Annotated in this window: 50 protein-coding genes and 1 pseudogene (2 of these 51 running past the window's edge); 35 read left to right on the top strand and 16 right to left on the bottom strand. The window is 70.7% G+C overall.

Annotated elements, in window-relative coordinates; genetic code table 11:
• Both ACVCAG_RS16360 and ACVCAG_RS16355 read left to right on the top strand, forming a co-directional pair.
• Positions 1-2,605: the 3' portion of a phosphoenolpyruvate carboxylase gene (locus tag ACVCAG_RS16360; RefSeq protein WP_440084184.1), read on the top strand. It extends 32 nt beyond the left edge of the window; 2,605 of the gene's 2,637 nt are visible here — the last part of the coding sequence; its start codon lies beyond the left edge, outside the window; the stop codon is at positions 2,603-2,605.
• Entirely contained in the window at positions 2,602-3,075 is a 474-nt protein-coding gene (locus ACVCAG_RS16355; RefSeq protein WP_447189986.1) for a GNAT family N-acetyltransferase, read from the top strand. Before ACVCAG_RS16360 ends, ACVCAG_RS16355 begins: the two co-directional genes overlap by 4 nt.
• 165 nt (positions 3,076-3,240) lie before the next feature.
• On the opposite strand, the gene fdhD is transcribed toward ACVCAG_RS16355, so the two are convergent.
• Positions 3,241-4,173 (bottom strand): formate dehydrogenase accessory sulfurtransferase FdhD, encoded by a 933-nt coding sequence (gene fdhD, locus ACVCAG_RS16350; RefSeq protein WP_447189985.1) that lies wholly within the window; start codon positions 4,171-4,173, stop codon positions 3,241-3,243.
• 148 nt (positions 4,174-4,321) lie between these two features.
• Between fdhD and ACVCAG_RS16345 the strand changes: the two are divergent.
• From ACVCAG_RS16345 to ACVCAG_RS16300, 10 genes and pseudogenes are all read left to right on the top strand, one after another.
• A pseudogene (locus tag ACVCAG_RS16345) lies at positions 4,322-5,514 on the top strand (RNA-guided endonuclease InsQ/TnpB family protein); the annotation flags it as partial.
• A 183-nt stretch (positions 5,515-5,697) separates the two neighbouring features.
• Positions 5,698-6,522 (top strand): biotin--[acetyl-CoA-carboxylase] ligase, encoded by an 825-nt coding sequence (locus ACVCAG_RS16340; protein WP_440084181.1) that lies wholly within the window; start codon positions 5,698-5,700, stop codon positions 6,520-6,522.
• Between the two features lie 33 nt (positions 6,523-6,555).
• Positions 6,556-7,074: a PH domain-containing protein gene (locus tag ACVCAG_RS16335; protein WP_440084180.1), complete on the top strand. Its 519-nt coding sequence runs from the start codon at positions 6,556-6,558 to the stop codon at positions 7,072-7,074.
• Between the two features lie 3 nt (positions 7,075-7,077).
• Complete coding sequence (locus ACVCAG_RS16330; protein WP_440084179.1) at positions 7,078-8,115, top strand: adenylate/guanylate cyclase domain-containing protein; 1,038 nt, start codon at positions 7,078-7,080, stop codon at positions 8,113-8,115.
• 76 nt (positions 8,116-8,191) lie between these two features.
• Positions 8,192-9,277 (top strand): S-(hydroxymethyl)mycothiol dehydrogenase, encoded by a 1,086-nt coding sequence (locus ACVCAG_RS16325; RefSeq protein ID WP_440084216.1) that lies wholly within the window; start codon positions 8,192-8,194, stop codon positions 9,275-9,277.
• A complete protein-coding gene (locus ACVCAG_RS16320) occupies positions 9,274-9,891 on the top strand; it encodes an MBL fold metallo-hydrolase (protein WP_440084178.1) in 618 nt (205 codons plus the stop codon). Before ACVCAG_RS16325 ends, ACVCAG_RS16320 begins: the two co-directional genes overlap by 4 nt.
• Positions 9,892-10,159: 268 nt before the next feature.
• On the top strand, positions 10,160-10,381 hold the full coding sequence (locus tag ACVCAG_RS16315; RefSeq protein ID WP_440084177.1) for a (2Fe-2S)-binding protein: 222 nt from the start codon (positions 10,160-10,162) through the stop codon (positions 10,379-10,381).
• 15 nt (positions 10,382-10,396) lie between these two features.
• The gene (gene bfr, locus ACVCAG_RS16310) at positions 10,397-10,879 is read left to right on the top strand and encodes a bacterioferritin (protein WP_362679010.1); all 483 of its coding nucleotides are present in this window, start codon (positions 10,397-10,399) and stop codon (positions 10,877-10,879) included.
• Positions 10,880-11,130: 251 nt separating this feature from the next.
• Positions 11,131-11,799, top strand: a complete 669-nt coding sequence (locus tag ACVCAG_RS16305) for a response regulator transcription factor (RefSeq protein WP_012888073.1) — start codon at positions 11,131-11,133, stop codon at positions 11,797-11,799.
• A gap of 3 nt (positions 11,800-11,802) precedes the next feature.
• Positions 11,803-13,080, top strand: a complete 1,278-nt coding sequence (locus ACVCAG_RS16300; RefSeq protein ID WP_440084176.1) for an ATP-binding protein — start codon at positions 11,803-11,805, stop codon at positions 13,078-13,080.
• Positions 13,081-13,198: 118 nt separating this feature from the next.
• Here the strand turns inward: ACVCAG_RS16300 and ACVCAG_RS16295 are convergent, their stop codons facing one another.
• Positions 13,199-13,768: a GtrA family protein gene (locus ACVCAG_RS16295; protein ID WP_447189984.1), complete on the bottom strand. Its 570-nt coding sequence runs from the start codon at positions 13,766-13,768 to the stop codon at positions 13,199-13,201.
• 295 nt (positions 13,769-14,063) lie between these two features.
• Between ACVCAG_RS16295 and ACVCAG_RS16290 the strand changes: the two genes are divergently transcribed.
• From ACVCAG_RS16290 to ACVCAG_RS16270, 5 genes are all read left to right on the top strand, one after another.
• Complete coding sequence (locus ACVCAG_RS16290; protein WP_447189983.1) at positions 14,064-15,008, top strand: hypothetical protein; 945 nt, start codon at positions 14,064-14,066, stop codon at positions 15,006-15,008.
• A 286-nt stretch (positions 15,009-15,294) separates the two neighbouring features.
• Positions 15,295-16,380: a 5-(carboxyamino)imidazole ribonucleotide synthase gene (locus ACVCAG_RS16285; protein WP_440084215.1), complete on the top strand. Its 1,086-nt coding sequence runs from the start codon at positions 15,295-15,297 to the stop codon at positions 16,378-16,380.
• A 131-nt stretch (positions 16,381-16,511) separates the two neighbouring features.
• The gene (purE, locus tag ACVCAG_RS16280; protein WP_440084173.1) at positions 16,512-17,015 is read left to right on the top strand and encodes a 5-(carboxyamino)imidazole ribonucleotide mutase; all 504 of its coding nucleotides are present in this window, start codon (positions 16,512-16,514) and stop codon (positions 17,013-17,015) included.
• Between the two features lie 96 nt (positions 17,016-17,111).
• Entirely contained in the window at positions 17,112-17,237 is a 126-nt protein-coding gene (locus ACVCAG_RS16275) for a hypothetical protein (RefSeq protein WP_447189982.1), read from the top strand.
• 403 nt (positions 17,238-17,640) lie between these two features.
• On the top strand, positions 17,641-17,877 hold the full coding sequence (locus tag ACVCAG_RS16270; protein WP_447189981.1) for a DUF397 domain-containing protein: 237 nt from the start codon (positions 17,641-17,643) through the stop codon (positions 17,875-17,877).
• 666 nt (positions 17,878-18,543) lie between these two features.
• Here ACVCAG_RS16270 and ACVCAG_RS16265 read toward each other — a convergent pair.
• Entirely contained in the window at positions 18,544-19,845 is a 1,302-nt protein-coding gene (locus ACVCAG_RS16265; protein WP_440084214.1) for a nucleotide sugar dehydrogenase, read from the bottom strand.
• 163 nt (positions 19,846-20,008) lie between these two features.
• Between ACVCAG_RS16265 and ACVCAG_RS16260 the strand changes: the two genes are divergently transcribed.
• A complete protein-coding gene (locus ACVCAG_RS16260; protein ID WP_440084171.1) occupies positions 20,009-21,172 on the top strand; it encodes an acyl-CoA dehydrogenase family protein in 1,164 nt (387 codons plus the stop codon).
• Here ACVCAG_RS16260 and ACVCAG_RS16255 read toward each other — a convergent pair.
• A complete protein-coding gene (locus ACVCAG_RS16255; protein WP_440084170.1) occupies positions 21,115-21,405 on the bottom strand; it encodes a hypothetical protein in 291 nt (96 codons plus the stop codon). The genes ACVCAG_RS16260 and ACVCAG_RS16255 overlap by 58 nt on opposite strands.
• A 163-nt stretch (positions 21,406-21,568) precedes the next feature.
• On the opposite strand from ACVCAG_RS16255, the gene ACVCAG_RS16250 reads away from it, so the two are divergent.
• Positions 21,569-22,090, top strand: coding sequence for an ATP-binding protein (locus ACVCAG_RS16250; RefSeq protein ID WP_447189980.1), 522 nt, complete (start codon positions 21,569-21,571; stop codon positions 22,088-22,090).
• Positions 22,091-22,496: 406 nt separating this feature from the next.
• On the opposite strand, the gene ACVCAG_RS16245 is transcribed toward ACVCAG_RS16250, so the two are convergent.
• Both ACVCAG_RS16245 and ACVCAG_RS16240 read right to left on the bottom strand, forming a co-directional pair.
• Positions 22,497-23,975 carry a multicopper oxidase family protein gene (locus ACVCAG_RS16245; RefSeq protein ID WP_440084168.1) on the bottom strand — a complete coding sequence of 493 codons (1,479 nt, stop codon included), beginning with the start codon at positions 23,973-23,975 and terminating at the stop codon, positions 22,497-22,499.
• Position 23,976: 1 nt separating this feature from the next.
• Complete coding sequence (locus ACVCAG_RS16240; RefSeq protein WP_440084167.1) at positions 23,977-24,456, bottom strand: hypothetical protein; 480 nt, start codon at positions 24,454-24,456, stop codon at positions 23,977-23,979.
• 530 nt (positions 24,457-24,986) lie between these two features.
• Between ACVCAG_RS16240 and ACVCAG_RS16235 the strand changes: the two genes are divergently transcribed.
• From ACVCAG_RS16235 to ACVCAG_RS16215, 5 genes are all read left to right on the top strand, one after another.
• On the top strand, positions 24,987-25,331 hold the full coding sequence (locus ACVCAG_RS16235; RefSeq protein ID WP_440084166.1) for a hypothetical protein: 345 nt from the start codon (positions 24,987-24,989) through the stop codon (positions 25,329-25,331).
• Positions 25,332-25,476: 145 nt separating this feature from the next.
• Positions 25,477-25,956, top strand: coding sequence for a TIGR00725 family protein (locus ACVCAG_RS16230; protein ID WP_440084165.1), 480 nt, complete (start codon positions 25,477-25,479; stop codon positions 25,954-25,956).
• Between the two features lie 369 nt (positions 25,957-26,325).
• Positions 26,326-26,889, top strand: coding sequence for a hypothetical protein (locus tag ACVCAG_RS16225; RefSeq protein ID WP_440084164.1), 564 nt, complete (start codon positions 26,326-26,328; stop codon positions 26,887-26,889).
• Between the two features lie 192 nt (positions 26,890-27,081).
• Positions 27,082-27,495 carry a YchJ family protein gene (locus ACVCAG_RS16220; protein ID WP_440084163.1) on the top strand — a complete coding sequence of 138 codons (414 nt, stop codon included), beginning with the start codon at positions 27,082-27,084 and terminating at the stop codon, positions 27,493-27,495.
• 330 nt (positions 27,496-27,825) lie between these two features.
• Positions 27,826-29,052 carry a nucleotide disphospho-sugar-binding domain-containing protein gene (locus ACVCAG_RS16215; protein WP_440084162.1) on the top strand — a complete coding sequence of 409 codons (1,227 nt, stop codon included), beginning with the start codon at positions 27,826-27,828 and terminating at the stop codon, positions 29,050-29,052.
• A 218-nt stretch (positions 29,053-29,270) separates the two neighbouring features.
• Here the strand turns inward: ACVCAG_RS16215 and ACVCAG_RS16210 are convergent, their stop codons facing one another.
• Positions 29,271-32,270, bottom strand: a complete 3,000-nt coding sequence (locus ACVCAG_RS16210) for a discoidin domain-containing protein (RefSeq protein ID WP_440084161.1) — start codon at positions 32,268-32,270, stop codon at positions 29,271-29,273.
• A 366-nt stretch (positions 32,271-32,636) separates the two neighbouring features.
• Here ACVCAG_RS16210 and ACVCAG_RS16205 point away from each other — a divergent pair, with 366 nt between their 5' ends.
• The 3 genes from ACVCAG_RS16205 (at position 32,637) to ACVCAG_RS16195 (ending at position 37,783) form a co-directional block, all read left to right on the top strand.
• On the top strand, positions 32,637-33,986 hold the full coding sequence (locus tag ACVCAG_RS16205) for a DUF1996 domain-containing protein (RefSeq protein WP_440084160.1): 1,350 nt from the start codon (positions 32,637-32,639) through the stop codon (positions 33,984-33,986).
• Positions 33,987-34,218: 232 nt separating this feature from the next.
• Entirely contained in the window at positions 34,219-36,726 is a 2,508-nt protein-coding gene (locus ACVCAG_RS16200; protein ID WP_440084159.1) for a glycoside hydrolase family 3 C-terminal domain-containing protein, read from the top strand.
• Positions 36,727-36,733: 7 nt separating this feature from the next.
• Entirely contained in the window at positions 36,734-37,783 is a 1,050-nt protein-coding gene (locus ACVCAG_RS16195) for a substrate-binding domain-containing protein (protein WP_440084158.1), read from the top strand.
• A gap of 249 nt (positions 37,784-38,032) precedes the next feature.
• Here the strand turns inward: ACVCAG_RS16195 and ACVCAG_RS16190 are convergent, their stop codons facing one another.
• The 3 genes from ACVCAG_RS16190 to ACVCAG_RS16180 all read right to left on the bottom strand — a co-directional run bounded on the left by ACVCAG_RS16190 (position 38,033) and on the right by ACVCAG_RS16180 (position 40,667).
• Positions 38,033-38,428 (bottom strand): anti-sigma factor antagonist, encoded by a 396-nt coding sequence (locus ACVCAG_RS16190; RefSeq protein WP_440084157.1) that lies wholly within the window; start codon positions 38,426-38,428, stop codon positions 38,033-38,035.
• Between the two features lie 343 nt (positions 38,429-38,771).
• Positions 38,772-39,140: an anti-sigma factor antagonist gene (locus ACVCAG_RS16185; RefSeq protein WP_440084156.1), complete on the bottom strand. Its 369-nt coding sequence runs from the start codon at positions 39,138-39,140 to the stop codon at positions 38,772-38,774.
• Between the two features lie 57 nt (positions 39,141-39,197).
• Positions 39,198-40,667, bottom strand: a complete 1,470-nt coding sequence (locus tag ACVCAG_RS16180; protein WP_440084155.1) for an LCP family glycopolymer transferase — start codon at positions 40,665-40,667, stop codon at positions 39,198-39,200.
• Positions 40,668-40,760: 93 nt separating this feature from the next.
• On the opposite strand from ACVCAG_RS16180, the gene ACVCAG_RS16175 reads away from it, so the two are divergent.
• Complete coding sequence (locus ACVCAG_RS16175; RefSeq protein WP_440084213.1) at positions 40,761-41,792, top strand: glycosyltransferase; 1,032 nt, start codon at positions 40,761-40,763, stop codon at positions 41,790-41,792.
• 20 nt (positions 41,793-41,812) lie between these two features.
• Here the strand turns inward: ACVCAG_RS16175 and ACVCAG_RS16170 are convergent, their stop codons facing one another.
• Entirely contained in the window at positions 41,813-43,201 is a 1,389-nt protein-coding gene (locus ACVCAG_RS16170; RefSeq protein WP_440084154.1) for an SDR family NAD(P)-dependent oxidoreductase, read from the bottom strand.
• A gap of 155 nt (positions 43,202-43,356) precedes the next feature.
• Between ACVCAG_RS16170 and ACVCAG_RS16165 the strand changes: the two genes are divergently transcribed.
• The 7 genes from ACVCAG_RS16165 to ACVCAG_RS16135 all read left to right on the top strand — a co-directional run bounded on the left by ACVCAG_RS16165 (position 43,357) and on the right by ACVCAG_RS16135 (position 50,274).
• Positions 43,357-44,958 carry a CDP-alcohol phosphatidyltransferase family protein gene (locus ACVCAG_RS16165; protein WP_440084153.1) on the top strand — a complete coding sequence of 534 codons (1,602 nt, stop codon included), beginning with the start codon at positions 43,357-43,359 and terminating at the stop codon, positions 44,956-44,958.
• 70 nt (positions 44,959-45,028) lie between these two features.
• Complete coding sequence (locus tag ACVCAG_RS16160) at positions 45,029-45,676, top strand: DUF5941 domain-containing protein (RefSeq protein WP_440084152.1); 648 nt, start codon at positions 45,029-45,031, stop codon at positions 45,674-45,676.
• Between the two features lie 106 nt (positions 45,677-45,782).
• Positions 45,783-46,517 (top strand): sugar phosphate nucleotidyltransferase, encoded by a 735-nt coding sequence (locus ACVCAG_RS16155; RefSeq protein ID WP_440084151.1) that lies wholly within the window; start codon positions 45,783-45,785, stop codon positions 46,515-46,517.
• Between the two features lie 5 nt (positions 46,518-46,522).
• The gene (locus ACVCAG_RS16150; RefSeq protein WP_440084150.1) at positions 46,523-47,563 is read left to right on the top strand and encodes an iron-containing alcohol dehydrogenase; all 1,041 of its coding nucleotides are present in this window, start codon (positions 46,523-46,525) and stop codon (positions 47,561-47,563) included.
• The gene (locus ACVCAG_RS16145; RefSeq protein ID WP_440067511.1) at positions 47,541-48,308 is read left to right on the top strand and encodes a CDP-alcohol phosphatidyltransferase family protein; all 768 of its coding nucleotides are present in this window, start codon (positions 47,541-47,543) and stop codon (positions 48,306-48,308) included. Before ACVCAG_RS16150 ends, ACVCAG_RS16145 begins: the two co-directional genes overlap by 23 nt.
• A 195-nt stretch (positions 48,309-48,503) precedes the next feature.
• A complete protein-coding gene (locus tag ACVCAG_RS16140; protein ID WP_440084212.1) occupies positions 48,504-49,385 on the top strand; it encodes a glycosyltransferase in 882 nt (293 codons plus the stop codon).
• A gap of 13 nt (positions 49,386-49,398) precedes the next feature.
• Positions 49,399-50,274, top strand: coding sequence for a sugar kinase (locus ACVCAG_RS16135; RefSeq protein WP_362839252.1), 876 nt, complete (start codon positions 49,399-49,401; stop codon positions 50,272-50,274).
• A gap of 36 nt (positions 50,275-50,310) precedes the next feature.
• Here the strand turns inward: ACVCAG_RS16135 and ACVCAG_RS16130 are convergent, their stop codons facing one another.
• From ACVCAG_RS16130 to ACVCAG_RS16110, 5 genes are all read right to left on the bottom strand, one after another.
• Positions 50,311-51,048: an acetoacetate decarboxylase family protein gene (locus ACVCAG_RS16130; RefSeq protein ID WP_440084149.1), complete on the bottom strand. Its 738-nt coding sequence runs from the start codon at positions 51,046-51,048 to the stop codon at positions 50,311-50,313.
• Complete coding sequence (locus ACVCAG_RS16125) at positions 51,033-52,118, bottom strand: glycosyltransferase (protein WP_440084148.1); 1,086 nt, start codon at positions 52,116-52,118, stop codon at positions 51,033-51,035. The genes ACVCAG_RS16130 and ACVCAG_RS16125 overlap by 16 nt, the downstream gene beginning before the upstream one ends.
• 100 nt (positions 52,119-52,218) lie before the next feature.
• Positions 52,219-54,288, bottom strand: a complete 2,070-nt coding sequence (locus ACVCAG_RS16120; RefSeq protein ID WP_440084147.1) for an acyltransferase family protein — start codon at positions 54,286-54,288, stop codon at positions 52,219-52,221.
• 465 nt (positions 54,289-54,753) lie between these two features.
• Positions 54,754-56,373, bottom strand: coding sequence for an LCP family glycopolymer transferase (locus ACVCAG_RS16115; RefSeq protein WP_440084146.1), 1,620 nt, complete (start codon positions 56,371-56,373; stop codon positions 54,754-54,756).
• Positions 56,374-56,530: 157 nt separating this feature from the next.
• Positions 56,531-57,385, bottom strand: partial view of a hypothetical protein gene (locus tag ACVCAG_RS16110; RefSeq protein WP_440084145.1) — the 3' portion only. Its footprint extends 603 nt past the window's final position; the window shows 855 of its 1,458 coding nt (coding positions 604-1,458); the start codon falls outside the window, past its right edge — the gene reads right to left on this strand; its stop codon occupies positions 56,531-56,533.

Here is a 57,385-nt window from a genome sequence, read left to right as displayed (position 1 = left end):
TTCCTCCGCTGTCACCGAGATGCCCGACGAGCTGCGCGCGGACGTGCGACTGCTCGGTGAGCTCCTGGGGCAGGTCATCGCCGAGCATGGCGGCGATGACCTGCTCGCCGATGTCGAACGGCTGCGCAAGGCCGTCATCGGGGCCCGCAGAAAGCAGGTGTCGGTCGACGAGATCACCGCGATGGTGGCCGAGTGGCCGATCGACCGCGCGGTGCAGATCGCCCGCGCGTTCACCTGCTACTTCCACCTGGCGAACCTGGCCGAGGAACACTTCAGGATCCGCATCCTCCGGGTCCGCGACACCGGCGAGGAGCCGCTGCCCGAGTCCCTGGCCCAGGCCGTCCAGGAACTCGGCGACGGGAAGGTCGCCGACCTGGTCGAGGGACTGCGCCTGCACCCGGTGCTGACCGCGCACCCCACCGAGGCCCGCAGGCGCGCCGTGGTCACCGCGATCCAGCGCATCAGCGGCCAGCTCGCCGCGTACAACAGCTCCGACAGGGGCGCGGCGGAGCGGGCGGAGACCCGGCGGCGGCTGCTGGAGGAGATCGACCTGCTGTGGCGGACCGCCCAGCTCAGGTCCACCAAGCTCGACCCGCTGGACGAGGTGCGCACCGCGATGGCGGCCTTCGACGAGACCCTCTTCCGGGTGGTCCCGCAGGTCTACCGCGCCCTGGACGCCGCGCTCGGCGGAGGGGCCGGCACCGGCAAGCCCCGGGCCCGCGCCTTCATCAGATACGGCAGCTGGATCGGCGGCGACCGCGACGGCAACCCGAACGTCACCTCCAAGGTGACCAGGGACGCCGTGCTCATCCAGGCCGAGCACGTGCTGATCGCCCTGGAGAACGCCACGCTCAGGATCGGCCGCTCCCTCACCCTCACCGCCGACTACACCCCCGCCTCCGCCGGGCTGCGGGCCGCGCTGTCGAGCGCGGTGAACGACCACCCCGACGTGGTCTCGGAGATGGCCACCCGCTCCCCGAGGGAGCCGCACCGGCAGTGGCTGATGTTCGTCGCCGCCCGCATCGCGGCCACCCGCCAGCGCGGCCTCGACCTGGCCTACCGCTCGCCGGAGCAGCTCCTGGCCGACCTGCGGACGGCCCAGGACTCGCTGGTCGAGGCCGGGGCGAACCGGCAGGCGTACGGGGAGCTGCAGCACCTCATCTGGCAGGTGGAGACGTTCGGCTTCCACCTGGCCGAGCTGGAGGTCCGCCAGCACTCGCAGGTCCACGCCGCCGCGCTGGAGGAGATCGCCGCCGGGCGCACCTCTGAGCGGACCGAGGAGGTCCTGGCCACGATCCGCACGATCGCCTGGATCCAGGAGCGGTTCGGGGTGACCGCCTGCTCCCGCTACGTCGTCTCCTTCACCCGCTCGGCCGACGACATCGCCGCCGTCCACGCGCTGGCCGCTCACGCGATGGGCGACCGGGCGCCGCTGCTCGACGTGGTCCCGCTGTTCGAGTCGGGCGCCGACCTGGCCGCCGCCCCCGCGGTCCTGTCGGGGATGCTGGAGATCCCGGCCGTGCAGGCCAGGCTCGCCGCCGACCGGCGCCTGGAGGTCATGCTCGGCTACTCCGACTCCGCCAAGGAGCTCGGCCCGGCCGCCGCGACCCTGAAGCTGTACGAGGCCCAGGAGGCGCTGGCCGCATGGTCGGCCGAGCACGATGTGCCGCTGACGCTGTTCCACGGCCGGGGCGGCGCCCTGGGCCGGGGCGGCGGCCCGGCCAACCGGGCCGTGCTCGCGCAGGCCCCCGGATCGGTCGGCGGCAGGTTCAAGGTCACCGAGCAGGGCGAGGTCATCTTCGCCCGCTACGGTCACGACGCCATCGCCCGCCGCCACATGGAGCAGGTCACCTCGGCGGTGCTGCTCGCCTCCACCCCGTCCATCGAGGCCCGTACGGCCGACGCGGCGGGGCGCTTCCGCGGCGTGGCCGGACGGGTCGCCTCCGCCTCGGAGAAGGCCTACCGGCGGCTGACCGAGGCGCCCGGCTTCCCCGAGTGGTTCTCCCTGGTCAGCCCGCTGGAGGAGATCGGCTCGCTCCGCCTGGGCTCCCGCCCCGCCCGGCGCGGCCTCGGCGCGCCCCGGTCCCTGGACGACCTGCGGGCCATCCCGTGGGTGTTCGCCTGGGCCCAGACCCGGGTCAACCTGCCGGGCTGGTACGGCCTGGGCAGCGGCCTGGAGGCGGTGATCTCCGAGGCGGGCCTGGACGAGCTGCGCGCCGCCTACCGCGAGTGGCCGCTGTTCGCCTCGCTGCTGGACAACGTGGAGATGTCGCTGGCCAAGACCGACCGCGACATCGCCGCCCGCTACCTCGCGCTCGGCGCCAGGGACGACTTCGTCGAGCAGGTCCTGACCGAGTACGACCTCACGCGCCGGCTGGTCCTGGAGATCACCGGCCACACCCGCCTGCTGGAGGACCGCAGGGTCCTGTCCCGCGCGGTGCAGCTCCGCGACCCGTACGTGGACGCGCTCTCCCACCTGCAGTTGCGCGCCCTGTCCAGGCTCCGCGCGGACGAGGGGCTGTCGGAGGACGAGCGCGAGCGGCTGTCCACGCTGCTGCTCCTGTCGGTCAACGGCGTCGCCGCGGGCCTGCAGAACACCGGATGATCCGCGAGGCGGGGCCCGGGGACCTCCCGGCCGTGGAGAGCCTGGTCGAGGCGGCCTACCGGCCGTGGGCGGACCTCATCGGGGTCCGCCCGCGGCCGATGGACGACGACTACGCCGCCCACGTGGCGGCCGGTCGCCTGCACGTGCTGGACCTTCCGGGCGGGCTTCCCGGAGAGGGCGGGCACGCCGGGATCGCCGGGCTGATCGTGCTGGTCCCCGAAGAGGGCGTGCTGCTGGTGGACAACGTGGCGGTGGCTCCCGGCCTGCACGGCCGGGGGTTCGGCAGGCGCCTGCTCTCCTTCGCCGAGGAACGGGCCCGCGCCGCGGGCCTCGACGCCCTGCGCCTGTACACCCACGCCCGCATGGAGTCGAACATCGCCCTCTACCGGCGCCTCGGGTACGAGATCACCGAGCGCCGGGAGTCCGGCCCGCGCGATGTCGTCTTCATGGCCAAACGGCTCCCCGGCTGACGGAGACGGCTCCCCAGGATCCAATATGGGTGATTCTGGATGGAAGTGGACTAAAAGGTGCCGAGGTGGACGTTCGGGGGCCGGAGCGGGCGGCTCAGGGGCCGCTACGGGGTCTCTCGGGCGGGGCGGCCGGGACGGGGTCGTTCGAGAAGCGGTGCGGGCGGCTCAGCGGCCGATGCGGTGCGCCCCCGCGTAGACGTTGAATCGCTCCTCGCGCAGGAACCCGACCAGCGTCATCCCGAACTCCCTGGCGAGGTCGACGGCGAGGGACGACGGCGCGGAGACCGCGCAGACGACCGGCAGGCCCGCGGCGAGGGCCTTCTGCATGATCTCGTAACTGGTCCGCCCGCTGACCATGAGCACGTGCCCGCCCAGCGGCAGCCTCCCGGTCATCATCGCCCAGCCGACCAGCTTGTCCAGCGCGTTGTGCCGCCCCACGTCCTCGCGGACCGCGAGGGTCTCACCCCCGGCGGTGAACAGGCCGGCCGCGTGCAGCCCGCCGGTCTTGCCGAAGATCCCCTGGGCGCTTCTCAGTCTGCCGGGAAGGCCGTACAGGACCTCGGGGGAGACGGGCACGTCCTCCTGGCCGGGCAGCGGAGAGCAGCGGCCGCGCAGGGCGTCGAGGCTGGCGGTACCGCAGACGCCGCACGCGCTCGACGTCATGAAGTGCCGGTCGAGCGAGGGCAGGTTGGGCAGCCCGCCGCCGCGCAGCCGCACGGTCACCGTGTTGTAGCGCGCCTCCGGCGGCACATCCTCGTCGGTGCAGTAGGCGATGGAGGCGATGTCCGCCGGTGCCGCGACGCCCTCGCCGTACAGGAATCCGGCGGCCAGCTCGAAGTCGTGGCCGGGGGTGCGCATGGTGATCGCGACCGTGCGGCGTTCCTCGCCCGCCTGGACGCGGATCTCCAGCGGCTCCTCGGTGGCCAGGTCGTCCCTGCGCTCATGGATCGTCCCCGCCCGCATCTGCCCGACCCGCGCCCGGGTGGTGGGCCCCGGCCTCCGCACGACCTCCACCGCCTCGAAGCCCGGATTCACCTCTGAGCCCGGAGCGTCTTCCGCGTCGGCGTCGTTCCGGGCGGGGATATGTCTGCTCATCATCAGTTACCTCCAAGGAAACCCCCGCCTTTTAGGCGGGGAGGAACCGGACCCCTGCGGAGCAGGACCTGGGCAGGCGATTCGCCGCCAGGCAACCGCCGTATCGAACATACGCACGATTCTTAGCCAATCATGCGGTAGAATGTAAGAAATGGCGCAGACAGTTAAGCGAGCCTACAAGTTCCGCTTCCACCCGACCCCCGAGCAGGCCGAAGAGCTTGCCCGGACGTTCGGCTGCGTCCGCCTGGTCTACAACAAGGCCCTCGAAGAGCGCACCCGCGCCTACACCCTGCAAGGCCGTCGCGTTTCCTATGTGGAGTCGTCGGCCAAGCTGACCGAGTGGAAGCGCGGCGGCGACTACGACTTCCTGTCCGAGGTGTCGTCGGTCCCGTTGCAGCAGGCACTGCGGCACCTTCAGACGGCGTTCGCGAGCTTCTTCGCCAAGCGTGCGAAGTACCCGACGTTCAAGTCCCGCAAGAAGTCGCGGTTGAGCGCTGAGTACACCCGGTCGGCATTCCGCTGGCGCGACGGCCGGTTGACGCTGGCGAAGATGGATCAGCCGCTTGCGATCGTGTGGTCGCGCCCGCTGCCCGAGGGGGCGGAGCCGTCCACGGTCACCGTGTCGAAGGACGCGGCGGGCCGCTGGTTCGCCTCCATGCTGGTGGAGGAGAAGATCAACCCTCTCCCGCCCGTGACGCGGAACGTGGGCGTGGACGTGGGCATCACCGCGCTGGCCACGCTCTCCACCGGAGAGAAGATCGTCAACCCGCGTCATGAACGCCGCGACCGGCGCAAGCTGGCCAAGACTCAGCGCGACCTCGCCCGCAAAGAGAAGGGTTCGGCGAACCGGCAGAAGGCCAAACTCGCGGTCGCCCGCGTTCACGCCCGCATCGCCGATCGCCGCCGCGATCATCTGCATAAGGTCACCACACGGCTTGTTCGCGAGAACCAAGTGATCGCCGTGGAAGACCTGACCGTCCGTAACATGGTAAAGAATCGGAGTCTGGCACGGGCAATCTCGGACGCCTCCTGGCGGGAGATGCGCTCCATGCTGGAGTACAAGGCCCAGTGGTACGGGCGCACCGTGGTGGCCGTGGACCGCTGGTTCCCGTCGAGCAAGCTGTGCTCGGCCTGCGGAACGCTGCAGGAGAAGATGCCGCTGAACGTCCGGGAGTGGACATGTGCCTGCGGCGCGGTCCACGACCGTGATGTGAACGCTGCGAAGAACGTGCTCGCCGCCGGGCTGGCGGAGAGCTGAAACGCCTGTGGAGCTGGTGTAAGACCTCAAGGAGAGTCCTCTTTGGCGGGCGACCGGCAATGAAGCAGGAACCCTCGCGGGCGACCGTGGGGACCCCCCTCGTGCACGAGGGGGAGGATGTCAACATCTCTTTTCGCCGCCGCCTGAACGGGTTCTCACCCCGACCGAAAGCCGGACCTTGCCCGCCGCCCCAGACTTCGACAACAGTATTCCCTGGTCATTGGATTAATTCGGTAACAGGGGGTCGTTAGTGGAGGCAAGATGGCTAAGTGCTCGACTCGCCCTTCACTGATCTCGACCGCCCGCCGCTCTCCCAGGCGGCGCTCACCCGCGCGCTGGTCCGTCCCGGTGGACTCTGGTCCGGCATCTCCGTGGTCGAAAGGACCGGATCGACCAACGCCGACCTCGCGCACGCCGTCCGCGACGGCGCGCGGCAGGGCGCCGTCGTCGTCGCCGAGTCCCAGTTCGCCGGACGTGGCAGGCTCGGCCGCGTCTGGAGCGCCCCGCCACGTTCCGGCCTGACGTTCTCGATCCTCCTGCGTCCCGACCCGCCCATGTCCGAGCAGGGGTGGCTGCCCCTGCTCGTCGGCCTGGCGGTCGCGTCGGCCGTGCGGAAGGTCGCCGAGGTCGACGTACGGCTCAAGTGGCCCAACGACCTGCTGATCGGCGAGCGCAAGCTCGCCGGGGTGCTCGCCGAGCGGATCGACAGCGCGGTGATCGTGGGCGTCGGGCTCAACGTGAGCGTGCGCCCCGAGGAACTGCCGGTGGAGACCGCCACCTCCCTGGCCATCGAGGAGGCCGCCTGCGTCGACCGCGATCCGATCCTGCGCGCGATGCTGCGGGAGATCGAGACCCACTACCGCGAGTGGTCGGAGGCGAACGGCGACGTCGAGGCCTGCGGCCTGCGGGCCGCCTACCTCGCGATCAGTGCCACGGTCGGGCGGGAGGTCAGGGTGGAGCTGCCCGGCGAGCGGGTGCTCACCGGCACCGCCACCGGTGTCGACCGCGCCGGGCGCCTGCTCGTCGGCTCCAAGGGGGAGGAGCACGCGCTCAGCGCGGGCGACGTCGTGCATGTTCGACCTCACAGCTCATGACGTGGGGCATGAAGGCGTGCCACGATTTGCCCCATGGGTCTACCCGATCATCACATGACGGAGGGGGAGCGACGGATCAGGTCGTTCCACCCTCACTGGAAGCGACTTATCGGCCCGTTCCTCGCGTTGATCCTGATCATCGTGGGGTCCGGCGCCGCTCTTTTCTTCATGCCCGACTTCGAGTACCGGTTTCAGGCGCTCGTCGCGGTGGCCGTAGTCGCCGTCGGCCTGCTGACCGTGTGGTCGTTCATCCCGTACCTGCGCTGGAAGAACACCTCGTACGTCCTCACCTCGCACCGGTTCACCATCGGCACGGGGGTGCTGAACACGTCCGTCGACGACATCCCGATGACCAAGGTGAACACGGTCAGTGCCGACCAGACCCTCCTGGAGAGGCTCTTCGGCTGCGGCACGCTGGTCGTCGAGTCGGCGGGCGACCACGGCCGGATCACGCTGCGGGACATTCCCCGGATCCAGGAGGTGCGGGCCGAGCTGTTCCGCGCGATCGACGACGCGGCGGACGGGGAGCCCTCGGAACCCGGCGGGCGGTGACCCATGGGGCCTGACCTCCTGGGCCTGGGGGAGGGCGGGGACGAGACGGAGGTTCCCGCCGGACGCCCGACGGCCGAGCAGATCAAGCGCCTCTTCGTCGGCGCCCCGCCGCGCCACACGCGGATCCAGGTGGCGAGCCTGGCCCGGTTGCCGCAGGAGCTCACCGAGCGGATCTGGCGCGCGCTGGGGTTCGCCACGCTCCCCGACGACACCGTGGCCTTCACCGACGCGGACGTGGCCGTGCTGGAACGGGTCCGGGTGATGATGGAGGGCGGCCTGCTGGACGACCAGACCGTCATCCGGATGGCGAGGGCACTCGGCCAGACGACGGCGAGGCTCGCCCAGTGGCAGGCCGAGATCATGATCGGCGCCATGATCGACCCCGGCCGCCGGCCCACCGACGAGGACCTGACGGCGGTCATGGAGACCTCGCGTCGGCTGCTCCCCGACTTCGAGCAGATGCTGGTGCACGTCTGGCGCGCCCAGCTCGCCGCCGCCGGGACCCGCCTGCTGACGCTCGCCGACATCACCGACGAGATCGTGCCGGCCCGGCTCACCCTCGCGGTGGGCTTCGCCGACCTGGTCTCCTTCACCCGGGTCTCCCGCGAGCTGGACGAGCGGGGCCTGGCCGAGCTGGTCGAGGGCTTCGAGTCGCGGGCCTCCGACGTCGTCGCCGAGCACGGCGGGCGGATGGTCAAGACACTCGGTGACGAGGTGTTCTTCACCGCCGCCGACCCGCGGACGGCCGCGGTGATCGCCCTGGACCTGGTCGGCGCGATCCGCAAGTACGGACCCGACGTGCGGATCGGGCTGGCGTACGGCCCGGTGCTGCCGATCATGGGCGACGTCTTCGGCACGACGGTGAACCTGGCGGCCAGGCTCACGGCCATCGCCCGCCCCGGCAGCGTCATCGCCGACGACAGGCTGGCCGAGGCGCTGAAGGACACGCCCGGCGTCGAGGTCGGCCGGATCCGCCGGCGGCCGGCCCGCGGCCTGGGGGTCGTGCAGCCGTACGTGTTGCGCCGGGCTGGTAATCATTGAGGCTGGGCGCCCCAGGACCGTTCAATCGGTAAGCGGGCCCGCGAGGGTCGAAACCATGACAGATGAGGTGCAGGACATGCCGTACACCGTGCAAGGCGTGGTCGCGCGTGGCAAGTGCGAGCCCGTCTCGCTAGAGACCGTTATCGTGCCCGATCCGGGCCCCGGCGAGGCCGTGGTGACGGTCCAGGCCTGTGGCGTCTGCCATACGGACCTGCACTACCGCGAGGGCGGCATCAACGACGAGTTCCCCTTCCTGCTCGGTCACGAGGCGGCCGGGGTGGTCGAGGCGGTCGGCGAGGGCGTCACCGAGGTCGCCCCCGGTGACTTCGTGATCCTGAACTGGCGGGCCGTGTGCGGCGACTGCCGGGCGTGCCTGCGGGGCCGCCCCTGGTACTGCTTCAACACCCACAACGCCACCCAGAAGATGACCCTGGCCGACGGCACGCCGCTCAGCCCGGCCCTGGGCATCGGCGCCTTCATCGAGAAGACCCTGGTCGCGGCCGGGCAGTGCACCAAGGTCGACCCGGCGGCGCCGGCGCAGGTGGCCGGGCTGCTGGGCTGCGGCGTGATGGCGGGCCTCGGCGCCGCCATCAACACCGGCGGGGTGACCCGCGGCGACAGCGTGGCGGTCATCGGGTGCGGCGGCGTCGGCGACGCGGCCATCCTGGGGGCCAGGCTGGCGGGCGCCTCGAAGATCATCGCGGTGGACGTGGACGACCGCAAGCTCGACTGGGCCAAGGACTTCGGCGCCACCCACACGGTCAACTCCCGCACCTCCGACGTGGTCGAGACGGTCAAGGAGCTCACCGGCGGCAACGGCGCCGACGTGGTCATCGAGGCGGTCGGCCGCCCCGAGACCTACCGGCAGGCCTTCTACGCCCGCGACCTGGCCGGCACCGTGGTCCTGGTCGGGGTGCCCACCCCGGACATGACGCTGGAGCTGCCGCTGCTCGACGTCTTCGGCCGCGGCGGCGCGCTGAAGTCCTCCTGGTACGGCGACTGCCTGCCCAGCCGCGACTTCCCCATGCTCATCGACCTCTACCTCCAGGGGCGGCTCGACCTCGACCGCTTCGTCTCCGAGACGATCGGCCTCGGCGACGTCGAGGACGCCTTCGCCAAGATGCACCGCGGCGAGGTCCTGCGCTCGGTGGTGATCCTGTGATCGACAGGGTCGTCACCTCCGGTACGTTCTCGCTGGACGGCGGGACGTGGGACGTCGACAACAACGTCTGGATCGTCGGCTCGGCCAGCGAGGTCCTCGTCGTCGACGCCGCGCACGACGCCGCCGCGATCGCCGAGCGGGTCGGTGACCGCGAGGTCAAGGCCATCGTCTGCACCCACGCGCACAACGACCACATCGACGCGGCGGCCGATCTCGCCGAGCGGACGGGCGCGCCGATCCTGCTCCACCCGGCCGACCGGGTGCTGTGGGAGATGGTCTACACCGACCTGCCGTACACCCCGCTCGAGGACGGGCAGGTGCTCTCGGCCGGGGGGATCGAGCTGACCGTGCTGCACACGCCGGGTCACGCTCCGGGTGCGGTCTGCCTGTACGGGGCGGACATCGGCGCGGTCTTCACCGGCGACACCCTGTTCAAAGGCGGTCCCGGCGCGACGGGGAGGTCCTTCTCCTCCTTCGACACGATCATCGAGTCGATCAAGGGGCGGCTGCTCGCCCTGCCGCCGGGGACGGCCGTGCACACCGGTCACGGCGCCTCGACCTCCATCGGCGCGGAGGCGGGGCACCTGGAGGAGTGGCTGGCCAGAGGCCACTGACCCGCGGTTCACCGCGCTCGGCCCGATCACGCGCCCCGGCCTTCGCCGGGGCGCGTTCGCGTGTTTCGGCGGGTGTGTCCCGTACTCGCGCGGGTCCGTATCGGCCCCGTACCGGCGAGGTGTCCGCGGGGCGCGGCCTGGGCCGCCCGGGGTGTCTCCGCACGCCGGGATGGGGTTTCCCAGACGGGAGATTCGTGTTTGGGACGGAGGTATTAAGGCTTTGTGTCCTAGTTCACATAGGCAAGCCTAACCAAATGAGTTAGTTTAGGTGTGCCTAACCTATGATAGTCTTCAGAAAGGTCGCACCCCCGTGTACGTATGCGTCTGCCGCGCGGTCACCGAGAACGAGGTGCACGACTGCATCTCGGCAGGGGCCAAGAGCGCGCGCCAGATCCGCGATGCCACGGGTGCCGGTGGCGACTGCGCTTCTTGCGTGCGCAAAATCTGTGCGATCCTAAAGCGGTCCGAAGATTTAATGCCGACCGCATAGCACGAGGAGCTCGCCATGCAGGGCGACAAGAAAATCATCGAACTGCTCAACGAGCAGCTGACCGCAGAGCTGACCGCGATCAACCAGTACTTCCTGCACGCCAAGATGCAGGAGAACTGGGGATACACCAGGCTGGCCAAATACACCCGCGAAGAGTCCATCGACGAGATGCGCCACGCGGAGAAGCTGACCGATCGCATCCTCTTCCTCGAAGGACTGCCCAACTACCAGAAGCTGGGCACCCTGCACATCGGCCAGACCGTCGCCGAGCAGCTTCGCGCCGACATGGACGTCGAGCTCGAGGTGGTCACCCGGCTGAAGCCGGCCATCATCCTGATGCGGGAGAAGGGCGACGCCACCTCGGCCCGCCTGTTCGAGGAGATCCTCGAGGACGAGGAGCGCCACATCGACTACCTGGAGACCGAGCTCGGTCTCATCGGGAGTCTGGGAGAGCAGCTCTACCTCGCTCGCTACGCCGAGCCGCCGTCGGCCTCCTGACGTGAATCGAGCAGAACACGCCCGCCAGATCCCTTCTGGTAGGGCGTGTTCTGTTTTGTCGGTCGATCCTTTGGTGAGCCTGTGCTTTCCAGGGACTTCCAATGCGGGAGACCTACTCCGCGGCCCTCGGCCGTTGCGGGATGACTATCCGGGATTTATCAGTGTTTGCCCAGGTCAATGGATAGGTCAACGACGAGTCAAACCGCGCGCTGTACCCGGGAAACGATCCCCTAAGGTCCTACGATCGCAACATGACCTGTGTACTACTCGCCGAGGATGACACCTCGATTTCCGAGCCACTGGCGCGAGCTCTGCGCCGCGAGGGTTATCAAGTAGAGGTGAGCCCTGATGGCCCGCAGGCTCTGGAGCGGGCGCTGTCAGGTGGCATCGACCTGATCGTTCTCGACCTGGGCCTGCCCGAGATGGACGGCCTGGAGGTGGCCCGGCGCATCCGCGCCGAAGGCCACGGAACTCCCGTGCTGATCCTCACCGCCCGTGTCGACGAGGTCGACACGGTGGTGGGCCTCGACGCCGGGGCCGACGACTATGTCACCAAGCCGTTCCGCCTCGCCGAGCTGCTGGCGCGCGTCCGCGCGCTGCTGCGGCGCGGCACATCCGAGACGCCCGTTGTCCAGGGCGTGCGCATCGACGCCGACTCCCGTCGCGCGTGGATGGGAGACAAGGAGCTGCATCTGACCACAAAGGAGTTCGACCTGCTGAGGGTCCTGGTCCGCGACGCCGGAAAGGTGGTTACCCGAGAGCAGATCATGCGCGAGGTGTGGGACACCAACTGGTGGGGGTCGACCAAGACCCTGGACATGCACATCTCGTGGCTACGCCGGAAACTCGGTGACGACGCCGCCAAGCCCCGATACATCACCACCGTTCGAGGAGTCGGCTTCAGGTTCGAGCGCGAGTAGGAGATGCGCCGCCGTCTGCTCTCCTCAACTCTCCTCGTCGCGGTCATCGGGGTGTTGCTGCTCGGCATTCCCCTCGGTGTGGCGGTCAACCGGCTCATCGAGGAGGAGGCGACCCAGGAACTCTCCTCCCATGCCAAAAGCCTGCTCGGGGAGGTCGAGTACGCCCGGATCCAGGACCAGCCCGTCGACGAGCAACAGCTGGAACGCAAGTATTCCGATCTCTACATCCAGATTTACGCGAAGGGGACTCCTCCCCAGGTGATAACGGTGGGCACCGAGCCCCCCGAGAGCCAGAAGATGACCGAGGACGCGCAGTCGGAGAACGGCGTGTACGTCGCGGTCAGCCGGGACAAGACGGGAGTGGAGCGTGAGGTCCGCGCGTGGTTGTTCCTCATCCTGGGACTAGCCGCCGCTGCCCTCGCGGTCGCGGTCGGGCTCGCCATCGTGCAGTCGCGCCGCCTGACGTTACCGCTCAGCGACCTTGCGATGATCGCTGAGCGGCTCGGGTCCGGTGACGCCAGACCGAGCAAGCACCGTTACGGCATCCAGGAACTCGACCGGGTGGCCGAGGTGCTCGACCGCAGCGCGACCCGCATCTCCGACCTCCTGGCCAGGGAGCGGGAGTTCGCGACCGACGCCTCCCATCAGCTCCGTACCCCGCTCACTGGCCTGACCATGAGACTTGAGGAGATCGTCGCCGCCGCCGACGAGCCGGGGATCGTGAAGGAGGAGGGCGAGGCCGCCATCGTGCAGGCCGAGCGGCTCACCGCTGTGATCGACGAGCTGCTGGCCACCGCCAGACGGCAGCGTCAGGCGCAGTCCGAGGTCGTCGAGCTCGACGTGCTGCTCGATCAGCAGTTCATCGAGTGGGGTCCGGCGTTCCGCAGGGCCGGGCGGCGGCTGAGCCTGGCCGGCACGCGCGGCCTCCAGGCGCTGGGCACCGGCGGCGGCATCGGCCAGGTGATCTCCACCCTGCTGGAGAACTCGCTGGAGCACGGTGGCGGCACGGTGACGGTGACCACCAGCGCCAGGGACAGGTCCATCGTGATCGAGGTCGCCGACCAGGGGAGCGGCATTCCCGACGACCTGGCTCCCAGGGTCTTCGAACGGAACGTGAGCGGGCGCGGCAGCACGGGTCTCGGCCTGCCCCTCGCCAGGGCGCTGGCCGCCGCCGACGGTGGACGCCTGGAGCTCGTACGGGCGCGCCCGGCGACGTTCGCGTTCTTCCTGCGCCAGGTGGGCGAGCCGGGCAGGAACCGCGTCGTACGCGGGCCCGCCTGAGCGCTCCCGCCTGAGCGTTCCCGCCGGGGCTCCGGGCGCGGTGGTCTTCGGCCGCGTGCGGGGGATGCGCCGACCGGGGCCGGGGGCGACGTACCGACGTCGGCCGGGGCGTGTGGGGCTAACGCGGGCCGGGGGGCGGCGCGTTCTCCTCCGAGGTCTTGTTCAGGAGATACATGTGGCCGTTGACCTGGCTGTTCGGTGTCGCCGGCCGGCTCGGTGGCGTGCCGGGGACGGCTTCGACCGGCCCGTCCGGCGGCGTGCCGGGCAGGAAGACCCACTTCTTGTACGACCAGAACCTGAACAGGGTGCCGAGGGCGGTGCCGGTGAGCAGGGCGATGTTGTAACTCAGCGCGTCCTGCAGACCCAGGGTGTAGGTCACGAAACCGATCACCAGCAGCGAGATCAGCAGGCCGATGCCGTTGAGGACGAAGAACAGGAAGTACTCGCGGGCCAGGCCGCTCTGCTCCCGGTGCCTGAACGTCCAGTAGCGGTTGCCGAGGTAGGCGAAGGTGGCCGCGACGATCGTGGCGAAGACCTTGGAGCTGAGCGGTCCCAAGCCGACGCCGAACCTCAGCAGGTTGGTGCCACCGGTGTCGATCACGAAGGCGACCGCGCCGATCGTCCCGAACTTCGCCAGCTCTCGCGCCAGCTCGGCGAGCCGCTGGTAGGCGTGTCGGAGAAACTCCACGTTTCCTGCACGGTCCTTTCGGGGGTCGGCTGCTGATCCGCCGCGTCGGATGACCTCGAACACTCTTCGGGCCAGGCTACCGGTGAGGAGGCGTGATCCGCGCGAGGTTGACCCGTTGATGTCCATAGCCACCAGCGGGGGCGTTTTCGGCAAATGTCGCATAACACCGGATAAATAGGGGGTATTGGCGTTACGCTGATCTCTCTGACCACGGGAAGTCCCTGAAACTTTCACCTCCCGTGATCGGTCCAGACGGACTGCCGTACGCGACGGCCACTACCCCGGGGATCAACCCTTGCGCCGCCGACTCCTCGCCTTGATCCTCGGTCTGTCGATGATGACCGGCTGCGGCGCGCGGAGCGACACGCCGGGTACCACCCCCGAGACCGGCCCGTCGCGCGAGGCGTCCGCCGGGGTGGAGCTCGCCGAGGCGTCCAAGGCTTTCGCGTTGCTGGGAAGGCTCGACAAGGCCTGGCGCGACCGGGACTGCGCGACCGTCGAGAGGCTCACCACCTGGGCGGAGAGAGCGCTGGGCGGTCGTGCCTGCGAGGCGACCCGGAACGGCCGCCCAGCCCCCGCCAGGAAGTCCTACACCGACGTGGAGTTGTACCTGCCCGGCGTCGCCGGCCAGGACCGCTGGTTCGTCGCCCTGGCCCGCGAGCCCGACCCGGCCTACTTCCTGTTCCTCCAGGAGGACGGCGAGTGGCGGCTCGGCGCCGGTCCCATCCCGATCCTGGGCGAGATCCGCGAGCCGACCGAGGGCGCGGTACCCGCCGACGACCCCGACGCGGGGGTCAAGGCCCGTCTCGTGCCGCAGCGCTACCTGACCTACCTGACCGACCCGGTGGGGGTGAGCGGGGTGACCTTTCCCAAGGGCGACCCGGTCCGGGATCTCTTCGACGATCTGGTCAGGCGGCCGCTGAGCGTGCGGCCCGACCGCCTCACCGCCGACGTCCGCCTGCTCGTCGGCCCTCAGCGCGCGCTGCTGCTGCCCACCGGGGGCGCCCTGGTCATCCACGCCCTGGAGATCGAATACCGGCAGAGAGCCCGTCCGGGCCGTTCCTCCCTGGCCCGCCCCCTCTACGGCAGGGCCGACCTGCGCGGTTTCACCGGCAGGACCAGAACCGCGAAGCTGACCGGGACCGAGGTCGTGCTCGTCGCCACCGCGATCGGCGGCAGCGGCTCCACGCTCGCCACGACCGCCCTGCGCCGCGGCCTCGCCACCCTCACGGCGGACTGAGCGCCTCCGGACGGCCGCTCCCGGTCGCCGGCAGGCCCCTTCGCGGGTCCCGGCAGGTCGCTCTCGGGTCCGGGCGGGTCCCTCCGCGGGTGTCCTGGCAGATCGCTCTCGAGTCCGGGCGGGTCCCTCCGCGCGCCCCGGCAGGTCGCCCGCCGGCCGCCTGCCATCCGCCCGCCGCCTGGTCCCGTACCGCGTGACAGTAAACTTAACCGCTGTGAGCAGCCCTTCTTTGGCCAGTCCCATCGGACCCGTCGTCGGCGTGATCGGAGCGGGCCAGCTGGCCCGGATGACACAGCAGGCGGCCATCGCCCTCGGCATCGAGTTGCGGGTGCTGGCAAACTCGCCCGACGAGAGCGCCGCCCGAGTGATCGCCGACGTGCGTCTGGGCGACTACCGGTCCCTGGCCGACCTGCGCGATCTCGCCAAGGGATGTGACGCGGTCACCTTCGACCACGAGCACGTGCCCACCGAGCACGTCCGGGCCCTGGCCGAGGACGGCTTCGCCGTGCACCCCGGGGCCGGCGCGCTCGTCCACGCCCAGGACAAGGCCGTGATGCGCGAGCGGCTGACCGCGATCGGCGTGCCCTGCCCGCCCTGGCGGCGGGTCGAGACGGCCGCCGACGTCGAGGAGTTCGCCGCGGAGAACGGCTGGCCGGTCGTGCTCAAGGCGGTCCGGGGCGGCTACGACGGGCGCGGCGTCTGGGTCTGCCGCTCCGCGGACGACGCGACCGAGGTCCTGGCCTCCGGCGTGCCGCTGATGGCCGAGGGGTTCGTGCCGTTCGAGCGGGAGCTCGCCGTGCTGGTCGCCAGGTCGCCGCACGGGCAGGGCGTCAGCTACCCGGTGGTGGAGACCGTCCAGCGCGACGGCATCTGCGTCGAGGTGCTCGCCCCCGCTCCCGGCCTCGACCCCGAGTGGGCCGCGGTGGCCCAGCGGATCGCCCTGACCATCGCCAAGGAACTGGGCGTGACCGGGCTGCTGGCCGTGGAGATGTTCGCCACCTCCTCGGGGCTGGTGGTGAACGAGCTGGCCATGCGCCCGCACAACAGCGGTCACTGGACGATCGACGGGGCCCGCACCTCCCAGTACGAGCAGCACCTGCGCGCGGTCCTCGACCTCCCGCTCGGGTCGCCCGCGCCGACCGCCCCCGTGGTGGTGATGGCCAACCTCCTGGGTGGTGACGACCCGGAGATCTTCTCCCGGTACGAGCACGTGATGGCCCACGATCCGGGAATCAAGGTCCACTTCTACGGCAAGGAGGTGCGGCCGGGGCGCAAGATCGGTCACGTCACCGCGATGGGCACCGACCTGGACGAGGTCCGCGCGCGTGCCCGGCACGCCGCCGTCTACCTCACCGAGGGAAGATACACCTGAGCCTGCGGACCGGCCGGTCCGTTCTTCCGGCGCCTCGAAGGCACCGGACCGCCGAGAATCCCCGCACCGGCGTGGACCACGGCACCACCGCGAACGCGCGCGGCCCCGGGGCCGCGAGGCAAGGAGAAGTGATGACCACCGTCGGCATCGTCATGGGCAGCGACTCCGACTGGCCGGTGATGAAACTCGCCGCCGAGGCGCTGGCCGAGTTCGGGGTGGCGTTCGAGGCCGACGTGGTCTCCGCGCACCGCATGCCCGAGGAGATGATCGCGTACGGCGCGGAGGCGGCAGGGCGTGGACTGAAGGTGATCATCGCGGGTGCCGGGGGAGCCGCTCACCTGCCGGGCATGCTCGCGTCGGTGACCCCGCTGCCGGTGATCGGTGTCCCCGTCCCGCTGAAGTATCTCGACGGCCTCGACTCTCTCCTGTCGATCGTCCAGATGCCAGCGGGGGTCCCTGTCGCGACCGTCGCCGTCGGGGGCGCCCGCAACGCGGGCCTGCTGGCCGTGCGGATCCTCGCCGCCGCCGACGAGGGGCTGCGGGGGAAGATGGAGGCGTTCCAGCTCGCTCTCAAGGAGCAGGCCCACGCCAAGGGCGCGAGACTTCGGGCCGAGGCCGCCCAGCTCGGCGCCTGATATCACCACTTTTGACCGATGGCTTGACGGCATCGCGGATAGATGAGGGCGCGAGGGGAAGGGGAAAATCTTCGAATATCTTGGAGGTTGAGAATCATGAGGAACGCTATCCGCGCCGTCCTCGGACTCACGATGGCGGTGCTGGCGGTGTGGGGAAGTCTGGGCGCGGGTGAGGGCGGCAGGCCCGTCGACTCCGCGGTGAGTTCCGTGTCGGCGCGCTAGCCCCTGGGACCTTTGACCTCGGCGCCGGCCCCCGCGCCTCCGGCCTCGTACGCCCGGACGAGTTCCGTGGCCGCCTCCGGCGTCGTGAGGCTCGGTCGCCGCTGACGCCGCGCGGTCTGCCGGACGGGTCGCCGTGCCGGGCACGCGCCCTGCGCTTTTGTCGTTGCGGACGTCGCGGGCGGTCCGGATACTGTCTTCGTGGAGCCGCCGCCGTCCATGGAGCCGGTGCCGTTCGTGAAGCCCCGGTGCCATCCGTGGGGCCCGATGCCGTTCGCGGAGCCGTCGCCGGAGGACATCTCACGGGTCACCCCCGGGCCGTGCGAGGGCATGCCGGCGTCACGGCGCGATCCGCTCGAAGACTCCGCCCACCGGGCGACCGCCGACACAGCGAAGGTGAGACGACGTGGAAGCAGACCTCAGCAAGGCCGTCTGGCGCAGGGCGGCTCCGGAGGGGGACGACGGCGGCAACTGCGTCGAGGTGGCCGTGGTCGACGCTCCCGCGGAGGGTCACAAGGCCGGTTCGGGCTCTCTTTACGTATTGCGCGATTCCAGGAATCCCGACGGGCCGAAGCTGTTCTTCACCCGCTCGGAGTGGGACGCCTTCGTCGGGGGCGTGAAGCTCGGCGAGTTCGACAACTGACCGGGCGGGACCGGGACGGGCAGAAGGCCTCCCTAGGGTACGGGGGCCTTCTCACCGGGCGTCTCCGGGGACTTTCCCCGATGGCCGCGATCGGGTCGCGTACCGGGCCGACCTGGCGAAAGACGCGGCGCCCACGGGGTTCACCCTCCCGGCCGCCGGTTTCTCGCCAGGGTAAAGGTCCTTTTGTCGAACGCACAGGAAGAAGTGGTTTCGCGAGGTGACTCGCATTCGTCACAACGGGATCGGTCTTACCGTAATAACCCTCAAAAACGTTCTATAGCTAACTTAGAAGCGATTAGGCCTTTTTGTGGCGGTATGTCCCATATCGTAGTAATTGTCATATCCGCGAGATTACTGCGAAAGGGGGCGTCCTCATGGGTATCACGATGTTCCCGGGAGGGGGCTGGCCCGCCCACGATCCGTACTGGCGCCATCGCCGTCGCCGTCGTCGCCGCTGGCGTCGCTGGTATCGCTGGGACCACTGGTGAGGTCCGGTGAGGTCTGGAGTCGGTGACGTGAGAAGGTCACGGTGACCGATGTGTCCCTGAGAAGTCGACGCTTACCCGACGGGTTCCCGGTATCGACCGGGAACCCGTTGTCATGTCCGGGGGCGCGCGAAAGGCGCGGTGCGCGAACGAACGGCTCGGTGCGCGAGGGCGGGCCGGCTCAGGGGCGGCCCAGGGCGCGGTAGTGCCAGCCGGAGGCCCGCCAGGTCTCGGCGTCGAGGGCGTTGCGACCATCGACGATCTTGCGGGAGGCCACCACGGAACCCAGCTCCTCGGGATCCATGGCGATGAACTCCTGCCACTCGGTCAGCAGCAGCACGACGTGGGCGTCCTTGGCCGCGTCCAGGGCGGAGGCACCGTAGGAGAGCCCGGGATGGGCCTTGCGGGCGTTCTCCTGGGCGACGGGGTCGTAGACGGTGACCCTGCCACCCTGTTCGCTGATCTTGACGGCGACGTCCAGGGCGGGCGAGTCGCGGATGTCGTCGGAGTTGGGCTTGAACGCGGCGCCGAGCACCGCGACCGTGCAGCCCCGGAAGGAGCCCCCGGCCAGCTCGCGGGCCAGGTCGACCATGCGGGCACGGCGGCGCATGTTGATCGCGTCGACCTCCCGCAGGAAGGTCAGCGCCTGGTCGGCGCCGAGCTCGCCGGCCCTGGCCATGAAGGCCCGGATGTCCTTGGGCAGGCAGCCGCCGCCGAAGCCGAGGCCGGGGTTCAGGAACTTGCCGCCGATGCGGTCGTCGAAGGACAGCGCCAGGGACAGCTGCTTGACGTCGGCGTGCGCGGCCTCGCAGACCTCGGCCATCGCGTTGATGAAGGAGATCTTCGTGGCGAGGAAGGCGTTGGCGGCCACCTTGACCAGCTCGGCCGTGGGGTAGTCGGTGATGACCATCGGGGTGCCCATCTCCAGCATGGAGGCGTACACCTCCCGCATGATCTTCTCGGCCCTGTCGGAGGCGACACCGAGCACGATCCGGTCGGGGTGCAGGGTGTCCTTCACCGCGAAGCCCTCCCGGAGGAACTCCGGGTTCCAGGCCAGCTCGGCGCCCACGCCGATGGGTGCCAGCCGGGCCAGCTTGTCGGCGAGGCGCTGCGCGGTGCCGACCGGGACGGTCGACTTGCCGACGATCAGGCACTCGCGGTCCAGGTGGGGGGCGAGCGACTCGATCGCGGCGTCCAGGTAGGACACGTCGGCCGCGTACTCTCCCGGCTTCTGGGGGGTGCCCAGGCACAGGAAGTGCACGTCACCGAAGGCCGCGGCCTCCTCGTACGAGGTGGTGAAGCGCAACCGGCCGTTGGCCAGGTTGCGCCGCAGGATCTCCTGCAGACCCGGCTCGTAGATGGGCAGATCGCCGGCCCGCAGGCGGTCGATCTTCTCCGCGTCCACGTCGAGGCTGAGGACTTCGAAGCCCAGCTCGGCCATGCATGCGGACGTCGTCGCACCGAGGTATCCGGTTCCCACCATTGTCAGGCGGTAGGCCACTGGTGCTCCTTTCGGTTCTGCCCAATTCTTTGCCGACAGGGTACCGGCATCTGGCGCTTCCACTTTGCCACCTGCACAAACGCCGGAGTACATATCACATGGGGTGGAGCGCTCCAGGTTTTGTTGGACGTCCTAGTATTTGCCCATGAGCTACCCTCTCTACGCACTGCCCGAGGAGCACGAGATGCTCCGCGAGACGGTCCGGGCCCTCGCCGACGAGAAAATCGCCCCTCGCGCCGCCGAGGCCGACGAGACGGCGGAGTTCCCGGCGGACAGCTACAAGGCGCTCGTCGCGGCGGATCTGCACGCCGTGCACATCCCCGAGGAGTACGGCGGTGCCGGAGCCGACGCCCTCGCGACGGTGATCGTCATCGAGGAGGTGGCGCGGGCCTGCGCCTCGTCCTCGCTGATTCCCGCCGTCAACAAGCTCGGCACCGTCCCGCTGCTGCTCTCGGCCTCCGAGGAGCTCAAGCAGCGCTATCTCACGCCGGTCGCGCGGGGCGACGCGATGTTCTCGTACGCGCTCTCGGAGGCCGAGGCGGGCAGCGACGCCGCCGCCATGAAGACCCGCGCGGTCCTCGACGGCGATCACTACGTGCTCGACGGCGCCAAGATGTGGATCACCAACGCCGGGGTGTCGGAGTACTACACGGTGATGGCCGTCACCGAGCCGGGCGCCGGGGCGAGGGGCATCTCCGCGTTCGTCGTGGAGAAGGGCGACGAGGGCGTCAGCTTCGGGGCCAAGGAGCGCAAGCTCGGCATCAAGGGCTCCCCGACCCGCCAGGTCATCCTGGAGAACGTGCGGATCCCCGCGTCCCGGATGATCGGCGAGCCCGGCACCGGTTTCAAGACCGCCCTGGCCACCCTGGACCACACCCGCATCACCATCGCCGCCCAGGCGCTCGGCATCGCCCAGGGCGCGCTGGACTACGCGATCGGCTACGTCAAGGAGCGCAAGCAGTTCGGCAAGGCCGTCGCCGAGTTCCAGGGTGTCCAGTTCATGGTCGCCGACATGGCCATGAAGCTGGAGGCCGCCCGCCAGCTCACCTACGCCGCCGCGGCCAGGTCCGAGCTGGCCATGCACGGCGAGCCGCAGAAGGACCTCACCTTCCTCTCCAGCGCCGCCAAGTGCGCCGCCTCCGACGCCGCCATGGAGATCACCACCGACGCCGTCCAGCTCCTGGGCGGGTACGGCTACACCAGCGACTACCCGGTCGAGCGCATGATGCGCGACGCGAAGATCACTCAGATCTACGAGGGGACGAACCAGATCCAGCGCATGGTGATGGCCCGCCAGCTCCTGAAGTAGGCGCCTGAACAGCAAGAACCCGGTCCGGAGAAAGCTCCCGGACCGTCGAACGCCTCGTGTGCGTTGTCGCGGCCCCGGGCGGCCGGATTCGTCCGCCCGGACTCGACGTCGTAGAAATGGGCGACGATCGGGGCGCCGTTCGGCAACGCGTCCCGGCAGCCGCGCAGCTGCCGGGGCAGGGACAGGGTGGGATCTTGCTGATCGTCGGTGGAGGTACGCCCGAGCCAGGCCACCGCCGGCGGGATCCCGCAGGAAGTGCGCCAGCGCGCGGTGCGGATGGTCTTTGAGGTTCGCTAGTGCTGTGACCGAAAACGTTCACCGGAGGTGGCCCATGCCATCCGCCACGGCACCAGGACCTGTTTCTCGGCTCCCTTCCCGCCACTAGCATCGAGTCCCGTGATCGTATGGCTCAACGGCACCCACGGCGCGGGCAAGACGACGACCGGTGCGCTCGTGCAGCAACTGATCCCGGATTCACGGGTGTTCGACGCCGAGAAGGTCGGCGAGACACTCATGGACATCACGCCGGGGCTGCCCGCGACGGACAACTTCCAGCACTGGCCGCCGTGGCGGCCACTCGTGGTCGAGACCGCCCGCCGCGTACTCGACTACACCGGCGGCACTCTGGTGATGCCCATGACCGTCCTGGTAGAGCAGTACTGGCGCGAGATCAGCACGGGCCTCGCCCAGCATGCCATTCCGGTACGGCACTTCGTCCTCCACGCCGACCAGGACACCCTCCGCGGGCGCATCGAGGGGGACGCTCTTCTTGGCCCCTCCCCCTTCCGTCTCAAATACCTTGAGCCCTACGCCGAGGCGGCCCGCACGTGGCTTCACGGCGAGGCCGAAGTCGTCGACACCACGCACCTCACGCCCGCCCAGGTCGCCTTACAGATCGCAGAGGCCGTCAAAAGTTGAGGCCCGCCCCCATGTGAAAACCGTGCACCCCGATGAACGTTTCCGGTCACAGCACCAGCAGCTAGCCGAGATGGAAAAGGCCCCAGGCCCTATCGCCAGGAGAAGCCACCGGGCCAGCCCCTGACGCTACTCGATCTTGATCTGGTCGTTGAGGAGGTCCGGCCTGAAGGTTGTTTTCCTGCTGTGATCACCACGGGCTGTCACGCCGGGTGGGCGGGATTCCGCGGGCCGCGGGTCGCCTCTCCAGGTCGTCGCAGCGGTTGATGCCGGTCAGGCCGACCCGGGCAGGGCGTGTAGCCGCGTCAGGGCGCTGGTGATCTGCTTGTCCAGGGCCATTGGTCGGGGCCGGCCGGGACCCGCCACGGCGGTCATCGCCGTGGCGGGCACCGTTGAAGGCCATGACAGCTCACTCCGGCACGTTCCCCGCCGGGCCGCCCACGGTGAACGGGGTGGTGACGCCCTCGTACATCAGGTGGGCGGTGAGTCCTTCGGAGGCGTGCGGCAGGTTGTGGCAGTGGTCCATCCACAGGCCCGGGTTGTCGGCGACGAAGGCGATCTCGTACGTCTCGCCCGAGCCGACCTCCAGGGAGTCCACCCACCAGGGGCTTCCGGTGGCGGGCACGCCGTCGCGGCTGAGCACCACCGCGTGATGGCCGTGCAGGTGCATGGGATGGGCCTCGCCGCTGTGGTTGGAGACACGCATCCGCACCACGTCGCCCTCCCTCACGTGGAACATCGGCACGTCGGGGTAGAGCCCGCCGTTGATGGTCCACCACAGTCCGGGGACGCCGTCCAGGAAGCCGGGGCGGCGTCCGATGTCGTAGTTGAAGCGCCGGTTCGGCGCGGCGGGGTCGAAGGCGAGCCGCGCCGGGGTGCCGTAGGTGAGCGGGTCCAGCGTCGCCGCCGGGCGGGGAAGCGGAGGCAGGTCGTACGACTTCGAGCCGAGCACGACGCCGGCCGGCCCGCCGAGGTGGACCCGCACCGGCGAGCCGTCCGCCGGCATGGTCACCTCCAGGTCGGTCCGCCCGCCGGCGGCCACCGCCACGGCGGTGTCCCGCACCGGCGCGGGCCCGTTGAGCTCCGTGCCGTCCACGGCGGCGAGCCGGAAGGGGGCGCCGCTCACCCAGGCCTGCATGACGCCGTACTCGGTGTTGATCACCCGCACCCGGGCCCGCGCGCCGGGCGGCGCCTCGACGCGGACGTCACCCTCGTACCCGTTGATCGTGCGCACCCCGCGATACAGGTGGGACAGCGCCACGACGTCGACCCTCTTGCCCGCACCGGAGGCCGGCGTGACCACGAGCGCCCCCAGCAGGCCGCCGCGCACCTGCTCGTGCGACATCTGGTGGGAGTGGTACCAGAAGGTGCCCGCCTGGTCGGCGACGAACCGGTAGGTGAACTGCTCGCCGACGCCGACCGCGTCCTGGGTGACCCCGGCCACGCCGTCGGCGGCGTTGGGCACGTCCACGCCGTGCCAGTGCAGGGTGATGCCGCCTGGCACCGACTCGTTGACCAGCCGGACCTCGACCAGTTGCCCCTCGACCGCGCTGACGGTCGGGCCGGGGGAGGCGCCATTGAGGGTGTACCCGTCGAAGTCACGGCCGGACGGCAGGCGGAACCGCTGCTTGCGGGCGACCATGGTCACGGCGACGTCCGCCGGATGCTTGGCGTCGGCGGCCAGCTGGGTGACGTCACGCGCGGTCCCGCTATGGGCGGCGTGCCCGCCGTGGGCCGAGGAGCCGCCCGGCCCGCCGCCGTAGTCGGCGTACCCCATGTCCGTGAGCGAGTACGCGTCCGGCATCAGGCTGTCCTGCCAGAGCCAGAGCAGCGGCCCGAGCACGGCCACGGTGGCGGCACTCGCGAAGGCCAGACGACTCCTGCGCATGTCAGCTGTGGGCCGCGGGCTGTGCTTCCCGCGTGGCCGGTACCTGTGCGGCCGCCTTGAGCCGCGCCGCGTGCAGCGCCGCGGCGAACAGGAGCAGCGCGTTGATCCCGTGGACGGCGCCCATGAGCGGGATGTTGCCGCCCATGATGCCGAAGGTGACCTGGAGCACGACGAGCAGGAGCACCAGCCCGGCCGCCTTCACCGCGCCGGGGACCTTCGCCCAGAAGGAGCAGATCAGCAGGATCAGCGCGAGGGCCGGGATGGCGAACATCCCGTTGAGCCCGTGCACGACCAAACCGAAGACCTCGATGAAGGGCACCTCACCGCTCTCCGCGAGCGTCTTGTCGAGCACCCCGCCCTGCCCGATGAATACGCTGAGCCCGGCCTCGAACCACACCGCCGCCGCCGCCTGCACGGCCACTTCGACGGCGATCAGATAGGCCAGAACCTTGTAGACGTGTTTCACACGTTCCCTTTCCATACCGCTGATATGGGTGCGCTTTTCGCCTCACCGGGGGAGTAGTCCCGATCTTTCCCGGGCATGCAAAATGCATCGATCGCGCTGAAAGTTCGATTTCCGTGCGAAACGCCGCTAATCCCCCTATAGGGGAGCTTAGCAATATGTCGTACCAGAACTCCCGGCAGCCGCAGCCGCGGCTGCGGCTTGGGCGGCGTGCAACTGCCGTACTTTTTTGGTAAGGCGCTGGTCAGAGGGGTCAAGGTCAGCTGATTGGCCCGTCAGCAGCGCGGGTGCATATAAGCGTTCTACGCAAAATTCCACACAACACTGGAGTGTGATCCGTTTCATAAATCCTTTACTTCCGCCCGGTACGCCTGCCTTGGACGTCGGCCAGGTCGCCCCTTTTGGCCAGGCTGGCCAGGGTGCGCGGGGCGTGCTCACCCCTGCATCGGCCGCGAGGATCTGCTCTATGCTCTCGATCCGCATTGTGAAGATCTGCGGACCCAGGGGCGCCGCGTGTCCTCTCCCCTGCCTCCCAGGAGCACTTCCTCGTGCATTCGCTGCCCGACGCCCTCACCAGCACGTTCCAAGACGCGCTGGTGTGCTCCTGCATCGGGCTCACCAAGGACGAGCGGGCCCGTCTCCTGCATGCCGGCGCGAACGGCACCCTGGGCATCACCGCCGGCCTGACGTACCCGGACAAGGCAGAGCGCGCCCGCCGCGACCCGCGCGTCGCCCTGCCCTACACCGGTGAGGCGGCGGCCGTGCTCGTCCAAGGCCGCGCCGCGGTTCGCGACGCCGATCTGCAGGCCAACACCGACCGCTTCGTCCGTCATACGCTCGCCAAGACCTCTTCCGGGTTCTCCAGGCGCCGTGGTTCCTGCTCAAGCAGCTGACCTGGTACTTTGCCCGCATCTACATCGTGATCAGCCCTTAGGGGTTCGTCGCAGCCATGTGCACCTGTTCGAGATCGCAGCCAAGCGTTGCGGGCATCTCGGGGATTCCCGGTCGGTGGTCGCCGCCCACGGGCAGGATCCCCTCGTGACGATTCAGGTGTCGGTGTGCGGCCCGCGCGACTGCACGGGTGAGGACGCGTCCAACGCCCGCGAGGTCGGCCGGTTGCTGGCGGAGCGCGGTGCGGTGGTGATCTGTGGTGGCTACAGCGGAGTCATGGCCGCCGTGGCGGCCGGTGCCCGGTCGGCGGGCGGGACGGTGGTCGGCATCCTGTCCCGGGCGGACATGGAGGAGGCCAATCCGGATCTCTCCATCGTGCTCCCGACAGGTCTCGGGGAGGCGCGGAACACCGTCATCGTCAACTCGGGTGATGCCGTGATCGTCGTGGGCGGGTCGTGGGGCACCCTCTCCGAGCTGGCGTTCGCGATGCGGCACGGCCGTGTCCCCGTGGTCCAGCTCGGCGGCTGGCGGATCCTCGACCACGAGGGACATCCGGTCTCCGGCGTCAGGCACGTCTCGTCTCCGGAGGAGGCGCTGGCGGCTACCGGGCTCTGGCCTGACCACTGACCTCTCCGGATCGGGATCTGGACAACGGGAGGTGGGGCAAGGGCCGTCGACCGCCGGGGGCGGGGTGACCGGGTCATGATCTTGGGTTTTTCCCTGTTCGGCCGCTGTTCCGTCAAGAGGCGAACTCCTGAATGGGGCCGGATGCGGTCCGGAATTTCTTGACGGCGCGACAGGAGTAAGACGGAAAGGGGAAACGGTCCCTCGGCTGGCAGGTGGGCGACGGGTCCAGGACTCATGCAAATCTGACCGCCGACATCCCGCCTCGCGTTACGAGAAAGCCACGATGCCAAATCTCCCGGGTCACGGAGACGGCCTTTTCTGTTTCCGGTGCATCCAAGTGGATGAGTGATGCCGCAAAAGGGAGGCCTCATGCGTGGAAAAGCACCATCAGTGGCGACCGGAGTGATCGGGCTGACATTACTCGCCCTGGTTTCCGGTTGTGTCACGCCGTCGGCCCCGTCCTCCGCCACTGCCACGGCAGCGACCACACCCGTCGCGGCCGGCACGGCGCCGCCGGTCGTGTTGAGAGGCGGGCGGGCGAGCTTCGAACCTCCCGCCGGGTGGACCTGGAAACGCTGCCGGCACCAACCCGCCGATTGTGTCGATTTGAACCATTCCAGCCTGGCCGAATACAACGCACCGATCATGGTCGGCATCAGCACTCCGATAGAAGGCATGCCGACCGACCTCTACCTCAGGCGGAAACCCCCTGGCCTTCCCGAGGAGATGCGCATGTCATGGCGGCAGACGAAGATCGATGGTCTGCCTGCGCTCAGATTCGAAGACCTCGGCGGTACCGACGGCAGCATCTCGCTCTACGGCTACACGCGCGGCGGCGACAGGGTCAGTCTGAACTGCTTCCTGCACGAGCATGACGTGAGAATCCGGCAGGCCTGCGACCATGTGGCCGCCACCCTCAAAATCAACGATTGACCACGGATGTTCGCGGGTCCCGCCAGGTGTGTCGTGGGGCATGTCTCGCGAGTCGCCGGGCCGAAGGCGAGTACGGCGATCGGCGCTCCCACCTGTGTCAGGTGAGTCCCGAGAACGGGCCCGATCAGGTCACCGGGCCGGGCCTGAGGCGCCGCGAACGGGCCCGGTGGAGTGCGCGGGCATACTGGGGACGTGCCACGACGTGATCCACGGTCCCGAGCCCGTTCCGCGCCCGACACCTCATGCCCGTGCGGGCTGCCCGCGAAGTACGGGGACTGCTGCGGGCGGCTGCACCGCGGCGAGGTGTCCGCGACGACGGCCGAGGCGCTGATGCGGTCGCGGTTCAGCGCCTTCGGCGTCGGGGACGCCGGGTATCTTCTCCGCACCTGGCATCCGTCGACGCGTCCACCGGCTGTCGAGCTCGACGGCTCGGTCCGGTGGACCCGCCTGGAGGTGCTGGAGACGACCGGCGGCAGTTCCTTCCACACCGAGGGCACCGTCCGCTTCCGCGCCCACTACGTCGAGCGCGGCGAGGCGGGTCACATGGAGGAGCACAGCCGCTTCGCCAGGCACGCGGGCGACTGGGTGTACGTCGGAGCGCTCTAGGAACCGCGTCTCACAACGTCGGGGCGCTCTGAAAACCGCTTTGAAAGCGATGTTTCACCACGTCAAGGCCGTACTGGTCACGCCGGACCCTCGTGAGAGGAACCCCTGCGTCAGGCCCACGGAAACACCCGGTCTCCTCGCCACTTTCAACGTATAGCGGACAGGGGGGCTTGCGGCAAGACCCCGGTGACGGTCCAGAATTCGGGGCCGTGAGCCGAACCGGCACACGGCGGACGGGGATGGACGCGTGTGCGGCTCACGTCGACCATGCCCCGGCCGATCGTGGCCGCGGCTCTCGCGAGGAGCGAGAAGCGAAGAGGGGGAGTTTCGATGCGTGTTCTGCTGTCGACGATCGGGTCGCGCGGTGACGTCCAGCCTGTGGTGGCGCTGGCGGTGCGGTTGAGGGAGCTTGGCGAGGAGGTCCGGGTGTGCGCACCCCCCGACTTCCGCGACTGGATCGACGGTCTCGGGATCCCGTTCACCCCCCTCGGCCCCGAGTTGCGCTCGACAGGGAAGGCCGACCCGGCGGCGGCCCCGCCCTCGCCCGAGCAGCGGCGCCGGATGGTGGAGGCCTCGATCGCCGACCAGTTCGAGACGCTGTCGGCGGCGGCCGAAGGCTGCGACGCCATCCTGGCGGGCGGATACCTGGTGGTGGCCGCCCGCTCGGTGGCTGAACGGATGGGGATCCGCTACGTCTTCGCCGGCTACTGTCCGACAGCCCTGCCCTCCCCGCATCACGCGCCGCCGCCCCTGCCGATGCCGGGAGCCGTACCGGCGGACGGCACGGCCGACAACCGCGCGCTCTGGGAACAGGACGCACAACGCTGGAACGGCGTCTTCGGCGCCGCTCTCGACTCCCATCGGGCCTCTGTCGGCCTGGCCCCGGTCGACGACGTGCGAGGCCACATGTTCACCGACCGGCCCTGGCTGGCCGCCGACCCGACGCTGGGACCCTGGCCCGAGTCCGGGGACCCGGACGTGGTCCAGACGGGCGCCTGGATCCTGCCGGACGAGCGCCCGCTCTCCGCGGAGCTGGAGGCCTTCCTCGACGCCGGTGAGCCACCCGTCTATTTCGGCTTCGGCAGCATCCGCGCTCCGCAGGACCTCGTCAAAACGATGATCGAGGCGGCCCGCGCGCTCGGCCGCCGCGCGGTCGTGCTCCGAGGGTGGGCGGACCTGGCGCCGCTGGACGACGAACCCGACTGCCTGTCCATCGGGGAGGTGAACCAGCAGCTGCTCTTCCGGCGGGTCGCCGCCGTCGTGCACCACGGCGGCGCGGGCACCACGACCGCGGCCGCGCGAGCCGGGGCACCCCAGGTCGTCATCCCCCAGCAGTTCGACCAGCACTACTGGGCACGGCGAATCGACGACCTCGGAGCCGGGACCGCGCACGCGCCCGGCGCGCCGGCCACGGATTCACTGACCGAGGCTCTCGGTCACACCCTCCGGCCGGACGTGGCGGCCCGTGCCCGGTCCCTCTCCGGCGCGGTGCGCACCGACGGCGCGGACGTCGCCGCGCGGCTGCTGGTGGCAGCGGACGCGCACAGCTCATCCTGAAAAAGGTTCCGGGAGGTTCTCCGGGGTGGATGCCGACCCGGTAAAAGCCCGGAGACCCGGCCAGGAAGGGTGCTTCCCGGCCGGGTCCCCGTGCATCTCGGAAGGGCCGTGCCTCCGCGGGCAGGAGGCCCCCGCCTGCTGCCTGCGAAGGCGCCGCCGTGCTCGAAACACGCTTGGCTGACGCGCCGCCGTGTTCGAAGACGTACCGGGCACGGCGCCTAGCTGTAGACGCCGAACTCCCAGAGCGAGTAGCCGTACGCCGTGCCGCGCTGGGTGAGGTTCACCCGGACGTACCTGGCCGACGCGTTGAGGTCGACGGAGTCGAACCCGCCGTCGCCGGTCGTGGTCGAGTGGACGGTGGTCCAGGTCGAGCCGTTGGTGGAGGTCTGGATCTGGTACGCCCTGCCGTACGCGCCCTCCCAGCCGAGCTGGACATGCCTGATCGCGGTGGTCGCGCCGAGGTCCACCTGGATCCACTGCGGGTCGGCCCACTCGCTGGCCCACCGGGAGGTGAAGCTGCCGTCGGTGGCCCGGTTCGCGGTGAACGGGCCGCCGTCGCCGGTCGCCTGGTAGGAGGAGGCGGTGGTCGGCTTGCCGAGGGCCACGTTGGTCCCGGCGACCGTCGGCGGGACGACGCGGAACGACCGCTGCTCGATGCCCGCGTTGCCGTGCCCGTCGAAGGCGTACACGTACACCTTCCACACGCCCATCTGCTCCGGCGCGGTCACGGTGAACCTGCCGGGGCCGGTCTGGACGAACCTGACGTTGTCGAAGCCGCGGTTGCCGTTGATGTGCTTGTTGCTGAACATCAGGTTGTAGCGGATCAGGTCGCTGTTCGGGTCGGTCGCGGCGACCTCGACGGTGAAGGTCTTCCCGGCCTGGACTGCGGTCTGCGAGCCGACCGTCATCGAGGTGATCTCCGGGGGAGTGTTCGCCGAGGGCTGCCCGGTGTAGGCCGCCTTGAGCGCGTGGTAGCCGTGCCTGCGCCAGCCGCCGGTGGTGGTGTTGAGCCACACCCCGCCGAAGTCGTTCTCCAGGCCGTAGTGGAACTCGGTCGCGCCGAGCGCGACGCCGGGGTGGCCCTTGATCGCGTTCCAGCTGGCGGTGTACTGGTCCCGCTTCTGCAGGTCGGTCGGCTCGTCGGGGACGCCGTTGACGTCGTCGGGCACCTCCCACTCGCCGTCGGGCCCGGCCTCGGTGACGATGTACGGCTTGGTGTACCCGCCGCTGATCCAGTCCGGCTTGACGGTGTGGATGGCGCCGTAGGAGTTGACCGCGAGCAGGTCGAGGGCGGGGGAGTGGGCCTTGTAGTAGGTCCAGGCGTGGGTGTAGGCGTCGGTGGAGGTGACCGGGTGGTCGGGGTCGGCGGCGTGGATCGCCTGCGCCACCTCGTTGACGAACTTCGCGTACGCCACCCGCCGCTGCTCGACCACGTCGGCCGGCAGGCCGTGGTCCTGCATGGTGAGGATGACCTCGTTGCCGACGTCCCACATGAGCACGCCCTGGCGGCCCTTGAGGGCGTTCACCCTGGCGACGATCTCGTTCTTCACGCTGTTCTTGTACGCGGTGTCGTTGACGTAGTCGGCGCCCTGGTTGAGCCAGTGCCCGACGATGACCTTGATGCCCTGCTGGGCGGCCCTGTCGAGCAGCGCGGGGGTGTGGGTGTCGTCGACGCCCCAGGTGCGGATCGTGTTGACGCCCATGTTCTTGAGGTCGCGCATGTAGCCGTCGGCCGCGGCCTGCGGCGGGCCGTAGGTCAGGCCCTTGACCACGTACGGGGCGCCGTTCACCTGGAGCTGCCAGTTGCCCTGCGAACCGGTCACCCTGACCGTGCTCGGCCCGGCGGGGGTCGCCGGGTCGGTCATCGCGGCGGGGACGGTGCCGGCCTGCCTGGCGACCGAGATCCGGTCCACGCTGAGCACGCCGCCGGAGGTGGTGGCGGCGGTCGGCGTCGTGGTTCCCGCGAGCGCGTTGGGCAGCGAGCCGCCGATGGCGAGGTCGAGGCGGAGGTAGAAGCCGTGGTGCAGGGCCGCCCGCCACGCGGTGACGCCGACCTGGCTCTGGCGCACGACCCAGGTCTGCCTGCCGTCGAGGTAGAAGCGGATCTCCTCGTCGGTCTTGGTGCGGTCGATGACCTGCGCGTACTCGTGGTAGCCGGTCTGGCAGCCGTCGCAGGTGGCGAAACCGCTGGTGCGGCCGTTGTACTCGTTGCACACGCCCTCGGGCGCGGTGCCGCAGTGCAGGGTGTTGGCCAGCTGGCCGCGGCCGTTGACGCCGGTCATGATGTCGGTCTCGCCGACGGACGGCCAGTTGGTGTAGTTGCCCCGGTAGGCGGCGCCCGTCGCGCGGAAGCCGGGCCAGTAACCCAGGGCGTTCGCGACGTCGGGCTGCTTGAGCCGGGCGCTGAACCTGAGCAGCTCGCCCGGCTGCGGCGCGAAGTCGGTGCGCTGGGTCTCGATCCGGCCGGAGGTCCAGTTGCCCGCGCCGTCCTTGATCGCCTTGATGTTCAGGTTGCCGGTGCCGTCGAGGGAGACGTTGGCCGTCGAGGCGCTCATGGTCTCGACCTCGCCGGTGCCCCAGTTCGCGGCGCCGCCGGGGTAGGAGGTGCCGGTGCGCAGGATCCAGTCGGTGGCCGAGGGGGAGGTGCCGGCCGCTCCGTTGAAGTCGTCCTTCCACACCTCGGTCCAGGTGCCGGGCTCCTCCGGCTCCTGGGGGTCGCCCGTGCTGCCGTAGACCTGGAACTCCCACAGCGAGTAGCCGTAGCCGGTGCCCCGGGCGGTGCCGTGCATCCGCACGTACCGGCCCGACCCGGTCACGTCCAGGGTCTGGGTGCCGCCGGTGCCGGTGGTGGTGGAGTAGACGTCGGTCCAGGAGGAGCCGTCGGCCGAGGCCTGGATCTTGAAGGCTTTGCCGTACGCGGCCTCCCAGGTCAGCACCACCCGGCTGATCGTGGCCGTCTCGCCGAGGTCGACCTGGAGCCACTGCGGGTCGCTGAACGCGCTGGCCCACCGGGTTCCCGCCGGGTTCCCGTCGACCGCCAGCGACGCGACGTAGCCGGCGCCCTCGGATGACGAGGCCGTCGCCGTCTTGCCCTGCGACAGCAGGCCGTCGGCCGCCGCCGCAGGGCCGGTGAATGCCGGCCCGGAAAGGACCAGTGCCGCCAGAGCGGCGATGACCAGGCCCAACCGGAAACGGCCCGAACTACGAGCTGGATACACGATCTCTCCTCGAAAGGGGGATGCCCGCCAGGGGACGGCGAGGGGGGAGAGCGCTCTCCGTAACCGAGGGTGCTCCCGTGGATCGAGCGGTGTCAAGGCCCTTCTTCTCGCGAGATCGAAACGCGCTGCTCACGCGCCCGAAACCTCGCCTCAACGGACATATCCCTTCAAAGCCCACCTTCTCGCACGTCCGTCGACGCGTCCGCGGCGAGAAGGCGGGCGCGTCCCCGTGTCGGCGACATGAACGGCGGGTTTCAGATTGGGTTGGCTGTCGCCTTGACAATTTGCAACAGGGAGGATCAACCTCGTAGGAGAGCGCTCTCCCTGTGCCGTTCCCAACGGCCACCCCCCACTGAAGGAGAGGCAATGCGCCCATCCCGAAGTCCAGTCAGGTTCCGCCTGGGACTGGTCGCCGCCACCCTCGCCGCGCTGGTCGCGGCCGGTCTGGCGATCATCTCCCCCGCCGGCGCGGCGGACGGCCTGATCTCCCAGAGCCGGCCCGCGACCGCCTCCTCCTCGGAAGGGGGCGGTTACGGCGCCGGAGCCGCCTTCGACGGCGACAACGGGACCCGGTGGTCCAGCGCCGCCGCCGACCCGCAGTGGCTCCAGGTCGATCTGGGCGCCACCGCGACGATCTCCCGGGTAGTCCTCAGCTGGGAGGGCGCGTACGGCAGGTCGTTCAAGATCCAGACCTCGACCGACGGCTCCTCCTGGACCGACGTCTACTCCACCACCACCGGCACCGGCGGCACCCAGACCCTCAACGTCTCGGGCTCGGGCCGGTACGTGCGGATGCACGGCACCGCCCGGGGCACCGGCTACGGCTACTCGCTGTGGGAGTTCAAGGTGTACGGCACCGGCGGCTCCCCGGTCACCCCGAGGCCGAAGCCGACGTTCACCGACGAGGTGACGCACCACGAGTTCCAGGCCAACTGCTCCCCGACGGCGAACCGGCCGGACGACCCGATCATCTACCCCGGCCTGCCCGGCGCCTCGCACATGCACACCTTCGTCGGCAACAGGACGACCAACGCGCACAGCACGTCGTCCTCGCTCCTCGGCGGCGGCACCTCGTGCACCAACCCGCACGACAGGTCGGCCTACTGGTTCCCGAGCTTCTACAAGGGCACCCAGTTGATCGAGCCGACCGGCAACCAGGTCATCTACTACAAGTCCGGCATCCTCAACTACTGGGAGGTGCAGCCCTTCCCGCAGGGCCTGCGCTTCGTCGTCGGCAGCCCGACCGCGACGCTGGCCGAGTTCCGCGACTCCCCGGGCGCCGTCGAGGGCTTCGAGTGCGGCGACATCTCCAAGAGCTGGGACATCCCGACGTCCTGCGTGGCGGGCAGCCAGGTGAACGTCCGCTACCAGGCACCGAGCTGCTGGGACGGCGTCAACCTCGACAGCGCCAACCACAAGAGCCACATGTCCTACCCGGCCGGCGGTTACTGCCCGCCCAGCCACCCGGTGGCGGTGCCGATGCTGGAGTTCAAGATCGCCTTCCCCGCCAGCGGTGACCTGTCGCAGGCGCGGCTGGCCAGCGGGCGCGGTTACACCTGGCACTACGACTTCTTCAACGCCTGGGACGACCCCGCCATCCTCGACGCCCTGGTGACCCACTGCATCAACGGTGGCCTCCAGTGCAACCCGCGCGGCTACGACCTGTACAAGCCGCACCGCGGCGCCGCCCTCACGGAGAACTTCGAGCTTCCCTGACCGCATGTGCCCGGCTCCGGCCCCGGGTGCCCCGGACTCCGGCACCCGCGGGCCGGGGCCGGGCACGTGCTTTTCCCGGCGAGGACCTTGCCTGCAGGGGCTCTCCCGGCAAGGGCTTTCTCGACAGGGCCTTTCCCGACGTGAGCCGCGGCGTGTCCGCTGCCGGACATTGACAGCGCGGGATCGCCGTGACGTACTGGAGAGCGCTCTCCGACAGCGAAGGGAAACACACGTGGGCATCGACGAGCTCGACCGGCTGGTGGAGAAGCTGGACCTGGAAGGCAAGGTGCGGCTGCTCACCGGGGCGACCGTGTGGTCCACCCAGGCGGAGCCGGGCATCGGGCTGCGGGCCATGGTCACCTCCGACGGCCCGGTCGGCGTGCGCGGGGAGGGATGGGACGAGCGGAGCACCTCCCTGACCCTGCCCTCCGCGACCGCACTGGCCGCCACCTGGGACGACGACCTGGTGGAACTGCTGGGCGGGCTGCTCGCCGACGAGGCTCGGCGCAAGGGCGTGGACGTCCTGCTCGCCCCGACGCTCAACCTGCACCGCTCGCCGCTCGGCGGGCGCCACTTCGAGTGCTACTCCGAGGACCCCCTGCTGACCGGCAGGATCGGCGCCGCCTGCGTCCGGGGCGTCCAGGCGGGCGGGGTGGCGGCCACCGCCAAGCACTACGTCGCCAACGACTCCGAGACCGAACGGCTCACCCTCGACGCCCGCGTCGACGAACAGGTCCTGCGCGAGCTGTACCTGGCGCCGTTCGAGGCCGCGGTGGAGGCGGGCGTCTGGGTCGTCATGTCCGCCTACAACGGGGTGAACGGGACCACGATGTCGGAGAGCCCTCTCCTGGCCGACCCGCTCAAGGGAGCGTGGGGGTTCGACGGGGTTGTCGTGTCGGACTGGGGCGGCGTCCGCTCCACCGGCCCCGCCGCCCGCGCCGCGCAGGACCTCGCGATGCCGGGGCCGGAGGGCACCTGGGGGGAGGCGCTGGTCGCCGCGGTGCGCGCGGGCGAGGTGCCGGAGGCCGCGATCGACGACAAGGTCCGGCGCCTGCTCCGGCTGGCCTCCCGGGTCGGCGCGCTGGACCTCGCCGCCGACGCCCCGCCCGCCCTCCCCGGCCCCGCCGAACGGCAGCACGCCGGCGAGCGGGGCGGGTACGGGACCGCCCGCACGCTGTTGCGCCGGGCCGTCGCCGCGAGCACCGTCCTCCTGCGCAACGAGGACTCGCTGCTCCCCCTGGACCCCGCGCGGCTGCGCAGGGTCGCCGTGCTCGGGCCGAACGCCGCCACCGCCCGGATCCAGGGAGGCGGCAGCGCGGGCGTGTACCCCGTGTCCGTCGTGTCCCCCCTCGACGGCATCCGCGAGGCGCTGGCCGGTACGGCGGAGGTGCTCCACCGCCCCGGCCCGCACCTCAACGACCGGCCGACCCCGCTGGGCACGGACAACGCCCGCGACCCCCTGACCGGCGAACCCGGCGTCCTGGTCCGGCTGCTGGACGGCACCGGAGCCGAGATCCACGCCGAGCACCGGCTGACCGGCCGCATCCTGGAACCCGCGCGGATCGACGCCGCCGCCACCGTCGAGATCCGCGCCCTGCTGAGGCCGGAGGTGGACGGCCTGTGGGAGCTGGCCGTCGCCGGATGGGGGCACGTCCGGCTGGAGGCGGACGGCCACGTCCTGGTCGACGAGGAGGTGGAGCGCGACACCGACGACCCCGCCACCGTGCACCTGTCCCCGCCGTACCGGCGCGCCCGGTTCCCCGTGACGGCGGGCCGGGACGTGGAACTCGTCTCCCGGCGGCGGCTCGACCCCGGCAGCGGGATCGCCTCGGTCCTGGCCGCGGACCCGCCCCGGCGCGCCGACGAGGTGGAGCTGGCCGCCGCGGTCGAGCTCGCCGGCACCTGCGACGCCGTCGTCGTCGTGGTCGGCTCCACGGAGGAGATCGAGAACGAGGGCGCCGACCGCACCCACCTGAACCTGCCCGGACGCCAGGACGAGCTGGTCCGGGCGGTGGCCGCGGCCAACCCGGCGACCGTCGTGGTCGTCAACTCCGGCGGCCCGATGGTCCTGCCGTGGCGCGAGGAGGTGCCGGCCGTGCTCCTGAGCTGGTTCCCCGGGCAGGAGGCGGGGCACGGCCTCGCCGACGTCCTGTTCGGCCGGGCCGAACCCGGGGGCCGGCTGCCCACGACCTGGGCCGACAGGGCGCTCGTCTCCACCGTCCCGCGGGACGGGACGCTCGCCTACACCGAGGGCCTCGACATCGGTTACCGCGCCTGGCTGCGGCGGTCCGAGCCGCCGGCGTACTGGTTCGGGCACGGCCTCGGATACACGTCCTGGTCCTACGAGGACCTCTCCGTGCCCTGGGACGTCTCCCCGGGGAGCCCGCTGCCCGTCCGGGTACGGCTGCGTAACACCGGCGAGCGCGCCGGTCGTGAGGTCGTCCAGGTCTACCTGTCCCGGCCGGAGACGGGCGTGACCCGTCCCGCGCGCTGGCTGGCCGGCTACGCCCTCGCCGACGCGGGGCCGGGCGAGGTCGTCGAGGTCACGGTGGACGTCCCGGCGCGGGCCTTCCGGCACTGGTCGGCCGAGCACCACGCCTGGCGGGCCGAGGAGGGCGCCTTCACGGTGCTCGCCGGACGCTCGGCCGCCGACCTGCCGCTGAGCGCCGCGGTGCTCCTCGGCACGGAGCCGCCGACCTCGGGGGAGCCCTCGGGAGAGCGCTCTCTCGCTGTGCTATAAAAGCCCTATGAGCGAAGGCCTGCCGCGAGTTTCGGCGCCGCCGACCTTGGAGGATGTGGCGCGGGCGGCGGGAGTCTCCCGTGCCACGGTCTCGCGCGTGATCAACGGGATCCGCAATGTCGATCTCGCGATCCAGGAGAAGGTCAAGCAGGCGATCGCCCTCACCGGCTACGTGCCCAACCAGGCCGCGCGCTCCCTGGTCACCCGGCGTACGGGGACGATCGCCCTGATCGTCTCCGGGGCGGGCAGCAGCGAGGAGAGCCCGTTCCCCGGCCACGTCTTCGCCGATCCGTTCTTCGGGCGGGTGGCCGGGGGTGTCGTCGGTTTCCTGCGCCCGCTGGGCATCTATCCGATCCTGATGTTCGCCGACACCCCGGAGACCCGCGACCAGGTCATCAGCTACCTGCGCCGGGGCAACGTCGACGGGGCCATCCTGGTCTCCATCAGCGCCGAGGACACGTTGCCCAAGCTGCTCGCCGACGCCTCGCTGCCCGCGGTGCTCTTCGCCAGACCGGCCAGGCCGATCCCGATCAGCTACGTCGACGTCGGGCACCGGGCCGGGGGCAAGCTGGCCGCCGACCATCTCGTCGCCCGGGGCTGTCGCAGGCTGGCGACCATCTCCGGCCCGCTCGACGTCCCGGCCAGCCAGGACCGCCTGGCGGGCTTCCAGGAGGCGATGGCCGTGCACGGCCATCCCTACATCCCCTGCGCCGAGGGCAACTTCACCCTCCACAGCGGCGAGGTGGCGATGGAACGGCTGCTCGCCGAGCATCCCGACATCGACGGCGTCTTCGCGGCCAACGACCTGATGGCCCAGGGAGCCCTGCTGGTGCTGCGCCAGCACGGGCGCGGCGTGCCCGGCGACGTGGCCATGGTGGGTTTCGACGACAGCAGCGCGGCGCTGGCCTGCCGCCCGCCGCTCACCACCGTCCGCCACCCCGTCGAGGACATGGCGGCCGAGATGGGACGGCTGCTGCTCACCCACATCGAGCATCCGGATCATCCGGTGACCTCGCGGATCTTCGAACCGACGCTGGTGATCAGGGAGTCCGCCTGATCCGGGCGGGCCGGCCGGTTCCGGGCCGGGAACCTCGCCGGCGCAGTGGCGCGGTCCTGAGGTCGCGGGGTTGAGGCGGCGGGCCGACCGGAGGGACGCGGTGACCGGCCGCCTGCGGGGCCGGGAGCGGGGGCGGGGCGGGGACGAGGACTGGAGCGTGCGGCTCCCGGCGCGTTCGGCCTCCGTGGGACCGGGCGGCGGGGCGGGAGCGGCCGGCGTGGCCGCTCCGCGGGGTGCGGGCCGGCTCTTCTAGCGGTCGGCGAGGGGGCTGGCCGCCTGGACGTGCGGGGCGACCTCCGAGCAGTCCGGTGGGGGGCCCATCGCCACCGTGCGGGAGATCACGGTGAAGGACGCGTCGAGGTTGGTCAGCTTCAGAAGCTTCAGGACGACCGGTGGGGCTCCGGCCAGGAGCAGAGGTGTGTCGTGCTCGCGTGCGTACCGTTTGACGGCGATCAGCGCGCTCAGGCCGCACGCGTCGATGAAGGTGACACCGGCCAGGTCGATGATGACCGTGCCGGGGCGGGCGTCGATGACGTCCTGGGTGAAGGCCGACAGGTCCGGCCTGGTGGCGAGGTCGAGCTCACCGGCCACCGTGATGACCACGAAGCCGTTCGCGTGCTCGCTCGTGAGTTGAAGTGCGTTCATCGCCCACTTCCCTGCAGGCTCACGTGAATGTACGTATCCGGCCAGGGGGTGTCGCTCGGACGCCTGGCCTCAGATCGTCGCCTCCCCGGTCGCGTCGTGCGGGCGCGGAGGGGGGTGGACCATCTGAAGCCACGATACTCCCTAACGGTGCGAATCATCGCTTTCCGTGATCGTATAGCTTCGAAGCGAAGTGTAGATGCCAACTTGCATATGTGCCAGCTATTCGAGGAAACAGCTTTGTGACCCCGCCCGCACGTGGGTGCGGAGGTGCGGGAAAGCCGGTTCCCGAATGACGGGAGAGAGGCGTGAGCCGGCTGGGAAAGCCGGTCCGACCTGGGAGGGGTCAGCCCGGGGAGTGGCTCGGTGCCATGGTGTCGAGCGCTTCGCGCAGGCTGTCCCGCGTCTCGAAGTGCCGGTCGAGATTGGTGATCGTCAACAGGTGGGTGATCATGCCGGGGCTCACCACCAGCATGAGGCGGCCGTGGGCCTCCTTGAGACGGGTGAGCGTGCCCACGAGGACCCCCAATCCCACCGAGTCGCAGAACGGCACTCCCGTCAGGTCCATCACCAGGTTCGGGGTGCCCGCTTCGCGCAGGACGTGGTCGATCTCCGCGCGCAACCGGGGAGCCACGGCCATGTCGAGCTCGCCCGTCGCCTGCACGACCACACAGGTGCCACTGCGCCATGTCTGAACATCGAATGTTGAGATCACGATCATCACCTCCGTGCCTTCCTAGCTGCCCTGACAGAAGGTTGTTATGCACTTAGCTCACTTTTTGCAGATATTGTCCGTTGCTGTTCTTGCTGTCGGAGTCGCGGCAGGGGTAGCGCTCGGGGTGGGCGAGGCGGCCGTCTCCTTCACGGTGACCTTCTTCGCCGGGGCGTGTTTCCGGCCGACGACCACCTCGATCCTGTCGCCCAGGCTCTCCAGGGGGCGCAGTTCCGCCCCGGGCAGCGCGGCGGCGACCGTGCGTGCCGAATCCTCGCGGCCGGGGCCGTAGCGGATGACGGTCTTCTCGAAGTCCTTCTGCGGGGTGTTTCCCGGGGTCTCGGGCACCAGGAAGCCGACTCTCTGCAGGTCGGCCCTGGTCTGCGCGCCCAGGCCGGTGATCGTGGTGCCGTTGAGCACCCTGAGGGAGATCCGCGAGGGCGCGACGGTCAGCGCGGGAGCCGAGGGGGAGGCCGCCGGGGTGGGCGTGGACTTGCCGGGTCTGGCGGGCTTGACCAGCGTCTCGTCGGCGGCGATCCTGCGGAACAGCTCCTTGGCCGCCTCCTTGTCCCAGAGCACGGCGGACTCGCCGGTCGGCGTCTTGTAGTCGACGTCCGCGAGCGGGACCGTGGCGAAGGCCACGTCGTCGGTGGAGACGTCCTTGAGCTGGTCGGCCAGGCCGAGCAGGTCCCCGCGCAGCGCGTCGTCCACCCGGATCGTGTCGAGGGCGGTGTCGACGAACGAGGCGAGCCTGACCGGGTTGGTCAGCGTCTCGCCGCTGAGCGCCTGGTTCAGCAGCGCGGAGATCACCTGCTGCTGGCGGTCGATGCGGTCGAGGTCGGAGCGGGCGGTGGCGCGGGTGCGGGCGTAGGAGAGGGCCTTGACGCCGTCGAAGGAGTAGGTGCCCGGCTGCAGGTCGAGCGCGGTCTTCGGGTCGTTGATCGGGACCGGGGTGCAGACCGAGATGCCGCCGAGGGCGTCGACCACCTCGATGAAGCCCAGCACGTTGACCTCGACGTAGTGGTGCAGGGTCAGGCCCGTGGCGGTCTGCACCGTGCGCGTCGCGAGTTTCGGGCCGCCGAGCTGGTAGGCGGCGTTGATCTTGTGCATGCCCTTGCCGGGGACCGTCGCCCAGGTGTCGCGGGGGAGGCTGACCACGGTGACCTTGCTGTGGTCCTCCGACACGTGGATCACCATCATGGTGTCGGTGCGCTCGCCGGTCTCGCGGCCCAGCTTGAGCTGGTTCTGCTGCCTGCGGGTGAGGTCGTCGCGCTTGTCGACGCCGACCACCAGGATGTTCATGGCGCCGGTGCTCGACCGCGAGCCGGGGACCCCCGCGTCGACCGCCTCGATCTTCGTCGTGGCGTAGTTGGTCAGCGCCCACGTCACCCCGGAGCTGCCCAGAACCAGGCACGAGAGCGCGCCGGCGATCACGAGACCGCGCCGCCTGGTGCGGGCACCCCTCGCCGACCTGCGATCACGCCTCGGGTTCACCCGAACGCTGCCGTAGGCGTCGCCGCCTACGTGCACACCCGAATCCTCCTCCGGGTCGCGCATGCATGGCCCCCTAGGCTCCAGCTGGGTCGATGAGGTACCCGTTCGTACAGTAGCGTGAGCGACGCCATGAAGCAGTTCCCCGACTCGCCCGCGCCGGCGTCGTCTTCCGAGACACGTGTCTGGCCCCCCATCTCCATCGTCATCCCGGTGCTGAACGAGGAGCGCCATCTGCGGGAGGCGGTGCGTCAGGTGCTCTCGCAGCGGTACGCGGGACCGATCGAGGTCGTTCTCGCGATCGGCCCCTCTCGCGACCGTACCCAGGAGGTCGCCGACGAAATCGCCGCCGACGACCCCCGCGTGGTCGTCGTGCCCAATCCGACCGGCCGCACCCCCAACGCGCTCAACGCCGCCATCGCCGCCTCCGGCAACGCGATCATCGCCAGGGTGGACGGCCACGCGATGCTCCCCGACGACTACCTCCAGATCGCGGTGGAGACCCTCGAGGAGACCGGCGCCGACAACGTGGGCGGCGTCATGGCGGCCGAGGGCGTCACGCCGTTCGAGCAGGCGGTGGCCCGCGCGATGACGTCCAAGATCGGTGTCGGCGGCGCCCGGTTCCACACCGGCGGCACCGCGGGCCCGGCCGACACGGTCTACCTCGGCGTGTTCCGCCGCTCCGCGCTGGAACGGGTCGGCGGCTATGACGAGCACTTCCAGCGGGCCCAGGACTGGGAGATGAACCACCGCATCCGCGAGACGGGCGGCCTGGTCTGGTTCCAGCCCCGGATGCGCGTCTCCTACCGGCCCAGGCCCGACCTCAAGGCGCTCGCCAAGCAGTACTTCCACTACGGCCGCTGGCGCAGAGTGGTCGCCCGCACCCACGAGGGCACGATCAACCTGCGCTACCTGGCGCCGCCCCTGGCCGTGCTGGCCATCCTCGCGGGCCTGGTGGTCTCCCCCTTCTTCTGGCCGGGACTGCTGATCCCGGGCGGCTACCTGGCGGCGATCCTGGCCGGCTCCGCGGTCACCGGCAGCGGCCTGCCCGCCTCGGCGCTCGCCCGGTTGCCGCTGGTCTACGTCGCCATGCACATGTCGTGGGGCTGGGGTTTCCTGACGAGCCCGAGAAGGCTCGGCAAGCCCGGCCGCGCGGGCGGCTGACCCCGCGGGGCGCGTGCCGCTCAGGGACGGGCGTCGACCACCTGACCGGTGACGCCGGAGGCGAGCACGTCCAGCGAGGTGCGGGCGACGGCGTGCGGGGCGGGCGGGCCCGGCGGCGCCGTGGCTCCGGCCCGCCCGGGATCCACGCAGTTGACCCGCACCCCGTACCCGGCCCATTCCTCCGCGAGCGCCCGGGTCAGGCCGGCCACGGCGGCTCCCGCGAAGGAGCGCAGGCCGTCTCCCGCCGCGTCCCGGGCGCGGGAGGGAACGTGGAACAGCAGCTGTCCCCGCGTCTCGCGGAGATGGGGGAGAGCCGCCCTGGCGACGGTGACGGGGCCCAGATGGTGCAGGCTCACGGTCTCGGCGATCGCGGTGTCGTCCGCCGCGTCGATCCTGCCCGCGGGCGCGCCCGCCGCGCCGACCACGTAGTCGATCCCGCCCGTCTCCTTGACGACCCGGGCGAGCGCGTCGGCCACCGCCCGGAAGTCGTCGACGCGGACCCCGTCCGGCGCACCGGGAAGGCTCGCCGCACCGGGGAGGGGGAACACGCGGGCGCCGTGGCGCCCGGCCAGTTCCGCCACCTCGGCGCCGGCGCCGTCGTCCGCGCCGAAGACCACCACGGTCCTGCCCTCCAGCGCCTCGCGCAGGGCGGTGCCGGAGCGGGCGGGGACGTCGCTCGCGGCGAGCCGGAGGAGCTTGTCGGCGATGAAGAGGTCCACCGGGTGGGTGACCTTCATGTTCCGCTCGCTGCCCGGCACCACGTGGATCGGCACGTCGGGAAGGTAGCGCAGCACCACCCCGCAGTCGTCGGTGGGCGGCCGGTCGCCGAAGCCGGGGTCGGCGAAGGCGCGCTCGTACGCCTCGCGGATCACCGAGAGCCGGAAGCACTGCGGGGTCTGGACGCGGCGCAGGCCGGCACGGTCGGGGACGTCGCTGACGATCTCCCCGTGCGGCCCCTGCGAGGTCACCACGATCGTGTCGGAACTCGGGATCGCCACCTCGACCGCCGAGAAGGTCCTCAGCGCCTCGACGCAGTCGGCGATGATCCTGGGCTCCGCCAGCGGGCGTACGGCGTCGTGCAGCAGCACGAGGCACTCCCGCGTGCCCAGGGCCCGCAGCGCCCGCCAGGTGGTCTCCGGGCGGCTCGCGCCGCCCTCCAGGATCCTGCCGACCTTCGTGAAGCCGTTGCGCTCGACGATCCGCTCCACCTCGCCGGTGAAGCCGGGCGCCATCAGGACCATGATCTCGTCGATCTCCGGTGACCCCTCGAACAGGGTGAGGGTGTGTTCGAGGATCGTCCTGCCGGCTATCTCCAGCAGCTGCTTGGGGGTGTCGTGGCCGACGCGCCGGCCGACGCCGCCTGCCAGGACCACACCGACGGTTCGGGGACGCGGTTCACGTTCGGCCACGATCAGCTTCCTTTGACAGTTCGGATATGGCGAGCGTAATGGGTGCGTACCCGATCGTCCGGCGTGCTCCCGTGCTATCCCGTCAAGATCTAGCTACGCTGAGTGCGCACTCCCCGATTCGTACGGTGATCCCGTCGGATACGAAGGAGCCCGGATTGCCCGACCCTCACGCCATCGCCTCGTCCGACGCCTCGCAGGCGGTCGCGGTCGTGCTCGCCACCACCGAGACGTCCGGCCTCCGGTGTTCCGGCGGGACCCTGCTCGACAGGCTGACCGGCCAGCTCGCCACCCTTCCCGTACGGGACGTGCACGTGGTGGCCCGTTCCAGCGACATCATCCACGCGCCCGGCGGTACCCACATGATCGGGGCAGAGGGGTCGAGGGGGCTCGCCGACGACCTGCGCAGGATCGCGAAGGTGGCCCGCTCGTCCATCGGCCCGGTGCTGGTGGTCGCCGGCGACCTGGTGGCGCACACCGAGGCGCTGGCCATGCTCGTGGAGCACCCGGCCCGCGACACCGGCGCGCTGGTGGGCGAGACGGGCCAGGCGGACCAGGTGGGCCGGGCCCCGGGACCGGCGCGCCCGCCGGTCAGGACCGACGGCAGGTCGGTGGTGGCCGCGGGCACCTCCTTCCACGAGGCCGGCGAGGCCAACGGCACCTTCAGGGGCGCCTTCCAGGTCGGCGTGTCCGACCTCGCGGGCTTCGCCGAGACCGCCGAGACGCTCGCCGAGCTCGCCGAGACGGGCGCCTTCGGCCCGATGGACGCCGGCGAGGCCCCCGGCCTGCTCCTGGTCGGCCTGGTCCGCTCCGGCGTCCAGGTGCGCGCGGCCAGGCTCGGCCGCCTGCACGCCGACCGGATGGCCGGGCAGGCGGACGCCGACACGGCCGTGTCCCGGCTGGCCGAGGTCGACGAGGGCGAGGCCCGGCTGGACGCCGCGGTCAAGACCAACGACGGCTTCTTCGCCACGTACGGGGTGAGCTCCTGGTCCAGGCACCTCGTGAAGGCGGTCGCCAGGCTCGGTCTGACGCCGAACGCGGTCACCGGCATCTCCGTCGGCTTCGCCGCGCTCGCCGCGATCTGGTTCTCCGTGGGCACCCGGCCCGGCCTGGTCGCCGGGGCGGTGCTGCTCTACCTGTCGTTCGTGCTCGACTGCGTCGACGGCCAGCTCGCCCGCTACACCCGGACCTTCTCGCCGCTCGGGGCGTGGCTGGACGCCACCTTCGACCGCGTCAAGGAGTACGCCGTCTACCTGGGCCTCGCCATCGGGTACGCGGCCGGGCTGGACGTCGCGGGCGGCGGCCCGGACGGCATCTGGGCGCTGGCGGTGTCCGCGATGATCCTGCAGATGCTCCGCCACACGATCGACTTCTCGTACTCGGGGGCGCGCGCCGACACGAGCCGGGTGGGCGCGGCCTGGGCCAGGGCGGGTTCGCTGGCCGACCCGGCCGGTGACGCGAGGCGGACGGCGGCGCCGCACCGGCCGGATCGGCGGGCCGCGTTCGCGGGGGCCGACGCGGGACGGGCACCGGGCACGGGCAACGCGGTCGTGCGGCTCTCGCGGGCGATGGAGAAGGCGTCGCCCACCCGCTGGTTCAAGAAGATCATCGTGTTGCCCATCGGGGAGAGGATGGCCCTGATCGCGGTGACCGCCGCCCTCTTCAACGCCCGGGTGACCTTCATCGCGCTGCTGGTCTGGGGCGGGATCGCCGCCCTCTACATCCTCTTCGGCCGGATGGGCAGGTCGCTCAGCCGATGACCCGGGGCGGCGGGATCCGTGACCGGCGGGACGGATCTTCCGCCAGGCGAGTGGGAAAACAGGTGCGATCATGATTTCTGTGCATATGGCGCCGGTACCGCGGAGTGCCGTGGTCGCCTACCGGGACGACGGGGTGCTGTCGAGGGGCATGGGCGCCCTGGTGGCCGGGCAGCTCCCGCCGCTGCCGCCCGCGATCGTCGGGATGTTCGTGACCGGGGTGCTGCTGCTGGTCGGGGTGGCCGGCACCGACGGGCCGGCGGTGTTCGCCCCCGCGGTGGCGCTGCTGCTGGCCGGTCTCGGAAGCTCCCACCCGCACGACGGCAGGCTCGACTGGCTGGTGCCGCCGATCCTGCGCCTCACCGAGTACGGCTTCGTGGCCTCGGTGGGCTTCGCGCACGACGTGCCGCCTTGGCTGATCTTCATGCTGCTCGGCGCGATGGCCTTCCACCACTACGACGTCGTCTACCGGCTGAGGCAGCGGGTCTACCCCCCGTCCTGGCTGGCCACGTCCGGCCTCGGCTGGGACGGCCGGATGCTGCTGATCGCCCTCGGCGGGCTCGCCGGGCAGGTCACGCTGGTGTTCGCCCTGCTCGCGCTCTACCTGTGGTGCCTTTTCTCCTGGGAGAGCGTCACCTGCTGGCTGGCCGCCCCGCGGGTCGGGGTGGACACCGGGGTGGACACCGGGGTAGACGCGGCCGACCTCGGCGCACACGATTGAGAACGCCCGGCGAACCCTCAATTACACGATCAGGGCCCGAAGGCAACTAATCTTTGGGGCCTAGGAGTGCCCGCCGGGAGGCTCTCACCCGAATGAGGAGTGCACGTTGCTGGGAATGGTGCTGGCCGCCGGGGCCGGACGACGCCTGCGGCCGTACACGGACACGCTGCCCAAGGCGCTCGTGCCGGTCGACGGCGACACCACGATCATGGACATCTCGCTGCGCAACCTCGCGGCGGCCGATCTCCGTGACGTCGTGGTCATCGTCGGCTACCAGGCGCAGGCGGTACACGAGCGCAAGGCCGAGCTGGAACGGCGGCACGGCGTGAAGCTCACCCTCGTGCACAACGACAAGGCCGAGGAGTGGAACAACGCCTACTCCCTGTGGTGCGCGCGCGACTACTTCGACCAGGGTGTGCTCCTGGTCAACGGCGACACGGTGCACCCCGTCTCGGTGGAGGAGACGCTGCTCTCCGCGCCGGCGACCACCGACATCCTGCTCGCGGTCGACGACGCCAAGAAGCTCGCCGACGAGGAGATGAAGGTCACCCTGGACGGCGACCGCCACCTGCGGCTGATCACCAAGCTGATGGACCCGGCCGCCGCCGCCGGTGAGTACATCGGTGCCACGCTCATCCGGCCCGGCATCGGCGACCGCCTCGCCGACGCCCTCCAGGCCACCTTCGAGCGCGACCCGCAGCTCTACTACGAGGACGGCTACCAGGAGCTCGTCGCCCGCGGCGAGAAGATCGCCGTCGCTCCGATCGGTGACGTCCCGTGGGTCGAGGTAGACAACCACGACGACCTCGCCAAGGCGCGGGAGATCGCGTGCCGATACTAGCCAGGATGCTCCCGGCCCCCCTGTCCATGGAGGTGCGCCGGGGCGCCGTCGCCCAGTTGGGCTCGTTGCTGGCCGACAGCAGGGTGGCGACCTCGGGGCGGGTGGCGGTGGCCGTGGGCGCGGGCCAGGGAGACCGGATCGCCTCGGTGATCACCCCCTCGCTCGGCGAGGCCCAGGTCTTCCGGGTGCCCGACGGCTCGGTCGACGCGGCGATCTCGCTCGGTGCCGACCTGCGCAAGGGCGCGTACGAGGCGGTCGTGGGCATCGGCGGCGGCAAGACCATCGACGTGACCAAGTACGCCGCGTCGCTGGCCGGGATCCCGATGGTGGCGGTGGCCACCAACCTGTCGCACGACGGGATCTGCTCGCCGGTGGCCTCGCTCACGCACGACGGCGGCAAGGGCTCCTTCGGCGTGCCCATGCCGCTGGCCATCATGGTGGATCTCGATTTCGTACACGACGCGCCCGCCTCGCTGGTCCGGTCCGGGGTCGGCGACGTGGTCAGCAACCTCTCGGCGATCGAGGACTGGCAGCTCGGCGCGAGCGAGCGCGGGGAGCCGATCGACGGCCTGGCCTGCGCGATGTCCAGGACCTCGGCGGAGGCGGTGATCGGCAGATCCGACTCGATCGAGTCCGACGCGTTCCTCACCGTGCTGGCCGAGGCGCTCATCCTGTCGGGCATGTCGATGGTGGTCGCCGGATCCTCACGTCCTTCGAGTGGCGGAGACCATGAGATCCTGCATGCCGTGGATCAGCTCTTTCCCGGCACCTCCAACCACGGCGAGCTCGCCGGGATAGGTGCCGCATTCTGTTTCTTCCTCCGCGAGGACTCGCGGAGGCTCAACCAGGTCGTCGACTGCCTACGCGGGCACGAGCTGCCGGTCACCCCCATCGACGTGGGGCTGTCCGCGGCCCAGTTCACCGAGGCGGTCATGCTGGCCCCGGCCACGCGCCCCGGCCGTTACACGATCCTTGAGCACCTGCGCCTGTCGGAGCCGGAGATTCACGATCGGGTGGAGGATTATGTCCGGGCCGTCGGTCGCTGAGCTCCGTGCGGTGGCCCAGCCGCACTCGACCATGGACCGCAACAGCGGCGAGCACTGGGCCGGCGCGCTCTACATGCGCAAGCTGTCGATCTACGTCACCTGGTTCCTCGCCAAGACGCCGATCACCCCCAACCAGACCACCTGGCTGATGATCCTCACCGGCCTGCTGGCCGGAGCCGTGCTCGCGCTGCCCGGGCTCTGGGCGGCCGTCCTCGCGGCCCTGCTGGTCCAGCTCTACCTGCTGCTCGACTGCTCCGACGGCGAGCTGGCCCGCTGGACCGGCCGCACCTCCATCACCGGCGTCTACCTCGACCGGGTCGGCCACTACTTCGCCGAGGCGGCCATCCTCATCGGGCTGGGTTTCCGGGCGTCGGAGATCCTGCCCGACTGGTACACCGTGATCGGGTTCGCCGCCGCGCTCGGCGCCATCCTGATCAAGGCGGAGACCGACCTGGTCGACGTGGCCCGAGCCCGCTCCGGGCTGGTCGCGGCGAGCGAGGCCTCGGCCGAGCACTTCCGGTCGCGCGGGCTGGGCATGGCGCGCAGGGCGGCCGCCGCGCTGAAATTCCACCGGATCGTGCAGGCGGTCGAGCTGTCCCTCCTCATCGTGGTCGCCGCGATCTGGGACGCGCTCAACGGGGGGCTGGCGGCGACGAGGATCCTCGTGGTGGCCTGCGTGGTCGTCGCCGTGCTGCAGATGATCCTGCATCTGATCAGCATTCTGGCGTCCAGGCGGCTTTCATGAGGAACCGGATGGCGTCCGGGCGCGTCGTAAGTGCGAACACCCCGCTGTTTGGTGGGTGTTCGCCAGCGGTTCCGATACGCTTGTCCCCCGATATACCAGGAAACTCCAGCCCCGCCAGAATTCCCGACCCAGCAGACTCGGTGATCATGAAAGTATGCTCCGTACGTGCTCTCGACGCGTCAGGACGATGACCCGTTGAAGATCTCGTGCGTCATCCTCACCATGGGCAACCGGGTCCCCGAGCTGGACCGGGCGGTCGAGTCCGCGCTGAACCAGGTCGACGGTGACGTCGAGGTGGTCATCGTCGGCAACGGCACGGACGTTCCCGAGCTGTCGGCCACCGTGCCCCCGGGATCCTCGGCCTCGATCAGGAGCGTGCGGCTGAACCACAACGCGGGCATTCCCGCGGGCCGCAACCGCGGCGTCGAGGAGTGCTCGGGCGACGTCGTCCTCTTCCTCGACGACGACGGCTGGTACGCCGACATGGGGCTCGTCTCCCACCTGCGGGAGCGCTTCTCCACCGAGCACGACCTCGCGGTCGTCTCCTTCAGGGTGAAGGACCCCGACGGCGGCATCGGCCAGCGCCGCCACGTCCCCCGCCTGCGCGCGGGCGACCCCGAGCGGTCCTCCCCGGTCACCACCTTCCTGGGCGGCGCGTGCGCCATCCGCCGCTCGGCCTTCCTCCAGGTCGGCGGTCTCCCCGAGCGTTTCTTCTACGCCCACGAGGAGACCGACCTGGCCTGGCGGCTCCTCGGTGAGGGCTACCGCATCGAGTACGACGCCCAGACGGTCATGTACCACCCGCAGGTCCCCCCGACCCGGCACACCGACTTCTACCGCCTCAACGCCCGCAACCGGGTCTGGCTGGCCCGCCGTAACCTTCCCTGGGCGCTGGCCGGGCTCTACCTCCTCAACTGGATCGTGCTGACCCTGGTCCGCGAGCGCTCCGGGCCGGCCCTGCGCGCCTGGTTCAAGGGCTTCACCGAGGGGCTCCGCGAGCCCGCGGGCGAGCGCCGTCCCATGGGCTGGAACACCGCCTGGCGCATGCTCCGCCTCGGTCGCCCGCCGATCGTCTGATCCCCGATCCGCAGTGGACGTTTACACCCTCGGCGAGGCGTTCGGCGTCGTCACCAGCGGCCGGATCCGCCACGAGCACGAGGCCAGGCTGGACGTCGCCGGGGCCGAGTTCACCGTCGCGGTCGGGCTGTCCCGGCTCGGCCACCGGGTGGGCTGGCTGGGCAAGGTCGGCGGCGACGAGCTGGGGGCCAGGATCCTCACCGCGCTGCGCGGCGAGGGCGTGGACGTCTCCGACGCACGGGTGGACGAGGGGTCCCCGACCGGGATCCTCCTGAAGGAGTCGCGGCTCGGCCAGGCGTCCAGGGTCACGTACTACCGCACCGGCGTCAGGCTCGCCCAGGGGAACGTTCCGGTGGACCGGATCGCGGCCTCCCGCGTCCTGCACGTCAGCGGGATCACCGCCGCGCTGAGCGCGCGCGACGCCATGCACGCCGCCGTACGCGCCGCGCGGACCGCCGGGGTCGCGGTCTCGGTGGCGATCGACTACCACGACCAGCTCTGGCCCGACCTGCGCGAGGCCGAGGAGATCCTCAGCGTGCTGGCCTGCTCGGCCGACGTGCTGTTCGTCCGGCAGACCGAGCTCGACCTGGTCAAGCCCGCGCTCACCGGGGATCGCGAGGTCATCGTGACCCGCGGCGCCCGGGGGGCGAGCGTGCGGGTCGACGGCGTCCGCCACGACGCCGCGAGCCTCTCCACGCCCGTGGTCGACCCCAACGGCTCCGGGGACGCCTTCGTCGCGGGTTATCTCAGCGCGCTGCTGGAAGGTCTGCACCCGGCCGACCGGTTGCGCCGGGGCGGCCTGCTCGCGGCCTTCGCCTCGTCGGGGCCCAGCGACTGGCAGGGCCTGCCGACGAGGGCCGAGCTGCCCCTGCTGGAGCTCGACGCCTGATCCCGCACGCGGCTCCTGCCCGGGCTATCAGGGCCGTCAGGGTTCCTTCGCCTCGCCGAGCGTCATGGCCAGGTGCGAGACCGTGCTCGTCACCAGGGCGCGCTTGGGCAGGCCGAGCTCGCTCAGCTCCTTGGCGATCGGATGGTTGCCCAGGCGGATGAGAGCGCCGCCGGGACGCGTGCGGATCCCCCGGGGGGACAGCGACCAGGGGATGCGGCGGGTGACGCCGTCCAGGTGGCTGTAGGCGTCGAGGGGGGTCATCATGCCGGTGCCCGGCACCGGGACGCCCGGTTTGATCAGCAGGTCCAGCACCAGGCGGCCGTCCTTGCGCACGATGCACCGTTTGTAGGGGGAGGACATGCGCAGGTCGATGTCGGCGAGTTCCTTGGGGAAGCCCCAGATGGCGCGACCCGCCTCCAGGGTGAAGCCCTGGTCGACAGGGAGCCAGTGGACGAACGCCCCGGCGCCGGTGCGGTGCAGCTCGGCCAGGTTCGCGCGCAGCCCCCCGCCGGGAACGTGGCCGGAGCCGGGAGGCCTGGCCAGGAAGGCGACGCCGAACTCGTGGTAGCAGCCCAGGTCACTGTCGAGATAGTCGGCGAACACCAGCGTGCACAGAGCCTTGCGGGGCAGCACCTCGGCGACGTCCAGGTGCGAGTAGGCGATCACCGCCCGCGCGGCGTCCGCCCTGACCAGGTAGGACGCGCTGCAGACCATGACGTCGCGGACGCGGACCGGCATGGTGACCTCGCGCCCCTGAATCAGATGGCGTGCCATGCCTCCAGTACACCAATCTCCAGGCCGGACGTCACTGGTTTGCCCGCCCATTCCTCCAGCCGCCCGACGAACGCGCCCGCGTGGTCCGGCCAGTTGTGGTGGGCCAGGGCCTCGGCGTGGCCGCGCGCGCCCGTCGCGGCCGCCCCTTCGGGGTCGTCCCGCAACGCCAGCACCGCGCGTACCACCGCCCGTGCGTCCCCGAAGGGGACGACGACACCGCACCCGGTCCTCTCGACCATGGACGCCGCGGCGGGCAGGGGGGTGGTGACCACCGGGACTCCCCGGGACATGTAATCGATGATCTTGGCCGGTACGGGCCGGGGGCCGGGAGCGTCGTGCGGGAGCGACAGGCCGGCGATCGCCCCCTCGGCCATCCGCAGCGCGTGCCGGTTGGGCACGTAGCCGTACCAGTCGAGCAGGCCCTCCCGCTGCGCGTCCCGCAGCAGCGGCCTGATCCGGACGTCGGCCGAGCCGATCAGGTCGAGCCTGATCCCGTACGGGAGCAGCAGCCGGGCCGATTCGATCAGCTCGGCCACGCCCCCGGCCTCGGAGAGGTGGCCCACGTGGACCACCCGGTTCCGGCCGGGCGGCGCGGGCGGCGCCGAGGGCACGTAGGCGGCGTTGGGCACGACCGGGTGGGGGCCGGAGAACCGCTCCCGGTAGGAGTCCTCGGCCAGGATCAGGTGCAGGCGGTGCTCCGCGCGGGCCTCGACCCGGCGTACCAGCGCGGGCAGGGCCCGGCGCAGGTGTCCGGGGAGGCCGGTGGCCGTGCTCCAGGCGCCCAGGGTGGTCCCGACGTCGTCGCGCACGTCCCAGACGGTGACGGGGCGGCGCCTGGGCAGGCGGAACAGCAGTTCCGTGTCGTGCACGACCAGCAGGTCGGCGCCTTCCACCCCGCGTTCGAGTGCCCTCCGGGCGGCCTTCAGCGCCCGCCTGCGGCGCCCGGCGATCGCCCGGGGCACGTCGATCGCCCGGATCCCGGGATCCGGGGTGACGTTGCAGTCGGTGAAGGGGGCGACGTAGGTGATCTCATGCCCGGCGTCGAGGAGCGACCGGATCTGCCGATGCATGATCCGGGCGTCCTCTGGGTGATGAGCGATTGTCGCGACGCATACCCGCATATCCCGATGCTGAGCGTTCGTTCCGTCATCACCGGATGTGTGGGGTGAATTACCGGGTAACTGACGCTGAACTCTCCTTGGCGGCGGGGGCGGCGTCGGCCGGTGCGGTGGTAGCGGCAGTGGTGTCGGCGGGCGGGGACGGGCGGCGGTAGAGCCATACCAGGCGGGGCTCGAGCATCCACTTGAAGAGTTTGCGGGTCTCCGGCAGGCACAGCACGATGGCGAGGGCGAGCGAGCTGCACGCGATCGCCGCCACGCCCAGCGGGCCGTACAGCCAGGGGAAGCTCAGCCAGCCCTGGTCCTTGGCGATGACCACCACGACGCCGTGGAGCAGGTAGGCGTACAGGGTGCGGGTGCCGAGGTCGGAGAACCAGGTCTCGCCCCGGGGCACCAGCGCGAGCACCGCGACCGTCATGACCAGCGCGGCGACCAGCACGGCGCCGCGCACGCCGAAGCCCAGCCACCAGGTCATGTCCATGGCCTTGAAGCTGTAGCGGAAGTAGATCGGGTCGAGCGGGACGTGGGGCGCGATGACGATCGCCACCCCGGCGGCGCCGACGAGGACGACCGCTGAGGTGATCTTGACCCAGAGGGGCTTGAGCAGGTCGAAGTGCTCCGGCTTGAGCAGCAGGCCGAGCACGTAGAACGGCAGCAGGCCGAAGAAGCGGTCGATGCTGAAGTCGCCGGAGATCTCCGAGAAGCCCGCGGCCATGTAGATGACCACCGCGACCAGCAGCGGCTGCCGCATCCGCGTCCAGATGGGCGTGGAGATCCGCCAGAGGACCAGGGCCAGCAGATACCAGTTCAGCCAGGCCGGATCAATTATCGTCAGCGTCCACTTCTGGCCAAGCCCGTAGCGGAGCAGCGCGTAACCGATCTCCACGACCACGTACGGGATCAGCAGGGTGTCGACCAGCTTGTTGATCTTCGCGTTGGAGTTCCAGAAGTTGCGGCCCAGGTAGCCGCTGATCAGCACGAACGCCGGCATGTGGAACATGTAGATGAACAGGTACGCGGCCTCCGCCGAGTGCGCCTTCAGGGTGGGGACCAGCGAGTGGCCCGTCACCACCAGGGCGATCAGGACGAACTTCACGTTGTCGAGGTAGGGCTCGCGCTTCTTCCTGGCCGCGGGGGCCGGGGCCTCCTCCTCGGCGATCGGCTCGCGCTCGCGCTCGGCCCGCAGCTCCTGCTCGGCCTGCGGGCCCTGGTTCCAGAACGAGGGCTCGCTCTCCCTGCTGGTGTTCTCCCAGTAGGAGAAGGGGCGCTCGCCGGCCGGCCGCGGCTCCTGACGGGGCCGCGGGGCGGAAGGCGGTCGTCCCGTGTCCGGGAAGCGCACGGGAGCCTGCGGCTCTCCGGGCAGCCGTGGCCGTCCGGGAAGCTGGGAATCCCCGGGGACCCCGGGATATCCGGGGGCGGGTTCCCGGCCGGGAGCCCGAGGGGGCGCGGCTCCCCCGGGCGGGGGGACGCGCGGCGGCGTGGGCGGCGGAGCCCAGTCGGGCCGGGGGGCCGGCACCTGGGGGGCGCCCTGCGGGGGAGTGGGGCCGTCCTGCGCCCATGACGGGGGGAAATCCTCACGCGCCCGCGGCGGGACCGGCGGGGCGGAACCCTCACGCCCTCGCGACGGGACCGGCGGGGAGGAGTCCTCCCGCGGCGGGACCGGGGCAGGGGAGTCCTCCTGTGCCCACGACGCCTGCGCCCACGACGAATCCTGCGCCCACGCCGGCCCTTCCTGGGACCACGCGGGCTCCTCGCGGATCCACGAGGGCTCCTGGGGGACCGGCTCGGCGTTCAGCGGCTTGGACAGGTCGAGCGGGTCGTGGGAGTCGTGGGGGCCACCGGCGTGCGGCTCGCGGTACGCCGGGTAGGCCCCCCACTCGGTGACCTCGCCGGGGCTCTCCTCACGGTCGTCCCCGGCGTCGCGCCGGGACGCCCGGCCGGAGGCGGCCGGACCCGGGGACGGCGGCTCCGGCCATGAGGGCTGGGATCCGCCGGACGCCTGCGCGTGGCCGGGCCACGGGGCGGATCTCCGGCCCTGCCCGCCGGTGGACCCGCCGGAGCCGGGTTCGGAACCGCCGTCGTCCTGGGGGGCCGGCACCTGGAAGGATCGGATGTCGCTCACGAGGGGAAGGCTCAGCTATCTGTCGGAGACCGGGGAGTAGTCGGGCAGACTGGCGGGGTGCCCGGGGGCGGGCCGGAGGTGCGGGCAGGCGTTCGCCTCGCGGCCTTGACCAACCCTAAACCGACTGTGCGCCCTCTGTCGCATGCACGCACTCTGATTCGGGCGGTTCTCGGGTAATCGTGACTGTCCACGGCGCGGTGAACGGCCGGTTCCCGACGCTTCCCCGGGCGGTGACTCCCCGCCGCCCGAGCATGATGTCCGGTTCGCCGGGCTCAGCCGCCGCCTCCGTCCGCGCGGTCCGGTTCCGCCCGGCCACCCGGCCGTGTCCGGCCACGGCGGCCGGCCGAACGACCGTCCGGCTCCGCCCGATCGCACGGCCACGTCCGGCCACGGCGGCCGGTCCGGCCGTCTCACCGGTCCGGCCGTCCTGCCGGTGGTTCGGCCGGGCCGCCGCGAAAAGGGGCGTCAGGTGCAGGGGTTGGTCTTGCTGTCGACGACCTTGTCCGTGAGGGCGTCGGGGATCTTCGGGAGGGCGCGGACGCCCGGCCAGTCGGCGCCGATGATCAGCTGGATGACCGGCCCGGTCGGGGCCTTGCCCCCCGGGGTGGGCGGGGGCGCCACGGACGGGACGTACTTCTCGGTGGTGACCGGCCTGACCTTGCCCGCGACCGGGGCGCGCTTGTCGCCGGAGAGCCTGGCGGCCAGCGCGTCGCCGTACGAGACGCCGTCGGCGGCGTCCTTCTTGGCGTAGCGCACCGTGGTGGTGGGCACGTTGCCGGTCGCCGGGCGGGCGTTGCCGACGTGGGTGACCACGAAGCCCTGGTCGGCCAGCTCGGCGGCGACCTCCCTGGCCCTGTTCGGGGTGTCCGTGCCGTTGAACACCTGGATCCTGACCTGCTCGCGCTTGACGGCCGGTTTGGCCTTGGGGTCCGGGGGCGGGGTGACCTCGGTGTCGTTCTTGATCGCGGCGAACAGCTGGTTCGCGTACGGCTGCACCCAGGCGACCCGGTTGGGGTCGTCGGGATGGGGGCCCCACGGGACGGTGATCAGCTTGACGCCGCCCGCGGTCAGCTTCTGGGCGCTCTTCCCGATCTCGAGCAGGGTGCCGGTGTCCTTGGCCAGCTCCTCGTCCATCCGGACGGACTTGGCGGCGGTGTTGATGAAGTTCAGCATCTTGCCGGGGTCGGTCAGCAGCTCGCTGCTGGTGGCCTTCTTCACCACCTGGCTGAGGAAGACCTGCTGGCGCTTGATGCGGCCGATGTCGCTGCCGTCGCCGTAGCCGCGCAGCCGGACGTAGCCCAGGGCCTTCTCGCCCGCCAGGAGATGCCAGCCCGCGGGAAGGGTGAGCTTGGCCTTCTTGTCGTCGACCGGCTTGGTGAGGCAGACCCTGACGCCGCCGAGGGCGTCCACGATGTTCTTGAAACCGGTGAAGTCGACCTCGACGAAGTGGTCGATGCGGATGTCGGTGAGCGCCTCGATCGTGGTGATCGTGCAGGTGATGCCGCCCTCGTTGTAGGCGGCGTTGATCATCTCGGTGCGGGCCGCCACCGGTGCGCCCGTCTCGGACTGGCAGGCGGGCATGTCGACCACCGAGTCGCGGGGGAAGCTGACGAACGTCGCCTTGTCGCGGTCGGGGGCGATGTGCATGAGGATGATCGTGTCGGTGCGCTTGCCCGCGTTGGCCATCTTCTGGCCGTACTTGAGGTTGTCGCCCTCGCGGGTGTCGGAGCCCACGATCAGTACGTTGAGCGCGCCCTTGACGGCCGCCGGGCGGTTGTTGCCGAGCTTGCCGGTGATCGCGACACCGCTGAAGTTGCCGACCGTGTTGCGGTAGACCCCGTAGCCGCCCAGGGTGCCGAGCACCAGCAGGCCGGTCGCCGCGATGCCGGCCCAGGCGCCGACGGTGAGCCGCCGCTGCTTGCGGCCCCTGCCCCCCGGCGTCGCCTCCCCCGGCTGCGTCGGGAGGTCTCTCGGCGGGCTTTCCTGAGGGGGCCCGTCCCCTCCCGCGCGCCGCGCGCCGCGGCGGCCGTGGGAGGCGGGTTCGCTCCGGCGGTCCCTGACGGCCGTCTGCCGGTGGTCGCTCATACGAGCCTCCCGCTGGGCGGCGGCGTCGTCCGGTGCTCGTGCTCGATCATCGAGCCCAAAGGGTAGATCACGAGGTGCGCGCCAGGAGTCGTGATGATGCGAACTTGGCCAAGACCGCCCCCTGACACCGCCATGATGGATCCGGCGGCCAGCATACTCAAATGCGGACATTAGTAGGAATGTTACTGAAATTAGGTTTACGTACGACAAGTGCGGCCGCCAGGCAGGCGGCGGGCACGGCCGGCAGGACGTACCGGTAGTCGAACTCCGCCACCGCCGCCGGCATCACCAGCAGCACCACCGCCACCGACCAGGGCAGCGCCCACGCCGTGGAGTCCGGGCGGAAGCGCCGGACGCACGCCGCCGCGGGCGGTAGCAGCAGGATCACCAGGACCGCCGCGCCAGGCAGTCCGGCGATTCCCTGATAGGTACGGATCCAGCCCGCGTACGGTTCGACGATCCGGGTGGAGATCGGGCCCCGCTCGTAGCGCTTCGCGGCCTCGGCGCCCACCGTCGCCGGATAGCGCCCCGGCGGCGCGGGCGGGGTCGCCGGGAATTGGTAGTAGTCGTAGATCTCCTGGTCCGGGTAGACCGGGCGGCCCACCGTGAACGAGCGGGCCAGCTCCGAGGCGACCGAGCCGAGATAGTCCAGCGGCTGGCTCAGGATCGCCAGCGACGCGAACCGCCCGGCCAGCGTGTCGTTCGTCCGGGTGAAGGTGATGCCGGGCAGCCTGACCAGCGGCGAGTCCTGCGCCCAGACGTACTCCTGCGCGGGAGGCCGCCGCGCCGCCGGGCGGGGGTCGCAGAGCACCGCCAGGTCGGGCGGCGGGCGCATCACGCCGCAGTCGGCGAAGGTCATCGTCTTGCCGTACAGGAAGACGCCGTTCGCGCCCACGATGCCGATCCGCTGGTACGTCGCGTAGAACCAGGCCCCGTACCCGAGGACGGGCACCGTCGCGGCGGCGAGCATCACCCCCGCCGCGAGCACCCGGCCCCGCTCCCTGAAGATCAA

The organism is Streptosporangium sp. G12, assembly GCF_052983175.1.
The sequence above is the reverse complement of the archived record's forward strand: the minus strand, read 5'-3'. Positions and strand labels throughout refer to the sequence as shown.

What these genes read in the sequence shown, in the direction of transcription:
- ACVCAG_RS16355 (WP_447189986.1), top strand. Translation starts at nt 2,602, where the DNA reads ATGATCCGCGAGGCGGGGCCCGGGGACCTCCCGGCCGTGGAGAGCCTG.
- fdhD (WP_447189985.1), bottom strand. Translation starts at nt 4,173, where the DNA reads ATGATGAGCAGACATATCCCCGCCCGGAACGACGCCGACGCGGAAGAC.
- ACVCAG_RS16335 (WP_440084180.1), top strand. Translation starts at nt 6,556, where the DNA reads ATGGGTCTACCCGATCATCACATGACGGAGGGGGAGCGACGGATCAGG.
- ACVCAG_RS16330 (WP_440084179.1), top strand. Translation starts at nt 7,078, where the DNA reads ATGGGGCCTGACCTCCTGGGCCTGGGGGAGGGCGGGGACGAGACGGAG.
- ACVCAG_RS16325 (WP_440084216.1), top strand. Translation starts at nt 8,192, where the DNA reads ATGCCGTACACCGTGCAAGGCGTGGTCGCGCGTGGCAAGTGCGAGCCC.
- bfr (WP_362679010.1), top strand. Translation starts at nt 10,397, where the DNA reads ATGCAGGGCGACAAGAAAATCATCGAACTGCTCAACGAGCAGCTGACC.
- ACVCAG_RS16305 (WP_012888073.1), top strand. Translation starts at nt 11,131, where the DNA reads ATGACCTGTGTACTACTCGCCGAGGATGACACCTCGATTTCCGAGCCA.
- ACVCAG_RS16300 (WP_440084176.1), top strand. Translation starts at nt 11,803, where the DNA reads ATGCGCCGCCGTCTGCTCTCCTCAACTCTCCTCGTCGCGGTCATCGGG.
- ACVCAG_RS16285 (WP_440084215.1), top strand. Translation starts at nt 15,295, where the DNA reads ATGACACAGCAGGCGGCCATCGCCCTCGGCATCGAGTTGCGGGTGCTG.
- purE (WP_440084173.1), top strand. Translation starts at nt 16,512, where the DNA reads ATGACCACCGTCGGCATCGTCATGGGCAGCGACTCCGACTGGCCGGTG.
- ACVCAG_RS16275 (WP_447189982.1), top strand. Translation starts at nt 17,112, where the DNA reads ATGAGGAACGCTATCCGCGCCGTCCTCGGACTCACGATGGCGGTGCTG.
- ACVCAG_RS16265 (WP_440084214.1), bottom strand. Translation starts at nt 19,845, where the DNA reads ATGGTGGGAACCGGATACCTCGGTGCGACGACGTCCGCATGCATGGCC.
- ACVCAG_RS16260 (WP_440084171.1), top strand. Translation starts at nt 20,009, where the DNA reads ATGAGCTACCCTCTCTACGCACTGCCCGAGGAGCACGAGATGCTCCGC.
- ACVCAG_RS16245 (WP_440084168.1), bottom strand. Translation starts at nt 23,975, where the DNA reads ATGCGCAGGAGTCGTCTGGCCTTCGCGAGTGCCGCCACCGTGGCCGTG.
- ACVCAG_RS16240 (WP_440084167.1), bottom strand. Translation starts at nt 24,456, where the DNA reads ATGGAAAGGGAACGTGTGAAACACGTCTACAAGGTTCTGGCCTATCTG.
- ACVCAG_RS16225 (WP_440084164.1), top strand. Translation starts at nt 26,326, where the DNA reads ATGCGTGGAAAAGCACCATCAGTGGCGACCGGAGTGATCGGGCTGACA.
- ACVCAG_RS16215 (WP_440084162.1), top strand. Translation starts at nt 27,826, where the DNA reads ATGCGTGTTCTGCTGTCGACGATCGGGTCGCGCGGTGACGTCCAGCCT.
- ACVCAG_RS16205 (WP_440084160.1), top strand. Translation starts at nt 32,637, where the DNA reads ATGCGCCCATCCCGAAGTCCAGTCAGGTTCCGCCTGGGACTGGTCGCC.
- ACVCAG_RS16195 (WP_440084158.1), top strand. Translation starts at nt 36,734, where the DNA reads ATGAGCGAAGGCCTGCCGCGAGTTTCGGCGCCGCCGACCTTGGAGGAT.
- ACVCAG_RS16190 (WP_440084157.1), bottom strand. Translation starts at nt 38,428, where the DNA reads ATGAACGCACTTCAACTCACGAGCGAGCACGCGAACGGCTTCGTGGTC.
- ACVCAG_RS16175 (WP_440084213.1), top strand. Translation starts at nt 40,761, where the DNA reads ATGAAGCAGTTCCCCGACTCGCCCGCGCCGGCGTCGTCTTCCGAGACA.
- ACVCAG_RS16160 (WP_440084152.1), top strand. Translation starts at nt 45,029, where the DNA reads ATGATTTCTGTGCATATGGCGCCGGTACCGCGGAGTGCCGTGGTCGCC.
- ACVCAG_RS16150 (WP_440084150.1), top strand. Translation starts at nt 46,523, where the DNA reads ATGCTCCCGGCCCCCCTGTCCATGGAGGTGCGCCGGGGCGCCGTCGCC.
- ACVCAG_RS16145 (WP_440067511.1), top strand. Translation starts at nt 47,541, where the DNA reads ATGTCCGGGCCGTCGGTCGCTGAGCTCCGTGCGGTGGCCCAGCCGCAC.
- ACVCAG_RS16130 (WP_440084149.1), bottom strand. Translation starts at nt 51,048, where the DNA reads ATGGCACGCCATCTGATTCAGGGGCGCGAGGTCACCATGCCGGTCCGC.
- ACVCAG_RS16125 (WP_440084148.1), bottom strand. Translation starts at nt 52,118, where the DNA reads ATGCATCGGCAGATCCGGTCGCTCCTCGACGCCGGGCATGAGATCACC.
- ACVCAG_RS16115 (WP_440084146.1), bottom strand. Translation starts at nt 56,373, where the DNA reads ATGAGCGACCACCGGCAGACGGCCGTCAGGGACCGCCGGAGCGAACCC.